The sequence below is a fragment of the Virgibacillus carmonensis genome, assembly GCF_057836705.1.
Window position 1 is genome coordinate 57,672 of record NZ_JBYQFJ010000006.1, and the last position, 57,671, is coordinate 115,342.

Sequence of the window (57,671 nt, forward strand, 5' to 3'; positions counted from 1 at the left end):
ATGATTCCCATCTAGATAAAAAAACTATCGAACTGTTCCAGAGATGGAATTTATCTCATCTTCTAGCGATTTCTGGATTGAATGTTGCTATAATCATTGCCATTACCTATTTCCTTTTAATAAAACTAAATTTATTTACTAGGGAAAAAGCACAAGGGTTGATGATTTTTATATTACCCCTCTATGCTCTAATTGCGGGAGGCGAACCATCAGTATGGAGAGCATGTTTAATGGTATTTGTATTAATTAGTTTACGGAAATTGAATACATTTTTTACTCTAACAGATGCATTAAGTATAATATTTTTATTAATGATTTTATTTGATAAATTCATCGTTTATCATATCGGTTTTCAGCTTTCTTTTTTGGTGACGCTTGGATTGCTGCTCTCAACAAAATGGATAGCTGCAACACAGTCAACATTTATGATAAGCCTACAAATAAGTTTTATGGCACAAATGATGATTATACCATTGCAATTAGCCTATTTTTATACATTTCAACCCCTATCGATGCTACTAAATGTTATCATAATACCGTATTTTTCCTTTTTTGTAATACCTATTATGTTTATTATTCTACTTCTTTCTCCTTTCTCAAACACAGTACTAAACGTGCTAAATACTATTTTCGAATCGGCCAATCAAACTGTGATTTATTTAATTCACATGATGGATCAAGTTGCCTACTTCCCTTATATACTAGGACCATTTCCATTTATTGCTGTTTTATTTTACTATGTATTATTTTTATTACTAATGGATGCTCTGCAGCGTGGAAAAAGGATGCGCGCCATGCGGATTGGTGGGTTAACAGTCTGTCTAATAACTTTTGTTGCTCTAAAGCCGTACCTATCACCATATGGGACAATTACTATGTTAGATATTGGACAAGGAGATAGCTTCATTGTTGAACTTCCATACCGAAAAGCCGTTTTCTTTATCGATGCAGGTGCAAAAATGTCTTTTGAAAATAATGAAGCAACTGATATGAAATATGAACAGGTTATAAAGCCTTTTTTATATGCGAATGGAATCGCTAAAATTAACGCTTTATTTGTTACCCATGAAGATGTCGATCACGTTGGCAGTGTTCCATTTTTGTTAGAGGATTTTAAAGTTGATCGTGTCTTCCTAAGTGATTATTATCAATTGCCTAATGAAACAATTAGTAAATGGGAACAAAAAGGCATTAATGTCCAAAGACTACAAGCAGGAAGTGAAATTGATTTTTATAGTTATCCTATTCGAATTTTGTCACCCCATACAGATAAAAAAGCAACCAATGCAAATTCACTTGTCCTGCATATGAACTTTGGTGGTCTGGAATGGTTATTTACTGGTGATATTGATAAACAAACAGAAAAAGAATTGCTAAAGAAGTATCCTGATCTGGCATTTGATGTACTAAAAGTTGCACATCATGGCAGCGAAACGTCTACAGATAAATCTTTTATAGAACACTACAGACCCAGATATGCTTGGATTTCGGTAGGAGAGAATAATTCTTATGGTCACCCAACCAAGGGTGTGTTAGATGTGCTTGAAGACGAAGGAACAATAATTTTTCGAACGGATCAAGATGGTGCGATACAATATCATTTTAAAAAAGAGAAAGGAACATTTTTGAAATACTTACCATAACGTAGCTAATAGATGAATGGCAATTTAAAAAAGAGACTGTCAGCGTTTTCAGTCTCTTTTTTCGTCACTAATTTATAGGTTGGTCATATGTAGCTTTTATTATTGTCCAAAAAAGTTAATCGCTACTCCAATAAAGAAAATTACAGCAAAGAATACAAATGAGTAGACAAATCCTAGACCAGAATCCACTACATCATTATTTTTTGACTGAACGTCTTTTTCAAATTCGTTCACAACTATCCCTCCTATATCATTCTTTAGTATAAAATAAATCCTCGAAAAAATCCATGAAATTATTTACACCAATTTTAGTAAGAGTTAACATCTATACTTTTTACTTTACTGGTTAATCTAAAAATAATCAAATATCGTTTGTCAGATAGATACCTGGGACTATTTGGCCAACGTTTATATAAATGAGGGGATCTTCTAGTAAGATTCCCTTTAAAATTCCTTGCTATTCGGTCTTTTTCACTTTACGATAATGTATATAAGTTATTGGAGTGAATAAGATGTCTTACCTTGAAATAGTTAAAAAAGTCAAAAAAAACCAATTAGCACCTACTTATTTGTTATATGGAACGGAATCGTTTTTTATACAAGATATAAAGAAGCAGTTAACAAATGCAATTTTGCCTGATGGGGATATTGAAAATTTATCTACATATGATTTAGATGAATCTCCTATTCAAGAGGTTATTTCAGATGCGGAAACCTATCCTTTATTTGGAGAAAGAAAATTAATCATTGCCCATAACCCTTCTTTTTTAAAAGCAAAACCAAATAAAATACCATTTGAACATGATCTTGAACGGTTACAATTGTATATAGAAAACCCTGTTGATTATGCTACGATTATTTTTATAGCTGAATATGAAAAAATTGACGAGCGTAAAAAAGTGACAAAAATAATTAAAAAAAATGCCGCCATTGCTAAATGTGATCCCATTAAAGAACATGAGCTTTCGAAGTGGATTAAAACAATTGCTAATGACTATCATATAACAATTGAACCTAATGCTTATGAAGTTATTGAAACGGAGCTGCAAGCAAATCTTCATTTATTACATAATGAGATGATGAAGTTCGCATTGTATGTTGGGGAAGGTGGAAGGGTAACGAAAGATGATGCAGAAATGCTTATATCTCACACGTTAAACAATTCGTCTTTGCGATTGGTGGATGCTGTTATAGAACGGGATATTCGAAAAGCGATTACCATTTACCGGGATCTATTGAAAATGAAAGAAGAGCCAATTGCTATGGTTGCACTTTTAGCATATCAATTTCGAACCCTATTGCGTGTTAAACTCTTAAAGCAAAAAGGGTACAGTCAAGCTCAAATGCAGAAGCAACTTGGAATTCATCCGTTTGTTGTTAAAATTGCCTTATCTAGAGAAAATAAATTTACTGTTGAGCAGTTATCATCGTATATCGATAAATTAACAAATGCTGACGCTGATATGAAACAAGGTAGGATGGATAAAGAACTTGCATTTGACTTATTATTGTATGATTTGACTAATTCTCGAAGTCAGGTGATTAAGAGCAACAATTAAAATAATCAACTAAAAAACGATCCTGTTATGGGATCGTTTTGTGTTAGTCATTTATTTTTTCTAGCTCCAGCGCCCATTGCCTAGTGTCTTTCAGGCACCTTCTGCGATAACAGTTCGACAACAGTCGGTCATTATGCGCTCACGCTTATCGTGTCTCCTTTAAATAATATGGAAGGATGTTCGATTAAACCTCCACAAAGCATGAGCAACATCGAACTACCCACGTTGCGTGGGCACAGGTCACGCAGCAATGAACGGGCGCTTGCGATTTTCTATATTTATGCGCTTAGGTCGTTAACCATTTTTGATAAGCGTGATTTTTTGCGATTACCATTATTTTGATGGACAATCCCTTTTTGTACTGCTTTGTCAATTTTTTTGGTTGCTTGTTGTAGAGCAGATTTTGCGTTATCTACGTCTTTTGCCTCAATCAATTTTTCAACACGTTTAACTTGTGTACGCATATCTGATTTATATGACTGGTTTAAGTCATGTTTTTTCTGATTAACACCTACACGTTTAATTGCAGATTTAATATTAGCCATTATTTCACCTCCTAAAAACAACGATTCCTATCTGAGTGAACCAATGATATTTTATCAGAGCGAGACACTGTTTTCAATAGCTTTATTATCTACTTGGTGAAATTGTATGATTTTCACCTTTATTGTGAAGTCTAAGAGTAGGTAAAAAAAGTTGGAGGTTATGAATTATATGGTGAAATCAAATGAGGAATTTCAGGTGCGAACAGACTTAGCAATTGAAGCAAAAGATATGTATGTGGAACAGGAAGATACGCAAGTTGACAAAATGAAAGGCATTAATATAACAGAACGTACGGAAAATGATATCAAAATTTCATATGTGGAGATAGATGAAACTGGAGCAAAAATTATTGATAAAAAACCTGGAACATATGTCACCCTTTACGCAGATGGCGTCAAACGACAAGATACAAAGCGACAGGAAAATGCTGCTGGATTACTTGCAAAAGAATTAGAACAATTACTTGAAAAAAATCAACTGTCACTTGATGCGAAATGTTTAATTGTTGGCTTAGGCAACTGGAATGTAACACCAGACGCTCTTGGACCAATGACAGTTGAAAAATTGCTGGTAACCAGCCATCTGTTTAAATTAGAACATGAGTCGGTTGCAGAGGGATATCGTTCTGTTGCAGCAGTTACGCCGGGTGTCATGGGATTAACTGGAATGGAAACTAGTGATATTATTTTTGGTATTGTTGAAAAGTTCAAACCTGAATTTGTAATTGCGATTGATGCACTAGCTTCGCGCTCTATTGAAAGGGTAAATGAAACGATACAGCTTTCAGATGCCGGTATAAATCCAGGTTCTGGTGTAGGAAATAAACGGAAGGAAATAAGTGAGGATACATTGGGAATTCCAGTATTTGCTATTGGAGTACCAACTGTGGTTGATGCAGCAACGATCACTAGTGACACTATTGATTTCCTATTAAAGCATTTTGGTAGGGAATGGCGGGAAAAAGATAATCCATCAAAATCGTTAACACCAGCGAGTATGACGTTTGGTGAAAAAAAGTTTAATGAAGAGGATTTACCGGATGAAGAAAAAAGAAACACATTTTTAGGAATAGTCGGAAATCTATCGGAAGAAGAAAAACGTTCATTAATTCGAGAGGTTCTGACACCTATTGGCCATAATTTAATGGTAACACCAAAAGAAGTGGATGGTTTTATGAAGGACATGGCACACGTTGTAGCAACTGGGATAAATGCAGCATTACACGAAACTGTTGACGTTACAAATTTTTCTTCATATACAAGATAAAAGTAACATTACCAATTAACAGAAAGATTAGATTCTAGGTTCTAGTTTCTGAAGACATGTCATAGATTTACTATATATGTCACTGTCTTCAGAAAGGATGGAACAATGAACCTCGATAATAAACCTAGTCGCTTCCCTTTTTATAAAAAAGGTGGATTGTATATCCTTTGTATCGTACTATTATTTATTTCAATAGGAGCATTAACTACCATCGCTCCTGCCTATCAATTTTCATCAAAGACACTCACTGAATGGACAAGTAAGGTAGAAAGTACAACATTTTTATATTTACTAGGAATGGAAAACAGGGCATTTCAAGGAGCCTTTCCAAAGGGGAAATCTTTTCCAAAACTATCAAATACGTTATTTGAATTAACTACCAGCGTCAAACCGAATGATGTGAGAAGCCTATTAGGTCAGGAATTGCCAGGATTCTCCACATTTAATAATCATATAGTTGTTGCAGGGGAAGGAACGAACTATACCAACCTGCCAATTGAATCTTCACCACCTTTAGATGAGGTTTTAAAGGAAAGGGAAGCAGAAGTGAAGGAACCTGAAATAGCCGATGAAGAGACAGGAGAAACCAAGGAAAAGCCAGTAAAACAGGAAGAAAATGTTGTTTTTATTTATAACACACATAATAGAGAATCGTTTTTACCACATTTACCAGAAGTTGATGATCCAGGATTGGCTTACCATGGTGAGGTAAATGTCACTAAAGTAAGTGATAGATTTGCAGAATCGCTTGAGGATAACGGAATCGGGGCAGTTGTAGATCATACAGATTTTACGAAACTATTACATCAGAATGAGATGGAACATTATCAATCCTATGATGTATCTAGAAATGTTGTTAAAGAAGCATTCGCATCACACGAAGAATTAAAGTATGTTTTTGATATCCACCGTGATGCTCAACCTAGAGATATAACCACAACAACTATCAAAGGAAAAGCATTTGCTAGACTTGCGATTGTAGTTGGTGGAGAGAATGCGAGTCATGAAGAAAATTTAGAATTTGCAACTAAATTAAACGCTTTAATTGATGAAAAATACCCCGGATTAAGTAGAGGAATTATAATAAATGAAGGACCTGGAAACAATGGCGTTTACAATCAGGACTTATCAGAAAACGGATTAATATTCGAATTTGGTGGTTATGCTAATACTTTAGAAGAATTGTATCGAACAGCGGACGCTCTAGCAGAAGTATTTAGTGATTTTTATTTTAATGCTGAAAAAGTTTCGACAAAGGAGGAATAGATCATGAAGTCTATTGTACTATTACTATTGCTACTATTATTTTTCGTATCGGGAATGCTATTTGGCGTAGAACGTGATCAAACGGAAATTACCTCCCCTAAAGTCGAAACAATTGATATAAACGAAGTAAGTGGACTACAGGAAGATATTTCTCCTATAAATGAAAGTAGTGAGTACAAGCAAGCCCCTGATCACTTCACCCAAAAAATGGCGTCTTTTATTGAGGGTATTGTGAAAGGTTTTTATGAAATTATCGTCCAATTACTTTATCAAGTTGTTAAGTTGTTTTATTAATACCTACGATTTCATTCCTTCTTTCTTTTAGGTACTAAGTTTGACTAAAAGATAGAAGGTTTTATTTTTTGATTGAATGTCTCCTCTTCAATTGCTATAATCAATCCTAGTAAACGACGTTAAAATTAACACTTTTTCTAAAGAGTGGTCAGAAAATCTTGGCTGTTGTCGAGAAAGAATTAATGGCAAAGCTTAGATTTTTTTACACTTTATACCGATAAAAACTGATACTTTCTTAAAGTGAAAAAAATGTAGGAGTGAACATCACTAATGGTGAAAAAAAAACGAAACGTTCGTAATTTTTCGATCATCGCACATATTGACCATGGTAAATCAACATTGGCGGATCGAATATTAGAAAATACAAAAGCATTAACACAACGGGAAATGAAAGAGCAATTTCTTGATGCGATGGACCTGGAGCGAGAGCGCGGAATTACAATAAAGTTAAATGCAGTCCAATTAAGTTATACAAGTAAAGCTGGGGAGGAATTTATTTTCCACTTAATCGACACTCCGGGACATGTCGATTTTACATATGAAGTATCACGAAGCCTTGCAGCATGCGAGGGAGCAATTCTAGTTGTAGACGCCGCACAAGGTATAGAAGCGCAAACCCTAGCTAATGTTTATTTGGCTTTAGATAACGACTTAGAAATAATTCCAGTTATTAATAAAATAGATTTACCAAATGCAGACACGGATCGAGTTACCCAAGAATTGGTAGATGTGATAGGCATCGATCCAAACGACGTTATTTTAGCGTCTGCAAAGGATGGAATTGGGATTGATGAAATTCTTGAGAAGATTGTAGAAGCAATACCAGCTCCAGCAGGAAAAATTGACAATCCATTGCAAGCGCTTATCTTTGATTCGCTTTACGATTCTTATCGCGGTGTAGTCGCTTATGTTTGTGTGAAAGAAGGAACGGTAAAGGTTGGCGACAAAATTAAAATGATGGCGACTGGAAAAGAATTTGAAGTCAATGAAGTAGGTGTCTTCTCGCCAAAACCATTAAAAAAAGATGAATTAACGGTAGGAGACGTTGGGTACCTAACCGCCTCTATTAAAAACGTTGGAGATACACGTGTAGGTGATACAGTTACACACACCCATAATCAGGCAAAAACCGCTTTACCAGGGTATCGTAAGTTAAATCCAATGGTGTTTTGCGGAGTGTTTCCAATAGATTCTAATCAATATAATGATCTTCGTGAGGCGTTAGAACGCCTAGAATTAAATGATTCTTCACTACAATATGATCCAGAGACATCCCAAGCATTAGGATTTGGCTTTCGCTGTGGTTTCCTAGGGTTATTACACATGGAAATCATTCAGGAAAGAATTGAACGAGAATTTAACATTGGTTTAATTACAACAGCACCAAGTGTTATCTATGAAGTGGAGAAGGCTGATGAAAAAATTATTCAAATTGATAATCCGTCTGACCTTCCTGACCAGCAATCAATTACTGAAATTCGGGAACCTTTTGTAAAGGCAACCATTATGGTTCCAAATGATTACGTTGGAACTGTAATGGAGCTGTCTCAGAAAAAGCGTGGACAGTTTGTTGACATGGAATATCTGGATGATATTCGTGTGAATGTAACGTATCATATACCATTGTCTGAAATTGTTTATGATTTCTTTGACCAATTAAAATCACAAACAAAAGGCTATGCATCATTTGATTATGAAATGATTGGATACAGAACATCCAATCTTGTGAAGATGGATATTTTGTTAAATAATGAAACGATAGATGCACTATCGATTATCGTGCATAAAGATTTTTCCTATGATCGAGGTAAACAAATTGTAGATACATTAAAAGAACTAATACCACGGCAACAATTTGAAGTGCCTATTCAGGCTGCTATAGGAAATAAAATTGTAGCTAGATCAACCATCAAAGCGATGCGGAAAAATGTACTTTCTAAATGTTACGGTGGGGATATTACACGTAAACGAAAGTTGCTAGAGAAGCAAAAAGAAGGTAAGAAACGAATGAAAATGGTAGGATCAGTAGAAGTACCCCAAGAAGCGTTTATGGCTGTTTTAAAAATAAAAGACGATTGATCGTTGAATTTACACTGATAGGAATAAAAGATTCCAAGGAAATCAGTATAAGAAAAACTTCGCCATTCACTATTAAAGACAAGGCGAATGCCGAGTTTTTCTAAAAATGAGGGTGAACTTTATCGAATGTATTCTTAATCGAAAAGTTTACCCTTTTCTTTTGGTTTTCTAACATTCAATTTTTTAAGAGGTGAACTAGTTTGATACAATCTGTTTATATACACATCCCGTTTTGTCAGCAGATATGTCATTACTGTGATTTTACGAAGTTTTTTTATAACGAAAAATTAGCAGATGACTACATGAAAGCACTGTCTAATGAAATTAGAACAAATGTGGATGGCATGAAAACTTCTGTCAAAACTATATATATCGGTGGCGGGACACCAACAGCACTTAACTTGAATCAGTTAGAATTGCTATTTCAAGTAATTGATGAAAAGTTTGATGTGAATGGTTGCGCGGAATATACCATTGAAGCAAACCCAGGGGATTTTGATGAAGACAAAGCTAAACTATTAAAAAGCTACGGTGTAAATCGTGTTTCATTAGGTGTTCAAGCATTTGACAACCAACTTTTAGAGGAAATTGGTAGGCTTCACAAAATTAAGGATGTTTATGATACAGTAAATCTATTAAAAAAACACGGACTTTATAATATAAGCATTGATCTAATTTACGCGTTGCCAAATCAAACTGTAGAAGGCTTTGATAAATCATTACAAGAAGCAATTAAATTTGACTTACCACATTATTCAACTTATTCCTTGCAAATAGAACCAAAGACGGTTTTCTATCAGCGTCATAAAAAAGGTAAATTACATCGTCCACCTCAAGAAGATGAAGTGCACATGTATCACATTTTAAGAGATACGATGAAAAAAAGTGGTAATCAGCAATACGAAATCAGTAATTTTGCAAAACCAGGTTATGAAAGTAAACACAATTTAACCTATTGGAATAATGACTATTATTATGGTTTTGGAGCAGGAGCTCATGGCTATTTACCTGGGAAAAGAATAGGAAATATTCGGCCATTACCTGCGTATGTAAAACAGGCCATGAAGGATGGTCAACCAATTTTATCGACGGAAAAAATTGGTTTAAAAGAAATGATTGAGGAAGAAATGTTTCTAGGGTTACGCAAGCGTAAGGGTGTTAGTAAGCTGAAATTTGAACAGAAATTTTCAGTTCCTGTGAAGGAACTATATAGCGATACCATTACTCAATTAGTGGAAAAAGGTTGGTTATATGACGAGGCTGATGAGATCTCGTTAACACCAGAAGGAATCTTATTTGGGAATGATGTTTTTGCCCGATTTTTATTAGAAGATGAAAATATAAGCCATCTACGTTGACAAAAAAATAAGGATTTGGTAATTTATTAGTAGAATTAGCACTCACTTAAGAAGAGTGCTAACAGAGGTGATCATCATGTTAACAGAAAGACAATTATTGATCTTACAAGTCATTATTGATGATTTCATCCAGACAGCCCAACCAGTCGGGTCGCGTATTTTGTCGAAAAAAGATAGTATCTCCTTTAGTTCTGCAACCATACGAAACGTTATGGCTGATCTTGAGGATTTGGGATATTTACAAAAGACGCACTCATCGTCTGGAAGAATACCATCTGAAAAAGGTTATCGTTTTTACGTAGATAATTTAGTATCTGCTGGAGGGATACCTGACGAAGTCAATGTCATGAAACATGTGATCCAAGATGGGATTTTTGAATTCGAGCAAATCGTTCAAAAATCTGCGCAGGTGCTATCTGATTTAACGAATTACACATCGATTATTTTAGGTCCAGAAGTATTTGAGACAAAGTTAAAACAGTTACAAATTGTTACTTTATCAGACCACACTGCTGTAGCGATACTGATCACGAATACAGGACATGTCGAACACCGTTCATTTACTATTCCTGGTGAGATGAATGCATCAGATCTTGAAAAGATGGTAAATATTTTAAATGATCGATTATACGGGGTTCCAATTGTACATCTACATGACACGTTAAACACAGAAATAATTTCGTTAATGAAGATGTATGTGAATGACTTTGAACGATCATATGACTATTTGAAATCTGCATTCTTTAGCGAGCAGCCTGTTAAGCTCTACTTTGGTGGTAAAACGAACATTTTAATGCAACCAGAATTTAAAGATATTGATAAAGTTCGTTCTTTTTACTCCATGATGGAAAAAGAAGATGAGGTAGCCAATATGCTAAAAACTTCAACAGAAGGCATTAATGTATCGATTGGCCACGAAAATAAAGTAGATGCTATAAAGGATTGTAGTTTAATAACAGCTACCTATCATCTAGGACAGGATCAACTTGGAACGATTGCTTTACTAGGTCCGACGAGAATGGAGTATAGAAAGGTCATAACACTACTTCATGCATTGTCTAATGAAATGACGGAAGCATTATATATGTGGTATAAAAACAATGAATAGTTTCTTGTCTCGCTATAAGATAGACCTTGATGGGACTTTTCCCATCACTTCTTTATGTAATAGTGTGTGTTCAAAAAGTTGCCGAATTAGAAACAAGAAGGTTGAGGAACAAAACGTATGCCCTTAATACGTGAGGACCGGAAAATCCGAGTAACAAAGAGATTCGCCATTTATCATTTGGCGACTTTATAAACATCTTATTATAGGTAATAGTTTATTTCAGTTGAGTTTAATGATATAGTCTAAAATGGTGAATTTTTCGTAGGAGGTGTCGATCGTTGGAAGAACAAAACAAAAATGACACAGCAACACAAGATAAAGCAGAAAATGTTGAGCCGGAGGAAATGGAAATTAATGATCCAGAAGAACACCTTGGTTCAGATGAAAGTAAAATGGAAACACTGAAAGAGGAAATGGAACAATTAAAACAAGAAAAAGATGAAAACTATCAAAAGATGCTACGTATTCAAGCGGAATTTGATAATTTTAAAAAACGCACGCAACGTGAAAGAGAAACAGCAAATAAATACAAATCACAAGATATAGTAAATGAATTGCTACCTGCTATAGACAACTTTGAACGTGCTCTTCAAGTAGATGTATCAGAGGCCAGGGAGAGTTTTGTGGAAGGAATCTCAATGGTATATCGTATGCTGAAGGATGCGCTAAAAGCACAAAATATAGAAGAAATTGAAACAGTTGGGAAAGAATTTGATCCTAAATTACATCACGCAGTTATGCAAATTGAAGATGACGAGATAGAATCAAATACGGTAGTAGAAGAAATGCAAAAAGGATATGTACTTGCAGATCGTGTTATTCGACCAGCTATGGTCAAAGTAAATAAATAAAAGATTAGGTAAAGTAGTTGAAGGAGGAAATGGAACAATGGGAAAAATAATTGGTATCGACTTAGGAACAACAAACTCTTGTGTATCAGTAATGGAAGGTGGGGAAGCGGTAGTCATTCCTAACCCGGAAGGAAACCGTACAACACCATCAGTTGTTGCATTTAAAAATGGTGAACGTCAAGTTGGTGAAGTTGCTAAAAGACAGGCAATCACAAATCCAAATACAATTCAATCAATCAAACGTCATATGGGTACTGATTACAGCGTTAAAATTGATGATAAAGAATTTACACCACAAGAAGTTTCTGCAATTATTTTGCAGCACATTAAATCATATGCAGAAGATTATTTAGGTGAAAAAGTGGATAACGCTGTTATTACGGTTCCAGCTTATTTTAATGATGCAGAACGCCAAGCAACAAAAGACGCAGGTAAAATTGCTGGGCTGGAAGTTGAACGTATCATCAATGAACCAACTGCTGCTGCGCTAGCATATGGTATCGATAAAGATGACCAAGACCAAACAATCCTAGTTTACGATCTAGGTGGTGGTACATTTGACGTATCTATTTTAGATATTGGAGAGGGAACATTTGAAGTTGTTTCAACTGCAGGAGATAATCGTCTTGGTGGAGATGATTTTGATGAAGTAATCATTAAACATATGGTTGCAGAATTCAAGAAAGAAAATGGAATTGATCTTTCTAAAGACAAAATGGCAACACAGCGTTTGAAAGATGCTGCTGAAAAAGCTAAAAAAGACCTTTCAGGAGTTGCTCAAACACAAATTTCATTACCATTTATTACTGCTGGTGATGCAGGTCCATTACATTTAGAAATGAATATATCACGTGCTAAGTTTGAAGAATTATCTTCAGATCTAGTAGAACGTACAATGGTTCCTACTCGTAAAGCATTAAAGGATGCTGGATTATCTTCAAGCGAGATTCACAAGGTAATTTTAGTAGGTGGATCAACACGAATCCCAGCAGTTCAGGAAGCAATTAAACGTGAAACTGGTAAAGAACCGTCTAAAGGTGTTAACCCTGATGAAGTGGTAGCTCTTGGTGCTGCAATCCAAGCTGGCGTATTACAAGGTGATGTAAAAGATGTCGTGTTATTAGATGTTACACCTTTATCATTAGGTATCGAAACAATGGGTAGTGTATTTACAAAATTAATTGAACGGAATACAACTATTCCAACAAGTCATTCACAAGTATTCTCAACTGCAGCAGATAACCAAACTGCAACAGATATTCATGTATTACAAGGTGAACGTGAAATGGCTGCTGACAACAAAACACTAGGTCGTTTCCAATTAACTGACATTCCACCAGCACCACGTGGAGTTCCACAAATCGAAGTATCTTTTGATATTGATGCAAATGGTATTGTAAATGTACGTGCAAAAGATATGGGTACAAACAAAGAACAATCTATTACAATTAAATCTTCTTCAGGTTTATCTGATGAGGAAGTAGAAAAGATGGTTCAAGAAGCAGAAGAAAATGCGGAAAGTGATAAAAAACGCCGCGAGGAAGTTGAGTTACGTAATGAGGCTGACCAACTTATCTTTACAACTGACAAAACTATTAAAGATTTAGGTGACAAAGTTTCTGACGAAGAGAAAGAAAAAGCTGAAGCAGCAAAAGAAGAATTGAAAACAGCTATTGAGTCAGATGACTTAGAGGAAATTAAAGCTAAGAAAGAAGCACTTCAAGAACAGGTCCAACAGCTTTCTGTTAAACTTTATGAGCAAATGCAACAAGATGCAGAAGCTCAAGAAGGACAAGAAGGATCGAAAGATGATGATGTTGAAGATGCGGATTATGAAGAAGTAAACGATGATGATAAAGATGAAGACGACAAAGATAAAAAATAATAAGCAGTAACAAAAAAGTCAAAGTCAGGAATTCCTTGGCTTTGGCTTTTTTTCTTACTTTATAAATGATATGATAAAATTTATGCAATAGTGTCGGGAGAGTGATGTACAAGTGAGTAAGCGTGACTATTATGATGTACTTGGCGTTGGTAAAGACGCATCAAAAGAAGAGATAAAAAAGGCTTATCGAAAGTTAGCCAGAAAATATCATCCGGATGTAAATAAGGAAGAAGATTCGGCTGACAAGTTTAAAGAAGCAAAAGAAGCATATGAAGTGTTAAGCAGTGAACAAAAGCGCGGACAATATGATCAATTCGGCCATTCTGGTCCACAAAGCCAAGGAGGATTTGGAGGGGGAGCCCAAGATTTCTCAGGTTTTGGAGATATTTTTGATATGTTCTTCGGTGGTGGCGGACGTCGCCGTGACCCTAATGCTCCTCAGCAAGGTGCCGATTTACAATATGCGATGACTTTAGAATTTGAAGAAGCCATTTTCGGGAAAGAAACAGATATTACTATTCCGAAAGAAGAAACGTGTGATACCTGCTCTGGATCAGGTGCCAAACCGGGAACAAAGGTAAATACGTGCTCCCATTGTAGTGGTTCAGGGCAATTAAATACCGAACAAAACACACCATTTGGCCGTGTTGTCAATAAAAGAGTATGCCATTACTGTAGCGGAACTGGTAAAATAATTCCTGAAAAATGTTCTACATGTGAGGGAACTGGTAAAGTACAAAAAAACAAAAAGATTCATCTCTCAATTCCAGCCGGAATCGATGAAGGACAACAAATTCGTGTTCCTGGAAAGGGAGAATCTGGCGTAAATGGTGGCCCGGCCGGTGACTTATATGTAGTGATTCAAATCAGACCGCATGATTTTTTCCAGCGTGAAGGCGATCATATCTATTGTGATTTACCGGTTACGTTTGTTCAGGCAGCATTAGGTGACGAAATGGAAGTCCCAACAGTGCATGGTAAAGTAATGTTAAAAATTTCTGCGGGAACTCAAACAGGTAAAACTTTCCGTTTAAAGGGAAAAGGAGCTCCTAACGTTCGTGGATATGGTCAAGGCGATCAACATATTAAGGTGCGGATTATTACCCCTTCAAAACTTTCTGAACGTCAAAAAGAATTATTGCGAGAGTTTAATGATATTGAAGGAAATAAATCGATTGATGAACAAGATGGATCATTTTTCCAACGGTTTAAAAAAGCTTTTAAGGGTGAATAACGGTGTTAGTTTTTAACACCGTCTACATATTTCCAAGAAATGAGTGGGTCTAATTGAAATGGTCGGAAATTTGCGTGCATACGACGAATGAAGCAATTGAACCAATTTCGAATATACTTCATGAAACAGGTGCCAGTGGTGTAGTGATTGAGGATCCAATTGATTTGATCACAGAACGAGAAGATAAGTTTGGTGAATTATATGAGCTTAATAAAGATGAATACCCTGAAGAGGGTGTATATATTAAAGCCTATTTACCTATAAATAGTTTTCTGGGTGAAGCAGTAGATGAGATTAAACAGGCTGTTAATAACTTGTTGTTGTACGACATTGATATCGGTAGAAATACGATTACATTAACTGAAATTAATGAAGAAGAATGGGCCACGGCCTGGAAAAAGTACTATAAGCCTGTTAAAATTTCTAAAAAAATAACCATTACACCAACGTGGGAAGACTATAAACCAAAATCACCTGATGAAATAGTTCTTGAATTAGATCCAGGAATGGCTTTTGGTACAGGTACACACCCTACAACAGTATTAAGTATTCAGGGCATTGAAAGATATATAAAAGAGAATGATGAAGTCATTGATGTTGGGTGCGGATCAGGTGTCCTAAGTATTGCTTCTGTATTACTTGGAGCAAGAGAAGTATATGCATATGATTTAGACGATATCGCGGTGGAAAGTACAAAGTTCAATGCAAAACTCAATAAAGCAGAAAAAAAAATTAATACCAAGCAGAACAACCTATTGGACAACGTCAACAAACAATCCGATTTAATTGTGTCCAATATACTAGCTGAAATTATTGTTCGATTTATTAAAGATGCTTGGGATAACCTAAAGGAAGATGGTTTATTCATCACTTCAGGAATTATTCAAGCTAAAAAGGACCTTGTAAAAGATCAGTTGCAACAAAATGGTTTTTCTATTGTCGAGGTTAACGAAATGGAAGATTGGGTTTCTATCGTAGCCAAGAAAAGCAAAAGCACCCGTTCAACAACGTATGGACTGGACTGACCTGTTCAAGATAAAGGAAAACCAATTATGGACGTTCGACTAAGAACGCCACGTCCTGTGGCAACGTCGAACTACCCTACATCCTGTAGGGCATTGAGCTTGACTTATTTTAAGATCAGGGAGGGAAGTCCACTAGTTGTTGGTCGCTGTAGCTAGCCAAGAAAGTATTGAACTAAAAAGTAGGTGTTGCAATTGCAACGGTATTTTGTCCCGGAAGGTAACTGGCAAAATGAAAGACTTATAATTACCGGTGATGATGCACATCATGTATTGAGAGTGATGCGCGGGAATATAGGCGATAAACTGATATGTAATCATCCGAGTGGCTTTGCTGTTCGTGGTGAAATTATCGCCATGGAACAGCAACATGTAACGGTTCTAATAAAGGAAGAATTGCAGGAAGCGGTTGAACTGCCTGTTCATGTTACAATTGCCCAAGGATTACCAAAAGGTGATAAATTTGAGTCTGTCCTACAAAAGGGAACAGAATTAGGGGCATCCGGATTTATTCCTTTTTCAGCAGATCGTTCGGTAGTTAAATGGGACGAAAAAAAAGCCTCTAAAAAATTGTCTCGTTTTACTAAAATTGTTAAAGAGGCAAGTGAACAGAGTCATCGGAACCGAATTCCGCATGTTACATCAATAAAAAATATTGGTGGTTTAATTGCAGAGACAAAGGAATACGATGTAAAAGTTTTCGCTTATGAGGATGAGGCGAAAACAGATCATTTTGTTTCATTTGCTTCCGTTGTATCAAAACTGAAAACGGATCAGCGAATAGTCGTCTGCATTGGTCCTGAGGGCGGATTTTCAGATAATGAAGTTACCTTGTTAAAGGATAACGACTTTAAATCAGTTCGTCTTGGGCCACGAATTTTGAGAACAGAAACTGCACCATTATACGTATTAGCAAGTATTTCTTATCAATTTGAAGAATTGGGGTGCTAAGAATGCCGAGAGTAGCCTTTCATACATTAGGTTGTAAAGTGAATCATTATGAGACAGAAGGAATATGGAACATGTTTAAAGCACAGGATTATGAGCGCGTGGATTTCGACCGTCAAGCCGATGTCTATGTTATTAATACGTGTACTGTTACTAATACAGGAGACAAAAAAAGTAGACAAACCATTCGCCGTGCTGTTAGAAAAAATCCAGAAGCTGTCATCTGTGTTACAGGGTGCTACGCGCAAACATCTCCAGGTGAAATTATGGAGATACCTGGTGTGGATGTGGTAGTTGGAACACAAGACCGTAAAAAAATGATTGGATATATTGAAGAACACTTGGAAACTCGTGAGCCTGTGAATGGTGTAACAAACATCATGAAAAATCGTGTGTTTGAAGAGATGGATGTTCCTGAATTTACGGACAGAACGCGCGCTTCTTTAAAAATCCAAGAAGGCTGTAACAACTTTTGTACATTTTGTATTATCCCATGGTCACGTGGGTTATTGCGATCCCGTGATCCAAAAGATGTTGTGACACAAGCACAGCGCCTGGTTGATGCTGGTTACAAAGAAATTGTGTTAACTGGAATTCATACTGCCGGTTATGGCGAAGATATACAGGATTATAATTTCGCTAAACTTTTACAAACCCTTGAAACAGAAGTAACTGGGTTAAAACGAATTCGTATCTCCTCTATCGAAGCTAGTCAAATTACCGATGAAGTGATTGAAGTTCTGGATAAATCAGAAAAAATTGTTCGTCATTTACATGTACCATTACAGTCTGGGTCTGACACAGTATTGGATCGTATGCGTCGGAAGTACACGAGCGAATTTTATTATCACAAGGTCGAAAAGATTAAGAAAGCTTTACCTGGCTTAGCTATAACATCAGATGTTATTGTAGGATTTCCTGGTGAGACGGAAGAAGAATTCATGGAAACCTATAACTTTATTAAAAAAGTAGGTTACTCTGAACTGCATGTTTTTCCATATTCACAACGTACAGGGACTCCTGCAGCTAAAATGAAGGATCAAATAAATGACGAGACTAAAAATAAACGTGTCCATCAATTGATTGATTTATCAAGTCAGTTAGCTAAAGAATATGCATCAAACTTTGAAGATGAAGTAGTGGAGGTTATTCCAGAGGAACGCTCACCAGATGAGGATAATTCTGATATGTTAGTAGGTTACTCGGATAATTATCTTAAAGTTAGGTTTACTGGATCTGAAGAAATGATAGGCAAAATTGTCCGAGTAAAAGTTACGAAAGCAGGATATCCATATAATGATGCAACATTTGTAAGAGTAATGGATGTTGATATTCCCTCTAAGATTGTATAAGTTTCCTAAACCTGGTAGTTAGTTATCAGGTGTTAGGACTTAGCTTTTTATACATAATAATGCTATTATAGTCCAGAGGTACGAACAACTAAAAGAGAGGGCGTAGATTATGACAAAAGATCTTGCAAAATACATTGATCATACGCAATTAAAACCAGATACAACACAAGAAAAAATAAACAGTGTTATTCAAGAAGCGAAGGAATATGAATTTGCATCTGTATGCGTGAATCCATTTTGGGTAAAACACTGCTTTGATGAGTTAAAAAATACAAGTGTAAAGGTTTGTACTGTTATTGGCTTCCCACTCGGTGCAACAACAACTGAAACAAAAGTATTTGAAACAAAGAATGCCATTAATAATGGTGCAACAGAAGTAGATATGGTGATAAATGTTGGAGCGCTGAAATCAAATAATGATTCACTTGTAGAACAAGACATTAGAGAAGTTGTTTTTGCAGCAAAAGGGCACGCTTTAACAAAAGTAATTATTGAGACTTCTCTTCTTACAGAGGATGAAAAAGTTCGTGCTTGCAAACTTGCAAAAGCCGCAGGTGCAGATTTTGTTAAAACGTCCACAGGATTCTTGGGTGGTGGAGCTACAGTAGCGGATGTTATGTTAATGCGTGAAAAAGTTGGACCTGAGCTTGGAGTTAAGGCATCTGGTGGTGTTCGTGACTTGGAAACTACTAAAGCAATGATTGATGCTGGTGCAACACGAATTGGGGCGAGTGCCGGAATTGAAATCTTAGCTGGAAAGCAAGGTCTTTCCGATTATTAATCGAATAGGTTAAAAAACTGCTAAAAAATTAGTTGACCAGTTTGTGACAATATATTATACTTATTGAAGGCATGTGAAATCTATATTTGCCTGTATAATCCTGTTTTATGCTTCGGAGGGAGGGAAATCAGTATGTCAAATACAACTCGCGTTCGTAAAAACGAGTCTATAGAGGATGCTCTTCGTCGATTTAAACGTAGTGTGTCAAAAAGTGGTACACTACAAGAATATCGTAAGCGTGAACACTATGAAAAACCTAGCGTTAAACGTAAATTGAAATCGGAAGCTGCTAGAAAGCGTAAATTCTAAAGAGGGTGCAATAACATGACATTACTAGAACAGTTAAATACAGATATGAAACAAGCGATGAAAGATAAGGATAAGGCTAAGCTTGGAGTCATTCGAATGGTGAAAGCATCTTTGCAGAACGAAGCGATTAAGCAAGGAAATGATACACTTTCAGAGGATGATGAGTTAACTGTATTGTCTAGAGAGTTAAAGCAAAGAAAAGATTCCCTCCAAGAATTCAAAGCTGCTGGACGTGATGATCTTGTATCCAAACTTGATGTAGAAATCAATGTGTTACAAGCATATATGCCAAAACAGTTATCTGAACAAGAATTAGAAGAAGTTGTTCAGAATACAATTCAAGAAGTTAATGCAACATCCAAAAAAGAGATGGGTAAAGTAATGAGTGCTATAATGCCTAAAGTAAAAGGTAAGGCAGATGGTTCAAGTATTAATAAACTTGTACTAAAACATTTAAACTAACACATCACTATAAATGCGAATTTGACAACCCTTGTCGGTACATACTGACAAGGGTTTTTAATTAAAAATTAGTTTTTAGGCTCAGGATTGTGATACTATCAAAATAGTGACAATATAAAAGTTTAATGAAACCAAACAACAAGTTAAATCGTATAACATACTAAGCTGAAGGGGGTGATTACATATGTTGTACAAAACACTCACTACATATCTTATTTTAGTATTCATCATTTTCGTTGGATTATTGTTCTATGGAAATAATGCAATTGCCGCTGAATCCCCTGGTGAAGGTGAATTAGTATATGTCATTCCAATTGAGGATACAGTAGAGCAAGGTTTAAAAGCCTTCCTTTCAAGAGCTACAGAGACAGCAGAGACAGAGGGTGCTGATTATATCATATTTGAGGTTGATACACCTGGTGGACGTGTAGATGCGGCTGGTCAAATCGCGGAACTAATACAGAATTTAGAAACACCTAACGCTGCTTTTATCGTTAACAAAGCATTATCAGCGGGATCATACATTGCGCTAAACACGGATGCCATTTATATGAAGCCTCATGCCACTATGGGAGCCAGTGGTGTCATAAACCAGGACGGTACGGCGGCTGATAAAAAAGCACAATCTGCATGGCTAGCAGCTATGAAGAGTGCAGCGGAATCTCAAGGAAGAGATTCGAAATATGCAGCAGCTATGGCTGATCCAGAAATTGACTTACCAGAGCTCGGGGCGCCAAAAGGAGAATATTTAACACTAGGACCTAAATCAGCGGTAGAAGTAGGTTATGCAACTGGTATAGTGGAGGATCGCGTAGAACTTTTAAATGAATTAGGTCTACAGCAAGCTACAATAGTAGAAATGGAACCGACCTTTTCAGAGAAACTAGCTAGGTTTTTTACTAACCCGATTGTTATACCGATTTTGTTGACTATCGCTAGCTTAGGTTTAATTGTAGAAATTTTCTCACCTGGATTTGGTATACCTGGTATTATGGGATTATTATCATTAGTATTATTTTTCTATGGACATATTGTAGCTGGTTTAGCGGGAATGGAAGCCGTTGTTTTGTTAGTTTTAGGTCTCATTTTAGTATTAGCCGAATTTTTCGTTCCAGGCGGAATTGTAGGGGTATTAGGAATCGGTTGTGTTGTAGCCTCCCTGTTTATCTCGGGTCAAGACATAGGACATATGACAATGAGTATTGGAATAGCATTCCTTATCTCGATTATCGCTTCTGTTATATTGTTTAAGAGAATAGGTATGGAAAAAGGAGTCTTCAGGCATATCATCCTGAAGGATAAAACTTCTACGGAGCTCGGTTATGTTTCAACAGTTAATCGCCTTGAGTTAATTGGTCTTGAAGGGAAAACGTTAACAACACTACGCCCTTCAGGTTCAGCGCGTTTTGATGATGAACGGTTAGATGTGGTCTCTGAGGGCCGTTTTATTCAAAAGGAACAACCGATTAAAATTGTCAAAGTCGAAGGATCTCGGATTGTCGTTAGAGAAATTTAGTATAAAAATGGAGGAATGAACATGAATTTATCAGAATTTATGCCGTTAATTATTATTGGTATTATTTTAATTGTAGTAGTTGTATTGTTTACCTTTATTCCAGTTATGCTTTGGATCAGTGCTTTAGCAGCGGGGGTAAAGGTTGGTATTTTCACCTTAGTTGGTATGCGTTTACGTCGAGTAGTTCCGTCGCGTGTAATCAACCCACTTATAAAGGCATACAAGGCAGGACTCGACCTAACTACCAACCAGCTTGAAAGTCATTATCTGGCTGGTGGTAACGTGGATAGGGTTGTTAATGCATTAATTGCAGCTCATCGAGCGAATATTGAATTAATTTTTGAACGTGGTGCGGCAATTGATCTTGCTGGTAGAGATGTACTGCAAGCAGTTCAAATGAGTGTTAATCCAAAAGTAATTGAAACCCCTTTTATTGCTGGTATTGCAATGGACGGTATTGAAGTGAAAGCGAAAGCACGTATTACGGTGCGTGCGAACATTGACCGTCTTGTTGGTGGTGCTGGTGAGGAAACAGTTCTTGCTCGTGTTGGTGAAGGAATTGTAAGTACGATTGGTAGTTCGAAAACACATGCAGTAGTATTAGAAAATCCAGACAGCATTTCACGTACTGTATTAGATAGAGGGCTCGATGCAGGTACCGCATTTGAAATTTTATCAATTGATATTGAGGATATTAACATTGGCAAAAATATCGGAGCTATCTTACAAACTGACCAAGCAGAGGCAGATAAGAGTATTGCGCAGGCTAAGGCGGAAGAAAGACGAGCTATGGCTGTTGCACAAGAACAAGAAATGGTGGCGCGGGTTCAAGAAATGCGTGCATTTGTCGTGGAAGCTGAAGCAGAGGTTCCAAAAGCACTTGCTGAAGCATTGCGCTCTGGAAATCTTGGTGTAATGGATTATATGAATTATAAAAATATAGATGCTGATACGGATATGAGGGATACAATTGGTAAGCTATCAGAAGAAAATAATGATGATAGTGATAAATAATACCTGTCAACTGAATCAGGAGGGGTATAATGGAAGCCATCTTTGATACACTTTTTGGAAATATACTTGTATTATTAGCTATTGTTGGAGGAATTGCTGGGTTTATAAAAGATCGAAACAGTAAAGAAAGTGAATCAAATAAACCATATTCAGCACCCAGACCAAATCATCAGCCATCAGACGGCCGATATCAAGCTAATCATGAGGAAGTAACGGAGGAAGAAAAGAGAAGCGCAATATCAACTATATCTATGCGTGAGCAATTAAATCCCTCTACACATCGTGCCATCGAAGGCGGAGAACATGATGCAATAGCTAAAGGTAGGGTAGGTACACCATCCTACAATTCGGATAAGAACAATAGAATGAAAAAGCAGATACGCAACAATTTATCAAAACAGGGATTGGTGAATGGTATTATCATGTCCGAAGTGTTGGGACCACCGAGAGCAAAAAAACCATATAGAAGTGTCATTACAGAACGAAGAAAGTAACTTTTAAAAAGCCTTCCAAGGGAGAGTTTTATACTCCATACCTTGGGAGGCTTTTTTATGTTCTTATTTAATGTTTTTATTCATAAATATGAAGGGGAGAGGAGGTTGCACCTTTGACAAAAAAACACCAACGATTCCTACCTTGGATCATGAATCAATTTACGCTTCCTTCTGATATAGTTTCTGACTTACCAAGAGTCACAATATTAGGTCAACTTCATGTGTATATAGAAAACCATCAGGGATTGGTCGTATATTCTGAAACTGAGCTTACATTGAAAACGCGCACAGGATTGATAAAAATATCTGGCTCCGGATTTGTATTAAAAATGATGCTACCACAGGAACTATTACTGGAAGGAACAATTAACGAGGTAACATATATCACTGGTTAAAAAGGAGGTAGCAATGAAACAAATACAAGGCTCATTTCTAACAGGTTATGTAACTATCTTGATTGAAGGAAACAGCCCGGAGCTATTTTTACAGCATTGTGTGGACCATGAGATATTGGTCTGGAATGTAAAAAAGGCATCACCTACTTCATGTATGGGTAAAATAAAGTCACAAGATTTAAGTAAAGTAAAAGAGTTGCTAAATGATGGGATATATACCATTACAGTCAAACAAGAAAAAGGGCTTCCATCTATTATAAAAAAGCTTCTAAGTAGAAAAGAGTTTCTCTTTAGTATAGGAATATGCTTATTGCTAATTTTGTATTTATCTAATATTATTTGGGACATTAAAATTAATGGAGTACCAAAAGATATAGAGGAAAAAATAACAAAACAATTAAACACATACGGCGTTCATACAGGTGCCTTAGGTTTCTCCATTGATTCCCCAAGTATTATTCAACAAAAACTGCTCCATGATATCCCTGAACTCTTATGGGTAGGTGTAGAAAAAAAGGGGACAACCTTTCAAATTGAGGTTGTAGAGAAAACCATTGTAAAGAAAAAAGAGGTGAAGGGACCAAGTAATCTGATTGCAACAAAGGAAGGTGTGATCAGCTATGTGTATATATCAAAAGGAATGCCAAAGGTCAAAGTGAATGATTATGTTAAATCGGGTGATTTACTGGTTTCAGGGAATATTAGTGAGGATGAAGAAGAGCCTAACTTAGTTGAAGCAGAGGGAGAAATTATAGCAAAAACGTGGTATGAGGTTTCCGTTACTGTACCACTTGAAGCCGAATATCAAGAATTAACTGGTGAAAAAGATGAAAAACTTTATATGGAAATTGGAGATTTACGAGTTCCTTTTTGGGGGTTTGGATCGAGCGAATTCGAACATGTACAAGCAGATATTAACCGAACACCCTTACACTTTTTTAAATGGGAGCTTCCGATTAATATAATTGAATCCATCAGGCATGAAAAAACGTATAGAAGAGAGAAGCGTTCAAAAGATGAAGCAACTAAAATTGGAATAGAGCAGGCTAAAAACGAATTATTATTGCATCTTGATAATAATGCAAGTATTATTTCTGAAAAAGTTTTGCATGAAAGTACTGGTAATGGTAAAGTAAAATTAACCTTATATTTGACGGTAGAAGAAAATATTGTTAAATCCGTACCTATAAATCAAGGAGATTGATTATGTCGACTAACCTAAATACGATTGATTTACATTTAACGAATTCAAATGAAGCTTTAGCATTATTTGGAACAAACGATAAAAACCTAAAACAAATTGAAGATAAACTTGATGTATCAATTGTAACTAGAGGAGAGAAAGTGAGTGTATCGGGTTCAGACGATGCAAATACTTTAGTACAAGATATACTGCTATCCTTACTTACCATAATTCGTAAAGGGTTAACAATTGCAGAACGCGATGTAGTTTATGCCATTGAGCTCGCTAAAGATGGGAAAATTAATCAATTTGAAACATTATTTGAAGATGAGATTACAAAAAATGTTAAAGGAAAACCAATTCGTGTAAAAACGTTGGGACAAAAATATTATATTGCTTCTATCCGAGAAAATGATCTTGTTTTTGGAATTGGCCCTGCTGGTACTGGAAAAACCTATCTAGCTGTAGTAATGGCTGTACATGCATTAAAAAATGGACTGGTAAAACGGATTATTTTAACACGCCCTGCGGTGGAAGCTGGGGAGAGTCTAGGCTTCTTACCTGGTGATCTTAAAGAGAAAGTAGATCCTTACTTACGCCCTTTATATGATGCCTTGCACGATGTCCTAGGTGCTGAGCATACATTACGATTAATAGAAAGAGAAACGATTGAGATCGCACCTCTTGCATATATGAGAGGACGTACGCTTGACGATGCATTTGTGATCTTGGATGAGGCACAAAACACCACACCAGAACAAATGAAAATGTTTTTAACCCGTTTAGGGTTTGGATCAAAAATGGTTGTAACTGGTGATGTTACACAAGTTGATTTACCAAGAGGGGTATCTGGATTACGTAAAGCAGACCAATTATTATCCAGGGTAAAAGGAATAGATTTTATACACCTTACACAGACAGATGTTGTAAGACATCCACTGGTTCAACGCATCATTGAAGCATACGAAAAATCAAATAAAGATAGTTAGCTTATAAGAAAAGCGCAAGCGTCCCGATGTTGACTTATCGCATGGAAGTGAAGGAAGTCCACTAGTCGCTGGGCGTTTGCGCTAGATAAATTATACTTTCTTTTCTTTTAAATAAGCCCCAACAAATAAAAATGATGAGGGCTTATTTCTACTACCTGAGGTGAATTGATGATGAAACTGCGAAACTTAATAGAGTCGTTAATAGCCCTTAAAACAAAATGGATTTCAATCGTTGTTCCTATGCTTGTTTTAGGGGTTTTGTTTTTCCTCATGACCTTAAATAATGTACATACAGAGACTTATGATATAGAACGATTTAGTAGTGCAAAAGAAACCATTCGTTCACCAATTACAATTGAGAATGAACAGGAAACAAAGCGTAAAACTAGGGAAACGATTCAAGCTGTAGATGATCGGTATGATATATCAACAGAAATAAATGAAGAACAAATCAATTACATAAACGAAATTTTTGATGCAATTGCCAAAGTTGAGGAAAGAAAACCCATTGATGTCCAGGAATCAGAACAAGAAGATGGTGCAATTATTTTATCAAGTCAAGAGAAAGTTCAACATCTAAAGCAAATTTTATCATCAGAAATTGTAGATTCCATAGACACAGGTGTATTACTTCGTTTAGTTGAAGCATCACTAAACGAACGGACAGAAGGCGAGAAGGTATTTGTTGAATCTGTACGGGAAGTGTTAAGTAACGGTGTACGAATGGAAAATGTGCAAAGTTCTACAAATGAAGTTAAACAAAAGCTAACCTTCTCAAAATTAGATACTGATGTAAGACAAGCATTGATTACATTAAGTAATTTTGCTGTAGTGGAAAATTCTTTTTATGATGTGGAAAAAACGTTAAACGCCAGGAAAGAAGCAGCAAGTAATGTAGATCCGGTTGTTATTCGTGCAGGAGAGATTATTGTTCGGGAAGGTCAAACTATTACCAATGGATTGTATGAAAAATTAAAATTGGTTGGATTACTAAACAACGAACGGAATGTATACCCTGTTATCGGATTAGCGCTACTTATTCTTTTAATTATTGGTGTAATTACGTATGAAATGTACCAGTTAAAGAAACAAGACAGGATAGATAACGGTAAAGTTGCATCTATCTTATTAATCAGTTTTATTGTTGTGTTAATGATGAAGGTGGTTAGTTTATACGCAACACAAGTTAATCAATTATTCTTTATTGCACCGATAGCTACTGGTGTTTTGCTTATCAAGCAACTAATAAATGAACGTTTTGCTATTGTACTTTGCGGATTATATGCCATTCTCGGAAGTATACTATTTAATAGTCAAATACCAGGTTCGTTAAATGTTGAAGCTGGTATTTATTTCTTCTTTTCCCAATTAGCTGGGGTAATTTTCTTAATGAATGTAAAGGATCGCTTGGCTATCCTAAAAGCTGGTTTCGGAATGAGTATTGTTAATATTTTAGCTGTGTTAATATTTTTATTTTTATCCTTTGAAAAATATACCTTAAGTGACTTATTTATTCAAACAGGATTAGGATTTGCAGCAGCTATTCTTTCTGTGGTATTTACGATAGGGCTACTTCCATTTTTTGAAACTGGATTAGGTATATTATCGGACAGTAAACTGTTAATGCTCGCGAGTCCGAATCAGCCTTTATTACGAAAAATATTAACGGAATCACCAGGAACTTATCATCACTCTGTAATGGTAGCTAATTTAAGTGAAACAGCATGTGATGCGATTGGGGCCAATGGCCTTCTAGCCCGAGTAGGTGCCTATTATCATGATATAGGTAAAACAGAAAGGCCAAACTTTTTTATTGAGAATCAAGTATCAATAAAAAACCCGCACGACTCGATGAAACCGAAACGCAGTGCTGAAATTATTATTAATCATCCGTATGATGGGGCGAAAATCTTAAAGAAGCACAAGTTTCCTAAAGAAATAATTGATATTGCAAAAGAGCATCATGGAACAACATTACTTAAATTTTTTTATTATAAAGAGAAAGAAAAGAACCAATCAGCTAAGGAAAAGTCATTCCGATACCCAGGGCCAAAACCAAAAACAAAAGAGGCTGCTATTGTCTGTATCTGTGACTCAGTAGAAGCAGCCGTCCGTTCATTAAGGGAGCCAACTGAAGGGAAAATTGAAGAAATCGTTGACTCAATCATCAATGATCGTTTAATGGATGGGCAACTAGATGACAGTCCCTTGACTTTGAACGAATTAAAAAAAATCCATCGAACAGTATGTGAAACGTTAAAAGGTATTTTCCATTCAAGAATCCAATATCCAACTAAGGAGGCAAAATAGATATGTATATTGATTTTCACGATAAAACAAATGAAGTAACAAGCGACTATATTGATATGTTGCAGCGCTTACTGATTTTTGCTGCAAAAAAAGAAGGTATAACCCAAGAAGCAGAGGTTTCAGTTAATTTTGTATCAAATAAAGAAATACAAGAACTTAATCGTAATTATCGCGGGCAAGATAAGCCAACAGATGTTATATCATTTGCCCTTCAAGAAACAATGGAGGATGAACTTAATATAATAGGAGAGGATATGCCATTAATGCTTGGAGATATTGTCATTTCCATCGAACGTGCGATTGAGCAAGCAAAGGATTACAACCATACATTTGAACGAGAATTAGCATTTTTGACATTACACGGTTTTCTTCACTTATTAGGCTATGACCACATGAGTGAGGAAGATGAAAAGAAAATGTTTCAAAAACAAGAGGATCTTCTGAATGCCTTCGAACTTAGAAGATAAAAACAGGAAAAAACGAATTGGTTTTACCTTTGCTTGGAATGGGTTAATAGAAATGTTCAAGAGCGAACGTAATTTTCGTATTCATTTATTGGCTACCATTATTGTCGTATTGTTAGGAGTAATAGTGAAACTTTCCCAAATAGAATGGATGATCACCATTTTCGTAATTGGTACTGTTCTAGTTGCAGAAACAACCAATACTGCCGTAGAAAAGCTAATCGATTATTTAAAACCTGATATTCATCCTTCAGCTAAAATAATCAAAGATATTGCAGCAGGAGCAGTGTTAATAGCTGCAATTACTGCATTCATCATTGGGTGTGTTCTGTTTATTCCAAAGATATATCATTTACTTTTTTAAGAACTTGTTCAATCATAGAGCAAGTTCTTTCTATACACATCACACCATAAGCAATTTCAAACTATTATTGGTAGAGGCATTTGCACCTTCTCGTATGTTATGTCAAAAATTGCAGTATGCTATTTTCTTTTCAGTTGTTTTGTCGAATGCGTGAAAGAAGATAGTTTTTATAGTATTATAAATGTACACAAAGAAAATACACTTCGGAGGATTAGACATGGATAATTCATTTAAATCAGGCTTTATTGCGATAATAGGACGGCCAAATGTTGGGAAGTCGACTTTTATGAACCGAGTTATCGGTCAGAAGATCGCCATTATGAGTGATAAGCCGCAAACAACTAGAAACAAAATACAAGGTGTACTAACAGAGAAAGATGCACAGCTTGTTTTCATCGATACACCAGGGATTCATAAACCAAAACATCGTTTAGGTGATTTTATGGTTAAAATCGCTGAGAATACACTTAACGAAGTGGATGCCGTTTTGTTTATGATTAATGCAAAAGAAGGCTATGGTAAAGGGGATCAATACATTATAGATCGGTTACAGGAAGTTAAGCGTCCTGTATATTTAATTATCAATAAAATTGACTTAATTCATCCTGATGAATTGTTTCCTTTAATCGAAAAGTATAAGGATAAGTACGATTTTGAAGAGGTTATCCCTATTTCTGCATTGGAAGGAAATAATGTTAATCATTTATTAGATGTATTAAAGAAAAAGTTACCTGAAGGACCACAATATTATCCTGAGGATCAGGTGACAGATCACCCTGAACGATTTATTATTGGTGAGTTGATCCGTGAAAAGGTTCTACAATTAACACACGAGGAAATCCCTCATTCGATTGCAGTCGTTATTGAAAATATTGAGAAACGAGAATCGAATGCCATATTTATTCAAGCAATAATTGTAACCGAGCGGAAAACACAAAAGGGAATTTTAATTGGAAAACAAGGAAATATGTTGAAAAATGTAGGGAAAAACGCGAGGAAAGACATCGAATCTTTGTTAGGAACGAAGGTATATTTAGAGCTATGGGTCAAGGTGCAAAAGGATTGGCGAAATAAACAAACCCAACTTAGAGAATATGGATTCCGCAGTGACGAATATTAAACATGGTAATATTTATATCTCATTCTTTATCAATGTGTGGTCAAAATAATAGTAAGTACTTAATCTAACATATTAAAAGAAAGGTGGGGTTTCTTGTGGTGGACTTAACCTGGAGATTATTTAGTCATACAGGAAACATTGAAACCTATTTATTATGGAAAGAACTAGAAAGTGATTCAAGTATTCAAACTTCCGCGCAAAATGAAAATGAAGTAAATGATGAAATAAATACAAAAATGTAATAGATAGGTTTTAGCAGGATTGAAGAAAGTAAAGGTGAGACTGTGTGCTTGAGAAAATAGAGGGAATTGTTATCAAAACACAGGATTATGGGGAAACGCATAAAATAGTAACGATTTTCAGTAAAAAGGTTGGTAAATTTTCAGCACTCGCTAGAGGGGCTAAAAAGACTAAAAGTAGAATGGCTGCCGTGACGCAGCCATTCATTCATGGAGAATTTTTCATTTATCTGAGTAAGGGATTAAGTACTATACAACAAGGTGAAGTGATTAATTCCAATCGTACCATCCGTGAAGATATAATAAAGACCGCATTTACAGCGTTCATAGTGGAACTGACAGATAAATTGCTTGATTCTGATGAACCCGATTACTATATATATGATCAATTAGTCAGTACGATGAACTGGATTGCAGAAAAAGAAGATGCAGATATTCCAATTATGATGTATGAGCTTAAGTTATATAAAAAAGGAGGCTTTGCGCCTACAGTTGACAGATGTGTTAACTGTAGTCGGAAAGAAGATTTGGTTCGCTTTTCAATAGCTGAAGGTGGATTATTATGTAACCGGTGTACATCAATTGATTCGCAAGCAATAACGTTATCAGAAACGGTTGCTAAGTTACTTCGCATATTCCTAGAAGTAGGGCTAGAACAAGTTGGTAAAATTACAATGAAAGAACAAAATAAAGAGTTGTTGCGAAAAATATTAGATGCTTATTATGAACAATATGGTGGTTATTTCTTAAAATCAAAAAAATTCTTAAGGCAGATGGATCAATTAAAATAAGGTAGTGTTAATTGACAAATCGCAAAGTTATGGTTATGATTTGTACATATTTTTAGGAATGAAGGATGCGTTGAGGGAGAATAGTACCTTTTGTTATCTATTAGGAGCGAACCTAGGACGGTGAAAGCTAGGTAGTAGAACAAACAGGGAAGGGAACTCCTTAGCATATTAAATAAAGTGGCTTTATTTAATATAAAGCAAGTAGGGTGGAACCGCGGACAATCAAATCCGTCCCTATGCCTAAGCTTTTTTAGGCATAGGGACGGATTTTTTTGTATTATTTGTATTAAAGGAAAGAATGAAAAGTCTAAGAAAATCAGTATAAGATGAATGTTGCAATTCGTTCGTTTTTAAGGCAGGCGAGTGGCGAGTTTTTTAAGAGCAAGAAAGGATAAAATTTTGGCGAATATCTGTCTAGCTCCAGCACCTAGACACTCGAGACATAAGCAGTTCGCTTTCGCGTGGGCAAAGCACCCACACTGCACCGTTCTGCTTATGCTTGTCGTGTCTTTCAAGGCGCCCTGAGCTTTTCTTACAAATTTTAGAAAGCATGGAAGGAAGTTTTATATGAATATTCAACAGATGATTTTAAGCTTACAGTCTTATTGGTCAAATCAAAATTGCATCCTTATGCAAGCGTATGATGTGGAAAAGGGTGCTGGGACGATGTCGCCTATGACGCTGCTTCGTAGTTTAGGACCTGAGCCATGGAATGTTGCTTATGTAGAACCATCAAGGAGACCCGCTGACGGAAGATACGGTAAAAATCCAAACCGTTTGTATCAGCATCATCAATTCCAAGTGATTATGAAGCCTTCTCCAGACAATATTCAAGAATTGTATCTAGATTCTTTAAAGGAATTGGGGATAAATCCGTTAGAGCATGATATACGATTTGTAGAGGATAATTGGGAGAATCCTACACTTGGCGCAGCAGGACTAGGTTGGGAGGTTTGGCTTGATGGAATGGAAATTACTCAGTTTACCTATTTCCAACAAATTGGTGGATTAGACGCAAACCCTGTTACAGTTGAACTGACATATGGATTGGAACGTTTAGCCTCTTACATTCAAGATAAGGATAATGTCTTTGAATTGGAATGGACAAAAGGCGTAACTGTACACGATATATTTTTCCAGCCTGAATATGAACATTCCACCTATACATTTGAAGAGTCGAACACTGACATGTTGTTTGAGTTATTTACTATGTATGAGCAAGAAGCAAAAGCTATTATGGATAAAGGCTTAGTTTTTCCGGCGTATGATTATGTGCTGAAATGTTCTCACACGTTTAATTTACTAGATGCAAAAGGAGTAATTTCCGTAACGGAACGGACCGGTTATATAGCAAGAATCAGAAATTTAGCCAGAACCATTGCGAAAACGTATGTGGCAGAACGAAAAAAACTTGGGTTTCCAATGCTCGAAAAGGAGGAAATGTAAATGACAAAGGATGCATTATTTGAAATAGGGTTAGAAGAATTGCCAGCACGATTTATTGATGATGCAGAACGTCAATTAAAAGAACAGACAGAAAAATGGTTAGATAATCTGCGCCTTTCTTACTCAAAGGTAGAATCTTTTTCTACTCCTAGACGATTAGCGGTTTTAATAAAAGGAATTGCGGATTCACAAACAACTGTTGAAGAAGAAGCAAAAGGACCAGCATTAAAAATAGCACAAGACCAAGATGGAAATTGGTCAAAAGCGGCGATAGGCTTTACGAATGGCCAAGGCAAGACAGTAGATGATATTTATACAAAAGAAATAAAGGGCATTGAATATATTTTTGTACAGAAGCGAATTGAGGGGAAATCTACTTTTGATTTACTTACTACCTTTAACTCAATTATTGAATCAATCCAGTTTCCTAAAAATATGCGTTGGGCTGGGCAATCGATACGCTACGCACGTCCAATTCGTTGGCTTGTAGCACTTTATGATAATAAAATAGTACCATTTGAAGTAGCTCAAGTACAAACTGGGGATCAAACATATGGTCATCGTTTTTTAGGTAACCCTATTACATTAAATAGAGCTGACATGTACCAAGAAGATCTCAAAAAGAGCTTTGTGATTACGGACTCTAAAGAACGCGAGGAAATGATTGTATCGCAAATTAGAGCAATTGAAAAAGAGCATGATTTTAGCGTTGACATTGATGATGATTTACTGCAGGAGGTTCGAAACTTAGTAGAATATCCAACTGCTTTTGTTGGTTCATTTGAAAAATCATTTTTACAATTGCCGAATGAAGTGTTAATTACATCCATGAAGGTGCACCAACGTTATTTTCCTGTAAAATCTTCTGGTGGGGAATTATTACCCTCTTTTATAGGAGTTCGAAATGGAGATCAAGAACACATCGACACGGTAATTAAAGGAAATGAAAAAGTAATACATGCTCGTCTTTCAGATGCAGAGTTTTTCTTTGATGAGGATAAGAAGCACAACGTTGATTTTTACCAAGAAAAGCTACGTCGTGTGGTGTTCCAGGAGAAACTTGGAACAATTACTGACAAGGTTGATCGAGTAGTTACACTATCTTCCAAACTAGCTAGTTTACTTCAAACGAATACAGATATTACTGAACAGTCAATTCGTGCTGCAGAGATTTGTAAATTCGATTTAGCAACAAATATGGTAAATGAGTTTACAAACCTTCAAGGTGTAATTGGTGAAAAGTACGCGCTTCATAACAAAGAGGAAAAGAATGTAGCAACAGCAATACGTGAACATTATTTACCGCTACAATCGAATGATCCACTTCCAACGACTGTAGAAGGAGCAATTGTCAGTGTGGCAGATAAATTAGACACCATTGTTGGCTGCATATCTATCGGCTTAGTACCTACAGGTTCTCAGGACCCGTATGGTTTACGTCGACAAGCTGTAGGTATATTAAGGATTCTAGAAGAAAATAAATGGGATATCGCACTAGAAGATTTATTATCTTTAACCCATGAAGTTTATCAAAAACTTGAAATGGAACAAAATGATGAAGAGACAATAACAAAAGACTTAATCAACTTTTTCCGTCTACGTGCTAGTCATGTTATGAAAATGAATTCTATCGAAACAGATATTATTGAGGCTGTCATTCAAAAACAAATTGGCGTTTTCCATTATGCGATTGATAAAGCAAAAGTACTTGCTGAGAAAAGAAATCAGGACGCATTTAAAATAGTGAACGAATCATTAATCCGAGTTCTTAATTTATCCAAGAAAGCAACGGAAGCAAAAGAAATAAACCAATCAGTTTTCGAAACAAAGTCCGAAGAAATGCTGTTTAACCACTACCAGGAAATTGCGCCACTATTTATGAAAGCCAATAAGAATAGAAATGCTAGTGAAGCAATTAACTATTTAGCAACATTTGCAGAACCGATTAACGATTTCTTTGAAAATAATATGGTTATGGCAGACAATAAGGAAGTTCGCTCTAACCGTTTAGCAATGTTGAAAAGAATAGCGGATTTAATTAATCTATACGCGGACTTCAGCAAGATAGAATGGAAACAGCAGTTTTAATCAAAACCACTCGGGACTTTACGCTTTTATTTTCCAGCTTCAGCGCCATTGGCTATTGCCTTGCAGGCTCTTCCTTGCGATAACATTTCGGCATTAGCCGAACTTCCTAGCTTGCGCTTTTGTTCTGTCTTTTGCATTGTAAATAGTCTATAATATTTATAAATAGTATGACATAATAGGTGTGTAGGTGGTGGGAAAGTGGATTTATCTAAAAGACAAGAAAAGATAATTGAAATAGTAAAAGAAAACGGTCCAATAACTGGTGAAAATATAGCACAGAACCTAGGTTTAACAAGAGCAACCTTAAGGCCTGATTTAGCCATTTTAACTATGGCAGGTTTCTTGGATGCACGCCCGCGAGTGGGGTACTTTTTCACTGGAAAAACAGGCTCAGAATTATTAACAGAAAAAGTTAAGAAGTTTAAGGTACGAGATTTTCAATCGATCCCAATTGTTGTTAACGAAAGTGCGTCTGTATATGATGCAATTTCAACTATGTTTTTAGAGGATGTCGGAACATTATTTGTTGTCGACAAGCATACTTGCTTAACAGGTGTGTTATCACGTAAAGATTTATTACGTGCGAGTATTGGTAATCAGGATTTAACAAATGTACCTGTACATATTATTATGACACGCATGCCAAATATTACATTTTGCAAGAAAGATGATTTGCTATTAGATGCTGCTAATAAATTAATTAATAAGCAAATTGATGGTATTCCTGTAATCAAGAATACGGAAACTGGAAACGAGATTGTTGGTAGAATAACAAAAACCACGATTACAAAAGCTTTTGTAGAGCTAATAATGGATGACCATTTATAGGGGAGGGGCATATTTATGAGTAAGAAACCATTGGTTTATGTTCTATCAGATTCTGTTGGGGAAACTGCTGAATTAGTAATTAAGGCTGGATTAAGTCAATTTAATGGTGGAGAATATAAAATACAACGAATACCGTATGTTGAAGATAAAGTAATCATCGATGAAACATTACAGCTTGCTAAGGAAAAAGAGGCAATAATTGGATTTACACTAGTTGATCCTATGTTGCGTGATTATTTAAATGATGAGGCAAAAAAAGTTAAAGTGGAGGCAATTGATATCATGGGGCCAATGATGAAATCAATGGAACGTGTATTTGCAACATCCCCGCGCCTTGAAGCTGGTTTGGTCCATCAATTGGATGAAGATTATTTTAAGCGAGTAGAGGCAATTGAATTTGCTGTAAAATACGATGATGGGCGTGATCCAAGAGGAATTTCCCGTGCAGATATTATTCTAATTGGCGTATCTAGAACATCTAAGACACCGTTATCACAATATCTAGCTCATAAGCGTTTAAAAGTTGCCAATGTGCCACTGGTACCGGAAGTAGACCCGCCTGATGAATTGTTTGAAGTAGATTCCGAAAAATGCATCGGGTTGAAAATAACAGCAGATAAATTAAATGAAATTAGAAAAGAACGCTTGAAAGCACTAGGATTAGGCGACCAAGCAACTTATGCTAACATGACTAGAATTCATCAGGAACTTGCATTTTTTGACAAGATTGTGAATAAAATTGGTTGTAAAACAGTTGATGTGTCCAATAAAGCAGTGGAAGAAACAGCTAATAGTATTCTGCAAATGATAAAAAAATAGATAGTAGATAAATAAGCATTCTACTTTTTACTGGTAGAGTGCTTATCTGTTCTAATTTCTTTGCAAATTAAATATATAATACTAGTAATTTAGTGAAATATCATTTATAATTATTCTTTGTGTTTAAATGATATTTATTGTTGATATCATTATGCGTTTTACACCTTGCTTTAAAAAAATTTGTTTTCAGGAAGGAATAACCTTTCTTTATGTAGAATTAATAAGCATGGCATTTAATCTTTTTTAGTTTTATTCTTATAAAAGGGGGTTTATGAATAACTCCATAAGGAATAATAGTAAATGTGATGTTATGCAAAGGGACAAAATGAATAGGTATATATAATCATATTTACCGACCATAATTACTATATCGAAAGCTCCTTCTAAGTTTATCAACAAGATAGAAGGAAATTTTTTTTCGACTTTAAAAAAATATTGTCGAATTTTGCAGGGTTTTGATCGTTATATCTAGAATAATAGAACATGGTGGTATATATGCCAAATCAAATTCCAGAAGAAACAATAGAAGAGGTACGAAAAGCGAATGACATTGTTGATGTTATTGGTGAGTATGTACAGCTTAAAAAACAAGGTAGAAATTATTTCGGCTTATGCCCATTTCATGGCGAAAAAACACCGTCCTTTTCAGTCACACAAGAGAAACAAATTTTTCATTGCTTTGGTTGTGGAAAAGGCGGAAATGTAGTGACGTTTTTAATAGAGATGGAAAAGTTTTCGTTCTTTGAAGCTATGGAGTACTTAGCAGGAAGAAGTGGTATATCTTTACCAGAAACTAATAGGAACGAAGGAAGTTCTCTTTCAGAGGAAAATCAAAGTGTATTAGCCGCTTATGAATGGTTGACAAAACTATACCATCATCTATTGCGATTCACAAAAGATGGGAAAGAAGGCTATAGCTATTTTAAACAACGAGGCATTAGTGAAGAAACGGCAGATGTATTTCAACTGGGATTTGCACCAAACGATAATGATTTTACAGCCGAGTTCTTAAAGAAAAAAGGGTTTCATCAACAAATATTGGCAAAAGCAGGTTTAATATTACTACAAGAAGACAATAAAGTTACAGATAGGTTTCGTGGACGAATTATTTTTCCTATACGGAATCATCTTGGTAAAACAATTGCTTTCGGTGGTAGAACCATCTCAAATGGTGAACCAAAGTATTTAAATAGCTCAGAAAGTGAACTTTTTCAAAAGGGTAAGCTTTTATACAACTTTGATTTGGCCAAAAAACATATACGAAAATCAGGCGAGGCAGTATTGTTTGAAGGGTACATGGATGTTATATCTGCATATCAGGCAGGTGTAAAAAACGCTATAGCCACACTTGGTACATCATTAACAACAAACCAAGCTAAATTATTGAAACGGTATGTCGATACAGTAATCATTTGTTATGACGGAGATGATGCGGGGGTAGAAGCGACCTTTAAAGCCGCGTCCATCCTTAAAGAAACGGGTTCTCATGTGAAGATTTCTAGGCTGAGTGATGGGATGGACCCAGATGATTACATTAACACATATGGTCAAGCAGCGTTTCAGAATGATGTAATTAAAGCAAGTGAAACGTATATATCTTTTTATATGCGATATATTAAAAGAAGCTATAACCTAAGTCTAGAGGATGATCGCTTTAAATATATTGATTCCATTCTTAAAGAACTTGCAATGATTGATAGTTCCATTGAACGGGAACATTATTTAAAAGAGATAAGTAATGAATTTAATATTTCTACAGAAACATTGAAACAAGAAATGCACACCCATCGTAAAGAAGTGGGACAAAATAAGGATAAGAGACAAGAGAACAGTTATACTAATAGGGCTAACAATCATTATCAAACAAAAAAATTACTACCGGCATTTCAAAATGCTGAAAAACAGCTTCTTGCATATATGTTGAAAGATACTGCTATAACTGATAAGGTGCAGAAGGAAATAGGTGCAGCGTTCAATATAGATGCACATAAAATAATTGTAACGCACCTTTATGCATATTATGAAGAAAACCATCTTCCTGATGTCAGTTATTTCATTGAAAGGATAACAGACCAGGATATTAAAAACTTAATTATAGAAATTGCAATGCTTTATACTGATGAAAACATTAGTGATAAAGAAATTAATGACTATATCAGAATTATACGCGCCGAAAAGAGCGATGTGGCTAGCATTAAGTTACTAAAGCAGGAACAGAGGCTAGCTGAACAACAAAATGATCCAATCAAAGCGGCACAAATTGCGATGCAAATCATTAAAATCCATAAGCAGCTAAATAATTCACATTGATATAAATGGAGTATGGAAGGAGGGGGACTCATGGCCGAAAATATGCCTTCACAAACAAAGGAAAATGAAAATGAATTAACACTCGAACAAACAAAGGATCAATTACTCGAAATGGGTAAAAAGCGCGGCACATTGGCATATGAAGAAGTCGCTGATCGTTTGTCTCATTTTGAGATAGAATCCGATCAAATGGATGAATTTTATGAGTACCTGGGCGAACAAGGTGTAGAAGTAATCGGTGAATCTGAGGATGATCCGAATATGCAACAAATTTCAAAAGAAGAAACATTTGATCTGAATGATTTAAGTGTCCCACTAGGGATTAAAATAAATGATCCCGTTCGTATGTATTTGAAAGAAATAGGACGCGTTGATTTATTATCCGCAGCAGATGAGATTGACCTTGCTACACGTATTGAAAAAGGTGATGAAGAAGCTAAAAGGCGCCTTGCGGAAGCAAACTTACGTTTAGTAGTAAGTATTGCAAAACGTTATGTTGGACGAGGTATGCTATTCTTGGATCTTATTCAAGAAGGGAATATGGGTCTGATTAAAGCAGTAGAAAAGTTTGATTACCGTAAAGGATTTAAATTTAGTACGTATGCAACTTGGTGGATCCGCCAAGCCATTACGCGTGCAATCGCCGATCAAGCAAGAACAATAAGAATCCCTGTCCACATGGTTGAAACAATTAATAAATTGATTCGAGTTCAACGACAATTACTCCAAGATTTAGGACGTGAACCTACACCAGAGGAAATCGGGCAGGAAATGGAATTAACACCTGATAAAGTGCGAGATATTCTGAAAATCGCGCAGGAGCCTGTTTCACTTGAAACGCCAATTGGTGAAGAAGATGACTCCCATTTAGGTGATTTTATTGAAGACCAAGAAGCTGTATCACCATCTGATCATGCTGCTTATGAACTGTTGAAGGAACAGCTTGAAGATGTTCTTGACACCCTAACTGACCGGGAAGAAAATGTTTTGCGACTGCGCTTTGGTCTTGACGATGGCCGGACAAGAACATTGGAAGAAGTTGGGAAGGTATTTGGCGTAACAAGAGAACGTATACGCCAAATTGAAGCAAAAGCGCTCCGTAAACTTCGCCACCCAAGTAGAAGCAAACGTTTAAAGGATTTTCTTGAATAAATATAGTATCAGTCATTGACACAGTAGTGATCAATGACTGTTCATCTTGGTTTATTGTTATGTGCAATAATATAGACATTACTGTCTATATTGAGGTGATCATAAATGACAGAGGATCGAATAACAACCATAATTAATGAGTTAAACTATTGGAAGAAAAGTAAGATGCTACCTGCTGTTTATTGTGATTATCTCCTAGCATTATACACAAATGGGGACGATTCCTTAGGGGAAGAACAAGTAAAGGGTAAGAGGTTATCATGGTTAATTCAGTTATTCCTGCTGATGTTAGTAATGCCTTTTGCGCTTTTAGTTATTTATGCAACATCATTTGAACCTTACATACAGTTAAGCATATTAATACTTTTTATTCTTTTTTCATTTTGGCAATATAGAGGATTTAAACTACAGCATGATGTAATCTACCCTTTATCTTTTGCAATTTTTTTATTACTAATTTTTTTAACAACAATATTCTTAAGCAATACATATATTGGGATAAATTGGGTAACAAAGTTGATTATTTTTGTGAATTTTGTATGTTGGATTATAATAGGCAAGAAAATGGATTTAAAATATCTTACCATCTCTAGTATTTTTGGTATACTGGCAATAGGGTTGTATTTTGTTCTTTAATTAGTCACATTTACGCCCTTTAAACTATATTGATTTTAAAGTAAACTAAATGTAGACGTTTTGTTTAATTACATTAAAGAGAGTACATAAGGAGGAAACGTAATGAAGAAAAATCCAGTTATCCCCTTCGCAATTATTGCAATTATAGGGATTTTATTGGTGATCGTTATATCATTTGTTGGCTTGGGTCAACAAACTGCAATTGAAAATGAAGAAAAAGGTGGCGGAGAAAAGCAGGAGCAAGGAGAAGGGGCATCAACTGATGACCCTGAGGCAATTTTCCAAAGCAATTGCATCTCATGTCACGGTGCTGATTTGACCGGTGGAGTAGGACCAGACCTAACGCAAGTAGGTAGCAAATATAACAAAGAAGAGATTAAGGACATCATTATAAATGGTAAAGGTAACATGCCAGCTGGATTAGTGCAGGAACCTCAAGCAGATGCTCTAGCTGAATGGCTGGCGAAGAAAAAGTAAAATAGAATTAAAACACGAGAAAGCTTTCTGATCTGATACAGGAAGCTTTCTTTTCGACTAATAGGAAGGAGAAAATAATGAATCAACAATCAGTCATTTCAAATCGTTTGCAAAGAATTGCTTCCTACTTACCGATGGAATCGTATTTTGCTGATATTGGTTCTGATCATGCCTATCTGCCTTGTTACGTGTGTCTTCATGATGATGGGGCAAAAGCAATAGCAGGTGAAGTTGTGGATGGCCCTTTTCATAGTGCGAAAGCAACGGTAAAGGCGAATCATTTAGAAGCTGTTATCGACGTTCGACTTGGAGACGGATTAGCAGTATTACATAAAGGTGAAGTGAAACAAGTTGTTATTGCTGGTATGGGTGGATCGCTCATAAAGTCAATATTAGAAAATGGAATAGATAAATTGGAAAAAGTGGAGCGAATCATCGCACAGCCCAATGTTGATGCTAAAGCTGTTCGGAAATGGCTCCATTATCATGGTTATGAGATAGTACAAGAAGAGCTAATAGAGGATAATGGGCATTTTTACGAAATTATAGTTGCTGATAAAATGAATATCTTTCAAAACTTAACTGAAAAGGATTTCATGTTTGGGCCAGTTTTATTATTGAATAAATCAAAAGCTTTTTATGAAAAGTGGAGAAGCGAGCAGGAAAAGCTCCAATACATTAGAAAACAATTAGATCAGGCTAGTGTACCGCAAATTGAAAAAAAACGACAATTTAACAATGAATTAATTTGGATAAAGGAGGTGTTGCAGGATGAAGGACGAGATTAAGAATCGGGATGTTTTTCAAACGATGGAAATGTGGGCGCCTCGTGATTTAGCATATGACTGGGACAATGTAGGTCTGCAGGTAGGGTCCTTTTCAAAGCAAGTTAAAAAGGTGATGGTAACACTAGATGTATTAGAAACTGTCGTGGATGAAGCCGTTGAGAAGCAGGTAGACTTGATTATTGCACATCATCCGTTACTGTTCAAACCATCTAAGCAAATTAATATAGATGATGTCCAAGGTAGGATAATTCAAAAATTACTAAAATACAACATAACTGTATATGCAGCACATACAAATTTAGATGCTGCAAATGGCGGTGTTAACGATATGCTTTGTGACGCAATTGGATTAAATAATACAGATATATTAATCGAATCAAAGAAAGAAACTTTGTATAAACTAGTTGTATATGTTCCAATTACACATGTAAATAACGTTCGTAATGCTTTGGGAGAAAGCGGTGCTGGTCATATTGGAAATTACAGCAATTGTACTTTCCAAACAGAAGGTATTGGTACATTTACTCCTTTGGAAGGGACGAACCCTTTTATCGGTACGGAAGGAAATATGGAGCATGTTAATGAGGCTAGACTGGAGACAATTGTTTCAGAAGAAAATCTCTCAATTGTTTTGAATAATGTGAAGGAAGCCCATCCTTATGAGGAAGTTGCTTATGATATTTTCACTTTATCAAATGAGGGTGAAGGACTTGGTATGGGCAGAATTGGCAATCTTTCTAGTGAAATGACATTACATGAACTGATTAATCATGTAAAACAGACTTTAGGTGTTTCGACCGTCCGCGTTACTGGAGATTTGGATCAACATGTTATCAAGGTAGCTGTGCTTGGTGGAAGTGGAGAAGACTTTATCCATGCAGCAAAAGAAAAAGGGGCAGATGTCTATTTAACAGGTGATATGTCCTTCCATACCGCTCAAGATGCATGGCAAATGGGACTTTCTATAATTGACCCAGGACATCATGTTGAAAAAGTTATGAAACAAGCTACGAAGCGTTATCTTGAGAGCGTATATACAAACAATCAATTAGAAGTAATTATATCTAACTCAAATACTGAACCATTTCAATTCATTTAAAGACATCTAATTTGATTTCCTTAATGCATGTATAGGAAATGTGTTCTATAATGAATCATAGGGAAATTTGTTAGGGCTTGAAAAAGTGTGCTGTAAATGCACCAAAAGGAGTATTTATTATGGAAAAAAAAAATTTTGAAGAATTTGCGTTCCATCCCCTCATGACAGAAATTATCGGTAAGCTGCATTTTGAAAAACCGACCGATATTCAACAAGAGGTTATACCAGCTATCCTAAAGGGAAAAAGTGTAATTGGACAATCACATACAGGGTCAGGAAAAACGCATGCATATCTATTGCCTCTATTTAACCAAATTGATATAGAAAAAAGATCGGTACAATTCGTTATTACTGCGCCAACCCGTGAATTAGCCATGCAAATCCACGACGAAGTGAAAAAAATCATAAAATTTGCTGGAAAAGAGCAACAATGGATTTCAAAATTGTTGGTTGGTGGTACCGATAAGCAAAAAATGATGGAAAAGTTAAAATATCCTCCTCATATTGTAGTTGGCACGCCTGGAAGAATATTAGACCTGGTAAAAGAAGAAGCCATTTCTATTTACTCAGCGTCCTCATTTGTAATTGATGAGGCAGATTTGATGTTAGATCTTGGTTTTATTAATGATGTGGACCAATTGCTTGTTAGATCAAATAAGAATGTTCAATTACTTGTCTTTTCGGCGACAATTCCACAACGCTTGGAGCACTTTTTTAAGAAATATTTAGAAAACCCTATTCACGTAAAAATTGATGATCAATTATCACCTGAAACAATGGAGCATCATTTAATTGATACGAAACATCGTGATGAATCCACCATTATAGTTGATATTTCAAAAGTAATAAATCCTTACTTGGCTATTATTTTCACAAATGGCAAAGAAAAAGCTAATCAACTAGCAGAATCCTTGTTAGAAAAAGGATTGGATGTCGGCTTGATACATGGTGGATTGTCTCCACGTGAACGAAAAAGAGCATTAAAGGATATACAAAATTTGCGTTTTCAATACATTGTAGCAACTGATTTAGCCTCAAGAGGAATTGACATCAAAGGTGTAAGTCATGTGATAAATGCACAACTACCTAAAGAAGAAGATTTTTACGTCCACCGAGTAGGTAGAACTGCCCGTGCGGGTTTGGAAGGTACCGCTATAAGTCTATACAATGAAAGTGATATTAAAATCATTAGTAAACTAGAACAAAAAGGATTATCATTCACATTTTTTGATATAAGAAAAGGTGATTGGGTAGAGATGAAATCCTGGAATGAACGTAACTTACGCACGAAAACAGATGTTGATGTAGATAAAGAAGCATGGAAACGTGTTAAGAAAACCAAAAAGGTTAAGCCAGGGTATAAAAAGAAAATGAAATATCAGCAAGAGTCAATTAAAAAACGGCTGAGTAAAAATACAAAACATAAGAAGTAATAATAGAACAAGCGCTGTTAGGGGTGTTTTATATGGTTAAATTAGGATCACATGTTTCGATGAGTGGAAAGAAGATGCTATTAGGCTCGAGCGAAGAAGCAGTCTCATATGGTTCAAATGTATTTATGATATATACAGGAGCACCACAAAATACGAGAAGAAAACCAATTGAAGATTTGAATATAGAAGCAGGTACAGCACATATGAAAGAAAATGGCATTGAAGAAGTTGTTGTTCATGCCCCCTATATTATTAATATCGGCAACACCACAAAACCTGCAACGTTTGAACTTGGTGTGGACTTCTTGCGAAATGAAATTAATCGCACGGCAGCATTAGGAGCCAAACAAATTGTGCTACACCCGGGAGCACATGTTGGCGCAGGTGTTGATGCTGGTATTAATAAGATAATTGAAGGGTTAAATGAGGTATTAGTCAAAGATCAGCCTGTCCAGATTGCACTTGAAACTATGGCTGGTAAAGGAACGGAAATTGGTCGAACATTCGATGAACTTGCTAGAATTTTTGATGGCGTCCATCTAAATGAAAAACTCTCCGTTTGTTTGGATACTTGTCATATACATGATGCAGGGTATGATGTAGTAAACGATTTCGATGGTGTACTTAATCAATTTGACAAGATAATTGGTGTAGACCGTTTGAAAGTTATCCATGTCAATGACAGTAAAAATGAACGTGAAGCACACAAAGACCGCCACCAAAATATAGGTTTTGGACATATTGGTTTTGATGCACTTCATAAGGTTATCCATCATCCACAACTAAAACAGTTACCGAAAATATTAGAAACACCATATGTTGGAGAAGATAAGAAAAATAAGAAACCTCCATATAAATTCGAAATAAATATGGTCAAAAATGGAACATTCGATCCGGAATTAAAAGATAAAATTGTTCTACAATAAGCAAAAGGAAGAGCGCAATTTGCGCTCTTCCTTTTGTGTTTACGTGTTCTTTTTAAAGGGAACAAGGTTAGAAAAGGGATTGAATACCGTAAGACCTCACAATTTCCCCAAATAACTTTTGGGCTTTTTTTGTGGTGTTTAAGTCAGTGATTCGCGTTAGTTCTTTAAAAAAGATAATACGTTCTGATTCTTTAAACGGATCAAATGGATGACTTTTTACATAATCCGTAATTTGTTTTGCTTCTTTAGGTGTAAGCGAAAATCCATATTGCTTGCTATAGTTAAGTAATTCCTCAGGTGAAATATGCTTTAATTTATTAGCTATAATTTCTTTCATAATTATTTTTGACATGGTTCAGCTCCTTTAAAAGTAATGCTGATTTATTCTATGCAATTGCTTGCAAAGGGTTAACGGATATAGGAGGTATTTTAGTGCAAACAAACTACAAAACTGGAAAATTGCTGATGGTTTTTCTTGGAATAGGTATCATTTTCTTTTCGATAAATTTCATGCTTACCCAAGAGAAACAAAAATTGAAAGAAAAAAATGATGTATTGGCTGCTAAGAATCAATCATTGACACTAAAAAGCGAATATTTAGGAACTAATCCACTAATCAATGAAAAACACAGTTATATGACCTGGAAAGATCTTAATAATACAGCAGCTAAATTTGTGAAAGATAGTAATGGTGAATTTAAGGCATCTTGGTCATTTTATTTAGTAAAAGAAGCAAAAGCATTTGATATCAATCCACACATTATGTACGAATTACTAAAAGTGGAAACAGGCGGCACATTTAATCCAGATCTTGTAGGTCCAAAAACCATTTATGGACATGCGTATGGCATGGCTCAATTCATGAAGAATACTGCTCCATGGATTGCCGATATGGCAAATGTACCTTATAAAAAGACTATGTTATTTGATCCATATTATTCCATCCATTTATCCTATGTTTATTTAGACTTTTTACATGAACAATATGGAGATTGGAATAAAGTATTAACTGCATACAATCGTGGTATGGGAGGACTGGAAAATTACGTAGAGGAAAATGGACACGCAAAAAGCTCGTATGCTACCGAAATTTTAAGTAATGCAAATGCATATCCAGAAGTAACGATTGCAAAACAGCATTACCAATAACTTACACCAGTATTAAACGTTTAACTCCATAAACTAAGTCACACCTCATTTAAAGAAGGCGAGGAATAAATTTATGGATCAATATGATCAAAAAGGTCGCAAGAATCCAGCGCTTAATAATGAAGCAGAAGATCATGAAGTGAATACTGCTAATTTATATGGGAGCACTCCTGTTCCAACAGAAAAAGATAACAATCGCGATGAAGAAATGGCGCAGGAACTAACTGCAGATGATTTTGACAATCGTGCAGAACGGAAAACTGATTCGGAAAGTGGATCACAAGTAAATAGTGCAGTGGGTTGGATTGCACTAGTTTTATCAATTGCATCTTTCTTCTTCATGCCGATTATTCTTGGAGGGACAGGAATTATTGCAGGTTTTATTGCGAAAAGTAGAGACGCAGACACCCTTGGTAATACAGCTATCATAGCTGGTGCGGCCTCCATTATAATTACACTATTTGTAATTCCATATTTGTAATAAACAGGAGGTTGACTTTTGTCTTCCTCCTATTTTTTTTATCCCCTAACGGCAACTTGATTAAAAGTGCACTTGGGCTTTTTTTACACTGATAAAAAAATATTTATTTTTAGTGGATATAATTGCCATTAAAGCATGGCGATAAGCCAAGTTTTTTAATAGACTGGAAAGTAATAATACTCATACGCTTTTAGTTGATAAGGCTCTGCATTAGGATTAACTTTTTTAAAATCTGTAATAATTTGATCAACATCTAATGAGTTGATCGTGCTGTATTCTTCTACGATGGACAATACAGTTTGTCCTGGTAATACTTGAACGTGAACCATAGTATCGTCAAAATTATCCAATGTTTTGTTTTCTTTATCCATTGAAATGGAACCAGATGTGATATCATGGTAAATACTAGCAAAAAGCAAAATTATCGTCACGAAGATAAGGGATTTTTTAAAAAAATTCATATAAATTACTCCTTTTTATGAAACCTTGATTCGTGTATCCCGTATAATAAATAGTAGGAGGGGATGTAAATGGACATTTTTTCATCTCAATGGATGGGTTTAGTAATTACCGGTCTTGGAACCTTGTTCATACTGGGTGAAGTTTGGGTGAATATGCGAGGCATATTTGGATTATTAGGTATAGGATTTATAACCGTTTATTTTTCGGTATATTTGGAAACAGGATCGTTTATTATTATGCTTATTATTTATTTTGTCGGATTATTACTCATTATTCTCGATGGGAAACTGATAAATGATGGAACACTAGCAACACTTGGGCTAGGATGTATGCTTGCATCCGTAGCAATAAGTGCCCCGTCGCTTGAGGCTGGGCTCTATGCGGTTATCGGAGTATTGGTGGGTGGCTTTTCATCACTATTGTTTCTAAAAGTATTTAAACATCGGGATTTATGGACAAAAATTACATTAAAAGATCGATTGACAGAAGAAGCTGGGTATAATTCACTGGCTACAGAATACGTTGAGTTGTTACATCAAGAAGGAATTGCTTTAAATAACTTACGTCCTGTCGGTACGATCCGTATAAATAATAAAGATTATAGTGCCGTTTCAAACGGACAATGGATCGTAAAAGATACCCCTATTGAAGTAGTTCAAGTTGATGGGACAAAAATACTTGTTGAAAAGATTCCAGTATGAAACTCATGTATTTATGTACATGAGTTTTTTTGCGAAAAAAAATCAAATTTAGCCATGTTGAGTAAAAAAGCTTGAAGTATGGAAAGGTAACAAGTACATAAAGATTGTAAATTTAATGTTAAATTTACAGTAGTTACTTTACAAAACAAAGTAATTCATTTAATAATGGATAATGGATCGACAAAAATCAACAATTACGAGGGGATGGAAACCATTGGATATAGATATTCAAAAGCTGATATTTGAGTTTATTGGTGGGTTAGGTATTTTTCTTCTAGGTATTAAGTTTATGGGAGAAGGATTACAAAAAACAGCCGGTGATCGATTAAGAAATATATTAGATAAATTTACGAGTAATCCATTCCTTGGCGTATTAGCCGGAATAATCGTTACCATATTGATTCAGAGTAGCTCGGGTACCACTGTTTTAACTGTTGGTCTCGTAAATGCTGGATTCATGACACTTAGACAAGCTATCGGTGTCATAATGGGTGCAAACATTGGTACAACTGTTACAGCGTTTATTATTGGCGTTGATTTAGGCGAGTATGCACTTCCGATTATAGCAGTTGGTTGTTTCTTGATATTCTTCTTTAATAACCAAAAGGTAACGAGCATCGGACAAACTATTTTTGGCTTTGGTGCACTGTTTTTTGGACTTGATTTAATGAGTAGTGGTATGTCGCCACTTCGTTCTTTAGAAGCCTTTCAAGAACTAACAACAAGCATGAGTTCAAACCCAATTTTAGGTGTGGTAATTGGTACGTTATTTACGGTTATTGTGCAAAGTTCAAGCGCAACCATCGGAATTTTACAAGGATTATTTTCAGAAGGTGCTATTGATTTGAGAGCGGCAGTTCCGGTTCTGTTTGGTGATAACATCGGGACAACCATCACAGCTGTCTTAGCATCCCTTGGAGCAAGTGTTGCTGCAAAAAGAGCTGCGTACGTACATGTATTTTTCAACCTAATTGGAACAACCATTTTTCTTGTTTTTCTAGGGCTGTTCACGCAATACGTCATATTTTTACAAGGTCAATTTAATTTGAATCCTGAAATGACCTTGGCATTTGCCCATGGTAGCTTTAACTTAGCAAATACCATGATCCAATTTCCGTTTATAGGGGCATTAGCATGGCTTGTAACGAAGATTATCCCTGGTGAAGATGTTACCATTCAGTATAAGCCAAAACACTTAGACCCTATCTTTATTCAACAATCCTCGACACTTGCATTAGATCAAGCAAAAGCGGAAGTAATTAGAATGGGTGAGTATGCTTCACAAGGTCTTGAAGAAACAAATCAATATTTACTTACCCAACAACAAAAACATTCTGAAACGGCGATGCAAATTGAAGGAGCATTAAATAATCTGGATCGTAAAATCACCGATTATTTAGTAGAAATATCTGCTGGTTCACTATCAGAATTCGAAAGTGCAAAACATACAGCATTAATGGATTCGGTACGTGACATAGAGCGTATTGGCGATCATTTTGAAAATATTATTGAGCTTATCGATTATAAAATTTCGAATAAAGTATATTTAACAGAACAAGCACAAGAAGATCTAAATAATATGTTTGATTTAACGATTCTTACTGTTAAACAAGCAATCGGTTCATTAGATAAAATGGACAGAGAAGAAGCTTTGGCAGTTGTTCAAAAAGAAGATCAAATAGATAAGATGGAGCGGAATTATCGTAAGAAGCATATTATCCGTATGAATGAAGGCTTATGTAGCGGATCTGCAGGTATTGTATTTGTAGACATTATTAGTAATTTAGAGCGTATAGGAGACCATTCTGTTAATATCGCTGAAGAAGTTTTAGACAAATAAAGGATAAAAGAGATTAGCAAAATAGAGCTAATCTCTTTTTTTCACTAAAATAGAATTTTAAATTGAAATATAAGAGGGAAAGTGCTATAGTTAATAATGTTGTTTGAAGGGGTACTCGTCATACTCTTTTAAAAAAATATATGAAATATATTGACAGATTTTGCTGTACATGATAAATTATATTTCGTCGCTTGTTAATTCTTTACATAAAGAGCAACGCTTTTATACAAGGTAGGAATTGTGTCTAAGATAGATTGAATTACTAGTTTAGATTATTCCACAGTAGTTTGATCAAACGATCTGTGTGTGATCATGCGTCTTCATGACGAGCAAAGCTTTTGATGCGAGGAATGGTCTTCATGACGAGCAGGACCAAGTTAGATTATACTACTATTAGGATTCATTATTTTTGATTATTCCACAGTAGCTCAGTGGTAGAGCTATCGGCTGTTAACCGATCGGTCGTAGGTTCGAATCCTACCTGTGGAGCCATATGGCGGTGTAGCTCAGCTGGCGAGAGCGTACGGTTCATACCCGTGAGGTCGGGGGTTCGATCCCCTCCGCCGCTACCATATTTAAATAAACCTATGTCTTTTATGGCGATCGTGGCGAAGTGGTTAACGCACCGGATTGTGGTTCCGGCATGCGTGGGTTCGAGCCCCACCGGTCGCCCCATAAAATATTAGGACCCTTAGCTCAGCTGGTTAGAGCTATCGGCTCATAACCGATCGGTCGCAGGTTCGAGTCCTGCAGGGTCCACCATTTATAGTACGGAGGAATACCCAAGTCTGGCTGAAGGGATCGGTCTTGAAAACCGACAGGGGTGTCAAAGCCCGCGGGGGTTCGAATCCCTCTTCCTCCTCCATACATAATTTAAAAGGCTCAGTAGCTCAGTCGGTAGAGCAAAGGACTGAAAATCCTTGTGTCGGCGGTTCGATTCCGTCCTGAGCCATCTATTTTGAATCAGATTATTGAGGTTACCTCGACAATCTGATTTTTTTCTTTTTTTGATGCTGTAGGATGTTTGAAACGCTACCTTATGTGAAATAGTAATTAAGGATGCTTTGATAGTAATTGTAAAAATATGCATATAAGTTGCATGTCATTCAAAGCTCTGATAATCTTGCTTTAAAAGGTTGAATTTTCAATCCTTTTATTTCATAATTTTTGAAGGAGGACGTTTAGCAATGGCAAAATTTGAATTACCAGAATTACCTTATGCATACGATGCTTTAGAACCAACAATTGATAAAGAAACAATGAACATCCACCATACGAAGCATCATAATACTTATGTAACAAAATTAAATGGTGCTCTAGAAGGACACGAGGGTCTTCAAGAAAAATCTATTGAAGATTTAGTTGCGAGTCTTGACTCTGTACCAGAAAACATTCGTACTGCTGTCCGCAACAATGGTGGCGGTCATGCGAATCATAGCTTATTCTGGAAAGTTCTTTCACCAAACGGTGGTGGTGAACCTTCTGGCGAATTAGCTGATAAGATTAAGAATAAATTTGGTAGCTTCGATAAGTTTAAAGAAGAATTTGAAGATGCAGCTAAGACCCGTTTTGGATCTGGTTGGGCATGGCTAGTCGTTAATAATGGTGAACTTGAAGTTACAAGTACTCCAAATCAAGACAACCCATTAACTGATGGTAAGACTCCAGTTTTAGGACTAGATGTCTGGGAGCATGCGTATTACCTTAAATATCAGAATAAGCGTCCAGAATATGCTTCAGCATTTTGGAATGTAGTTAATTGGGATGAAGTCGCAAAAAACTATAATGAAGCTAAATAATAAAAGACTTACAGATGGAACGCAGGGTGTACACCCTGCGTTTTTTTACGCTTTTAAACTGTAAACTGTTTGCATATCTCTACACGAATTGTTCAAACTATAAAAGAACGCAGGAGGAGCAATTCAATGCAAACATACAAAGAAAAAATAATGAATAAAATTAAAGAAAATACCGATTTAACATTTTTGTTAGTAATAGGTGGCCTTTACTCTTTGGGGTTATTTTTATCCAATACGTTTGTAAATATTTATTTATGGAAACAATCTGGGGATTATGTCACCATCGCTCTATATAATTTAGGGATATTTGTTTTTCAGCCAATTACATTTGTAATTGCCGGGAAAATGGCAAAAAAGGTTGATCGAATTATCATATTGCGACTAGGGGTAATTTTCTTATCTCTATTTTTTTTGAGCGTATTGTTTATTGGTGATTCAGCTGCATCCTTCCATTTTTATCTAGGCGGTCTTTTAGGCATTGGTTTTGGATTCTATTGGCTTGCATTTAATGTGTTGACTTTCGAGATAACCGAACCAGATACTCGAGATGTATTTAACGGTTTCCTTGGTGTCCTTCAATCATTTGGTGGAATGATAGGTCCATTAATCGCTGGTATCATTATCGCGAAAATGGATGAGAATTTTGGTTATAAAACGATTTTCACCGTTTCATTCTTCATGTTTATTGGAGCTGTGATTTGTAGTTTTTTCCTGAGCAAAAGAAAAGCGGACGGAGCTTATCACTTTAAGCGAATTTTACATGAACGTAAACACAATAACAATTGGAAGAAGATATTATATGCACATGTTTTTCAAGGATTAAGAGAAGGTATATTTTTATTTGTCATTGCAATTTGGGTGTTTATTGCAACAGGTAGTGAACTTGCTCTTGGAATGTTTAATCTATTTTTATCAGGGCTTTCCTTTGTATTTTATTTACTGGCTACAAAATTCATCAAACCTGCTTTACGTAAGAAGTCAATTTTAGTTGGAGCATTAATCCTCTACCTCGCCGTTTATATCATCATCTTTAATGTTAGCTATCCAATTTTAATTGTTTATGCAGTTATCATAGGTATTGCATATCCCATTATAAACGTGCCTTACGCATCACTGACCTATGATGTAATAGGAAAGGCTTGGAGAGCACGGGATCTACGGATAGAATATATCGTTGTACGTGAGTTATATGTAAATGCAGGAAGAGTAGCATCCATTGGGTTTTTTCTTTTAGCAGTTACCCTTCTACCACCAGAAAGAATTATACCAATTTTACTAATTACATTCGGTGCTGGTCACTTGTTTATTTACTTTTTTATTAAAGATATATACTTAGTGACGAACGATGATGAGGAAGTTATGAAAAAAGAAGTTCTCCCTGATGAAAAAAATCGATGATAAGGACTAGAAAGTTGCTTGTTAAATGTTATAATTAATGTAATGAATTTAACATGTTTTTGTAAAAAAGGGAGAGACGTATGGTTAAAAAGAAAAAGAAAGCTCAACTTCCCTTTCGTTTAAATATATTATTTTTTGTTGTATTTTTATTGTTTTCCACATTAATCTTGCAACTTGGGGTAGTTCAAATATTAAATGGGGAAGATTTTCAGGAAGAAATTGATCGAACAATCAAAGATACAACAAAAATTCCAGTACCAAGGGGAAGAATTTTAGACCGAAATCATAATGTGGTTGTAGGAAATAAACCACTATATGCGATTACATATACACCTGCTAAAGGGACAACTCCGGAAGATCGATTGGACGTTGCGAAAAAGCTGGCACCTTTCATCGATATGGTTCCGGAGAAAGACGAACTTACTTTACGCAATAAGAAAGAATATTGGTACTTAAATCATGAGGACGAAGTTAGAAGTCGTTTAACTGACAAAGAAATTGAAAAAATGGATAATGGGGAAGAATATCAAACGATGCTCGACCGTATAACGGAAAAAGAAGTAAATAGTTATACCAAAGAACAAAAAGAGATAATAAATATTAAGATAGAACTGGATAAAGCTTATTCACTTACTCCCCATATTGTTAAAAATGAAGATGTGACACCAAAAGAATATGCGAGGGTTGCTGAACATTTAGATGAACTCCCGGGAATAAATGCTACAACAGACTGGGAACGGACACATCCATTTGATGAAACGTTAAGAAGTATCTTTGGCTCAATAACCACAAGGGACCAAGGTATTCCTAAAGAACGACAGGATTTTTACATGTCACGAGGCTATAGTAGAAATGATCGTGTAGGAAAAAGCGGGCTGGAACAAGAGTACGAAAGTGTTCTTAGAGGTAGAAAAGAACAAATTCAATACACAACAAACAAAAATGGATTGGTTGTTGATTCTGAGGTTGTTGTAGAAGGAGAACGCGGGAAAGATCTTGTTCTAACTATTGATATGGAGTTACAAAAAAAAGTTGATCAAATACTTCAAGATGAAATAAAAAAAGCACTTGCCGAAGATCCATATGGAAATCGTTTTATGCAAGATGCATATGCGGTAGTGATGGATCCACAAACCGGTGAACTACTAGCAGTATCCGGCCAAGGTTATGACCGAAAGAAGAATGAATTTAGTAACAAAGCCTATAATACGTTATATGCTGCTTACAGAGCTGGTTCAACCGTAAAAGGAGCTACGGTGTTAGCAGGTTATGAATCAGGTGTTATTGAGCCTGGCCAACGTTTCTTTGATGCACCAATAAAGATAAAAGGTACCAAAGAAAAAAGTTCTTATCAAAATGAAAGTTTAGGATGGGTTAATGATTATACTGCTCTACAAAAGTCATCCAATGTTTATATGTTTTATATTGCGATGCGCTTAGCTGGAGATTTCGATTATCAACGTAATGAAAAGTTACAAGTTGATTCAGTAGACGGCTCTTTCCAACAATTCAGGAATTATTTCAGCCAGTTTGGGTTAGGAGTTCCAACGGGAGTTGATTTCCCATTTGAATCAATAGGATATGAAGGCGTAAATACTAGCGGTCAGTTATTGGACTTTGCAATCGGGCAGTACGATACTTATACGACCATGCAATTAGCACAATATGTATCGACTATAGCAAATGATGGTTATCGTGTCCGCCCAAGATTTCTTGATTCCATTCGCAAGCCTACACCTTATGAGGATAAGTTAGGTCCTGTATATAAGAGTAAGAACACAGATGCACTTAATCGAATTACGATGGATCAAAGTCTAATCGAACGCGTCCAGGAAGGGTTTAGACGAGTATTTCAGGAGCCAGAAGGAACAGCTTACAGTTATTTTGCTGATAAAGCCTATACTTCTGCTGGTAAAACAGGTACCGCTGAAGCTGTTTATATCGAAAGGTACGATAATGGAGAGATAAAGAAAGTCCATGAAACGTCAAACTTAACACTTGTCGGATATGCACCATATGAACATCCAGAGGTGGCGTTCGCTATTGTTGTCCCTGACACGGGTGGTGAATATCATCTGAATGATTACATCGGTGAACGTATTTTAGATACGTATTTTAACCTGAAAGAAAAACGTAGTGAGGAAAACAAGTAAGTGTCTAATAAGGTAACCGAAACCGAATTATAATGATAAGTCCTAAATTGCTAGATTACTAGCAGTTTAGGACTCTTTTTAGTTTAAAATTTACATAACCTTTACTTTGTATTAATACTAGCTTAACAATACCCTTGTACAATATGAATTGTAGAGCAATAACAATCATTTGGGGGGCTTTAAGATGAAATCAAGAAAAATAGTATTAACTATGCTTATGTCTTTGCTAGTTATTTTTACTGCTGCATGTGGAAATGGAGATGGAAGTGGAAATGGAAATGCTAGTGCAGGCGGCGATGATTCGAAAAAAGTAATGGTGGATGGTTCATCTACAGTATTCCCGATTATGGAAGCAGTCGCCGAGGAATATTCTGCTGCTAATCCAAACGTGAAAGCAACGATTGGTGTTTCTGGGACTGGTGGAGGATTTGAAAAGTTTATTGCTGGTGAAACAGATATTTCAAATGCATCCAGGCCAATAAAAGAAGAAGAGATAAAAGCGCTTGAAGAAGCTGGAATTGAATATACAGAGTTTAAATTAGCCCTAGACGGTTTGTCAGTAGTTGTAAATAAACAAAATGACTGGATAGATCAACTAACTGTAGAAGAGATGAAAAAAATGTGGTCGGAAAGCAGTGATGTTAAAACATGGGCTGATGTTCGCGAAGGTTGGCCGGAAGAAGAAATTAAGTTCTTTAGTCCCGGTGCTGACTCAGGTACATTTGATTATTTCGATGAAGTAATTTTAGACGGAGAACAGATTCGTAAAGATGCTGCTCTTTCTGAAGATGATAATGTTTTAGTTCAAGGTGTCTCCGGAACAAAGCACGCCATTGGATACTTTGGATTTGCCTATTATCTTGAAAATAAGGATGATTTAAAAGTAGTTCCAATCGTTAACAAAGAAGGTAAGGCTGTAACGCCAAGCCAGGAAACCATTCAATCAGGCGAATATGAACCATTGTCTAGACCATTGTTTATTTATGTGAGGCATGAAGCAGTTAAGGATGAAACTGTCTATGACTTCACAAAGTATACACTAGAGCATGCTGGTGAAATGGCAGAGGCTGTTGGATATGTTGCTTTGCCAGACAGCGTTTACGAAAAACAGTTAAAAAAGTTGGCTGAAATAGCTGGTAAATAAATTCACATTAAAAAAATAGTTACAGTTGAGTGTGAGGATCGTTCATTATTGAACATTCCTCGCATTCATGCGTTTTTTATCGGGGAGGATCGTTCGTTATGTCAAAGTCTGTTCGGGATATGATTAAAGAAAACAAATCTAATCGTTCTCTACTTCAATTAACAGAGAAGGCGGCACCACTACTTTTTTTGGCATGTGCTGTTATTTCTGTTTTAACAACAGTAGGCATTGTTTTTACATTACTAGTAGAAACAATTACTTTTTTTAATAGAGTACCTTTCATGGAATTTATAACAGGTACAGAGTGGTATCCATTTGCTGATGAAAACTCATCCTATGGTGTGATGTCTTTAGTATCTGGAACGTTATTAATTACGTTATTAGCAATGGCGGTATCCATTCCAATTGGACTTGCGTCTGCCATTTATTTAAGTGAGTATGCTTCTATAAAAACTAGAAAAACAATTAAGCCAATATTAGAAGTTTTGGCAGGTGTGCCAACTATCGTTTATGGTTTCTTTGCATTAACATTTGTCACACCTTTATTAAAAAACTTTATACCTGAACTACCTATTTTCAATGCCTTAAGTCCAGGTATTGTCGTTGGAATTATGATTATTCCAATGATTGCTTCTCTATCAGAGGACGCAATGAGTTCAGTGCCAAACTCTATCCGTGAAGGTGCCCTTGCTATGGGATCTACTAGGCTAGAAGTAGCGCTCAAAGTAGTGCTTCCAGCAGCACTATCAGGCATTATAGCTTCATTTGTACTCGGAATTTCTCGTGCGATTGGAGAAACAATGATCGTAGCAGTTGCAGCTGGTTCTACACCAAAGCTCACATTAGACGTTACGGAATCCATTCAAACGATGACAGCATATATTGTTCAAGTTAGCCTTGGCGATGCAGGCTATGGATCAACCATTTACTATAGTATTTATGCGGTTGGTATGACGTTATTTGTTTTCACTCTATTAATGAATTTATTAGCACAGTACATTTCTCGTCGCTTTAGGGAGGAATATTAATATGAGTTTGATCAATAAAGAGGCTGTTAGAAATACAACGGGAAAACGATTGACAAAAAACCATATTCTAAAGTGGGTATTTTTTCTTGCCACCCTTTTTGGAATTGTAGTTTTAGCCACACTTTTATACCGTGTTTTCACACAAGGCGTTGGTTATTTAGACTGGGGATTTCTAACTAGTTTTGCCTCAAGATTCCCTGAAGAAGCTGGAATTAAGGCTGCTATTATAGGATCTCTCTGGTTAATGGCAGTTACAGCACCAGTATCACTCATTTTGGGTGTTGGTACAGCAATTTATTTAGAAGAATATGCAAAAAAGAATAAGTGGACTCGTTTTATACAGATAAATATTTCAAATTTAGCAGGAGTTCCTTCTATTGTATTTGGACTTCTCGGATTAACCATCTTTGTAAGATTGTTGGAGATGGGCCGAAGTATTATGGCAGGTGGTTTAACAATGAGTCTGTTAATCCTACCTATCATCGTAGTAGCAGCTCAAGAAGCAATTCGTTCGATTCCAAATGAACAGTATGAAGCATCATACGCGATGGGGGCTACAAAATGGCAAACAATCCGTCGAGTGGTTCTTCCAGCAGCAATTCCGGGCATTTTAACTGGAGGCATTTTGGCATTATCACGTGCAATTGGTGAGACTGCACCATTATTAATGAT

Annotated in this window: 55 protein-coding genes, 6 tRNA genes and 1 other annotated feature (2 of these 62 cut by a window edge); of the genes, 57 read left to right on the forward strand and 4 right to left on the reverse strand. The window is 35.9% G+C overall.

Translation table 11 applies throughout. From position 1 onward, the window contains the following. Positions 1 to 1,643 carry the 3' portion of a DNA internalization-related competence protein ComEC/Rec2 gene (locus tag AC3G7N_RS06585; RefSeq protein ID WP_489421356.1) on the forward strand. Its footprint begins 655 nt before the window's first position, so only the last 1,643 of its 2,298 coding nucleotides appear in the window; its start codon lies off the left edge, out of view; the stop codon is at positions 1,641 to 1,643. A gap of 99 nt (positions 1,644 to 1,742) precedes the next feature. Here AC3G7N_RS06585 and AC3G7N_RS06590 read toward each other — a convergent pair whose 3' ends face one another. Then, a complete protein-coding gene (locus AC3G7N_RS06590; RefSeq protein WP_489421357.1) occupies positions 1,743 to 1,877 on the reverse strand; it encodes a YqzM family protein in 135 nt (44 codons plus the stop codon). A 278-nt stretch (positions 1,878 to 2,155) separates the two neighbouring features. Here AC3G7N_RS06590 and holA point away from each other — a divergent pair, with 278 nt between their 5' ends. Further along, on the forward strand, positions 2,156 to 3,202 hold the full coding sequence (holA, locus tag AC3G7N_RS06595) for a DNA polymerase III subunit delta (RefSeq protein WP_489421358.1): 1,047 nt from the start codon (positions 2,156 to 2,158) through the stop codon (positions 3,200 to 3,202). 278 nt (positions 3,203 to 3,480) lie between these two features. Here holA and rpsT read toward each other — a convergent pair whose 3' ends face one another. Continuing rightward, the gene (gene rpsT, locus AC3G7N_RS06600; protein ID WP_489421359.1) at positions 3,481 to 3,747 is read right to left on the reverse strand and encodes a 30S ribosomal protein S20; all 267 of its coding nucleotides are present in this window, start codon (positions 3,745 to 3,747) and stop codon (positions 3,481 to 3,483) included. 169 nt (positions 3,748 to 3,916) lie between these two features. Between rpsT and gpr the strand changes: the two genes are divergently transcribed. From gpr to AC3G7N_RS06795, 39 genes are all read left to right on the forward strand, one after another. Beyond that, positions 3,917 to 5,014 (forward strand): GPR endopeptidase, encoded by a 1,098-nt coding sequence (gpr, locus tag AC3G7N_RS06605; RefSeq protein WP_489421360.1) that lies wholly within the window; start codon positions 3,917 to 3,919, stop codon positions 5,012 to 5,014. 105 nt (positions 5,015 to 5,119) lie between these two features. Next, positions 5,120 to 6,280 (forward strand): stage II sporulation protein P, encoded by a 1,161-nt coding sequence (spoIIP, locus tag AC3G7N_RS06610; protein WP_489421361.1) that lies wholly within the window; start codon positions 5,120 to 5,122, stop codon positions 6,278 to 6,280. Positions 6,281 to 6,283: 3 nt separating this feature from the next. Next, positions 6,284 to 6,574: a hypothetical protein gene (locus AC3G7N_RS06615; RefSeq protein WP_489421362.1), complete on the forward strand. Its 291-nt coding sequence runs from the start codon at positions 6,284 to 6,286 to the stop codon at positions 6,572 to 6,574. A gap of 270 nt (positions 6,575 to 6,844) precedes the next feature. Beyond that, positions 6,845 to 8,653, forward strand: coding sequence for a translation elongation factor 4 (gene lepA / locus AC3G7N_RS06620; protein WP_489421363.1), 1,809 nt, complete (start codon positions 6,845 to 6,847; stop codon positions 8,651 to 8,653). Positions 8,654 to 8,853: 200 nt separating this feature from the next. Beyond that, a complete protein-coding gene (gene hemW, locus AC3G7N_RS06625; protein ID WP_489421364.1) occupies positions 8,854 to 10,011 on the forward strand; it encodes a radical SAM family heme chaperone HemW in 1,158 nt (385 codons plus the stop codon). Between the two features lie 76 nt (positions 10,012 to 10,087). Continuing rightward, positions 10,088 to 11,119: a heat-inducible transcriptional repressor HrcA gene (gene hrcA, locus AC3G7N_RS06630; RefSeq protein ID WP_489421365.1), complete on the forward strand. Its 1,032-nt coding sequence runs from the start codon at positions 10,088 to 10,090 to the stop codon at positions 11,117 to 11,119. Between the two features lie 278 nt (positions 11,120 to 11,397). Beyond that, on the forward strand, positions 11,398 to 11,970 hold the full coding sequence (gene grpE / locus AC3G7N_RS06635; protein WP_489421366.1) for a nucleotide exchange factor GrpE: 573 nt from the start codon (positions 11,398 to 11,400) through the stop codon (positions 11,968 to 11,970). 37 nt (positions 11,971 to 12,007) lie between these two features. Next, positions 12,008 to 13,855, forward strand: a complete 1,848-nt coding sequence (gene dnaK, locus AC3G7N_RS06640; protein WP_489421367.1) for a molecular chaperone DnaK — start codon at positions 12,008 to 12,010, stop codon at positions 13,853 to 13,855. A 112-nt stretch (positions 13,856 to 13,967) separates the two neighbouring features. After that, positions 13,968 to 15,089 carry a molecular chaperone DnaJ gene (dnaJ, locus tag AC3G7N_RS06645; RefSeq protein WP_489421368.1) on the forward strand — a complete coding sequence of 374 codons (1,122 nt, stop codon included), beginning with the start codon at positions 13,968 to 13,970 and terminating at the stop codon, positions 15,087 to 15,089. Between the two features lie 53 nt (positions 15,090 to 15,142). Further along, positions 15,143 to 16,114 carry a 50S ribosomal protein L11 methyltransferase gene (gene prmA / locus AC3G7N_RS06650; protein WP_489421369.1) on the forward strand — a complete coding sequence of 324 codons (972 nt, stop codon included), beginning with the start codon at positions 15,143 to 15,145 and terminating at the stop codon, positions 16,112 to 16,114. A gap of 192 nt (positions 16,115 to 16,306) precedes the next feature. Further along, positions 16,307 to 17,062, forward strand: a complete 756-nt coding sequence (locus AC3G7N_RS06655; RefSeq protein ID WP_489421370.1) for a 16S rRNA (uracil(1498)-N(3))-methyltransferase — start codon at positions 16,307 to 16,309, stop codon at positions 17,060 to 17,062. A 2-nt stretch (positions 17,063 to 17,064) separates the two neighbouring features. Next, complete coding sequence (gene mtaB / locus AC3G7N_RS06660) at positions 17,065 to 18,411, forward strand: tRNA (N(6)-L-threonylcarbamoyladenosine(37)-C(2))-methylthiotransferase MtaB (protein ID WP_489421371.1); 1,347 nt, start codon at positions 17,065 to 17,067, stop codon at positions 18,409 to 18,411. 109 nt (positions 18,412 to 18,520) lie between these two features. Further along, a complete protein-coding gene (gene deoC, locus AC3G7N_RS06665; RefSeq protein WP_489421372.1) occupies positions 18,521 to 19,192 on the forward strand; it encodes a deoxyribose-phosphate aldolase in 672 nt (223 codons plus the stop codon). A 132-nt stretch (positions 19,193 to 19,324) separates the two neighbouring features. Further along, a complete protein-coding gene (gene rpsU / locus AC3G7N_RS06670) occupies positions 19,325 to 19,501 on the forward strand; it encodes a 30S ribosomal protein S21 (protein WP_489421373.1) in 177 nt (58 codons plus the stop codon). 15 nt (positions 19,502 to 19,516) lie between these two features. Next, on the forward strand, positions 19,517 to 19,963 hold the full coding sequence (locus AC3G7N_RS06675) for a GatB/YqeY domain-containing protein (RefSeq protein WP_489421374.1): 447 nt from the start codon (positions 19,517 to 19,519) through the stop codon (positions 19,961 to 19,963). A 184-nt stretch (positions 19,964 to 20,147) separates the two neighbouring features. Continuing rightward, positions 20,148 to 21,479, forward strand: a complete 1,332-nt coding sequence (locus AC3G7N_RS06680) for an NfeD family protein (protein WP_489421375.1) — start codon at positions 20,148 to 20,150, stop codon at positions 21,477 to 21,479. Positions 21,480 to 21,500: 21 nt separating this feature from the next. Further along, complete coding sequence (gene floA, locus AC3G7N_RS06685) at positions 21,501 to 22,493, forward strand: flotillin-like protein FloA (RefSeq protein ID WP_489421376.1); 993 nt, start codon at positions 21,501 to 21,503, stop codon at positions 22,491 to 22,493. Positions 22,494 to 22,522: 29 nt separating this feature from the next. Beyond that, entirely contained in the window at positions 22,523 to 22,987 is a 465-nt protein-coding gene (locus AC3G7N_RS06690; protein WP_489421377.1) for a YqfB family membrane protein, read from the forward strand. A gap of 113 nt (positions 22,988 to 23,100) precedes the next feature. Beyond that, the gene (yqfC, locus tag AC3G7N_RS06695) at positions 23,101 to 23,382 is read left to right on the forward strand and encodes a sporulation protein YqfC (RefSeq protein WP_489421378.1); all 282 of its coding nucleotides are present in this window, start codon (positions 23,101 to 23,103) and stop codon (positions 23,380 to 23,382) included. A gap of 13 nt (positions 23,383 to 23,395) precedes the next feature. Further along, positions 23,396 to 24,586 (forward strand): sporulation protein YqfD, encoded by a 1,191-nt coding sequence (yqfD, locus tag AC3G7N_RS06700; RefSeq protein WP_489421379.1) that lies wholly within the window; start codon positions 23,396 to 23,398, stop codon positions 24,584 to 24,586. Between the two features lie 2 nt (positions 24,587 to 24,588). Further along, the gene (locus AC3G7N_RS06705; RefSeq protein ID WP_489421380.1) at positions 24,589 to 25,554 is read left to right on the forward strand and encodes a PhoH family protein; all 966 of its coding nucleotides are present in this window, start codon (positions 24,589 to 24,591) and stop codon (positions 25,552 to 25,554) included. A 171-nt stretch (positions 25,555 to 25,725) separates the two neighbouring features. After that, the gene (locus tag AC3G7N_RS06710) at positions 25,726 to 27,864 is read left to right on the forward strand and encodes an HD family phosphohydrolase (protein ID WP_489421381.1); all 2,139 of its coding nucleotides are present in this window, start codon (positions 25,726 to 25,728) and stop codon (positions 27,862 to 27,864) included. Between the two features lie 2 nt (positions 27,865 to 27,866). Next, positions 27,867 to 28,331 carry an rRNA maturation RNase YbeY gene (ybeY, locus tag AC3G7N_RS06715; RefSeq protein WP_489421382.1) on the forward strand — a complete coding sequence of 155 codons (465 nt, stop codon included), beginning with the start codon at positions 27,867 to 27,869 and terminating at the stop codon, positions 28,329 to 28,331. After that, positions 28,309 to 28,692: a diacylglycerol kinase family protein gene (locus AC3G7N_RS06720; RefSeq protein WP_489421383.1), complete on the forward strand. Its 384-nt coding sequence runs from the start codon at positions 28,309 to 28,311 to the stop codon at positions 28,690 to 28,692. Before ybeY ends, AC3G7N_RS06720 begins: the two co-directional genes overlap by 23 nt. A gap of 217 nt (positions 28,693 to 28,909) precedes the next feature. Then, positions 28,910 to 29,812 (forward strand): GTPase Era, encoded by a 903-nt coding sequence (gene era / locus AC3G7N_RS06725; RefSeq protein WP_489421384.1) that lies wholly within the window; start codon positions 28,910 to 28,912, stop codon positions 29,810 to 29,812. Between the two features lie 95 nt (positions 29,813 to 29,907). Next, on the forward strand, positions 29,908 to 30,054 hold the full coding sequence (locus tag AC3G7N_RS06730) for a YqzL family protein (protein WP_489421385.1): 147 nt from the start codon (positions 29,908 to 29,910) through the stop codon (positions 30,052 to 30,054). 44 nt (positions 30,055 to 30,098) lie between these two features. Continuing rightward, positions 30,099 to 30,842, forward strand: a complete 744-nt coding sequence (gene recO, locus AC3G7N_RS06735; RefSeq protein WP_489421386.1) for a DNA repair protein RecO — start codon at positions 30,099 to 30,101, stop codon at positions 30,840 to 30,842. A 61-nt stretch (positions 30,843 to 30,903) separates the two neighbouring features. After that, positions 30,904 to 31,081 (forward strand) — a binding site (T-box leader). A gap of 328 nt (positions 31,082 to 31,409) precedes the next feature. After that, on the forward strand, positions 31,410 to 32,288 hold the full coding sequence (glyQ, locus tag AC3G7N_RS06740; RefSeq protein ID WP_489421387.1) for a glycine--tRNA ligase subunit alpha: 879 nt from the start codon (positions 31,410 to 31,412) through the stop codon (positions 32,286 to 32,288). Beyond that, positions 32,289 to 34,376, forward strand: a complete 2,088-nt coding sequence (glyS, locus tag AC3G7N_RS06745) for a glycine--tRNA ligase subunit beta (RefSeq protein WP_489421388.1) — start codon at positions 32,289 to 32,291, stop codon at positions 34,374 to 34,376. It abuts the gene before it with no gap. Between the two features lie 198 nt (positions 34,377 to 34,574). Continuing rightward, the gene (gene ccpN, locus AC3G7N_RS06750) at positions 34,575 to 35,204 is read left to right on the forward strand and encodes a transcriptional regulator CcpN (protein WP_489421389.1); all 630 of its coding nucleotides are present in this window, start codon (positions 34,575 to 34,577) and stop codon (positions 35,202 to 35,204) included. Positions 35,205 to 35,219: 15 nt separating this feature from the next. Continuing rightward, complete coding sequence (locus AC3G7N_RS06755) at positions 35,220 to 36,023, forward strand: pyruvate, water dikinase regulatory protein (RefSeq protein ID WP_489421390.1); 804 nt, start codon at positions 35,220 to 35,222, stop codon at positions 36,021 to 36,023. A 495-nt stretch (positions 36,024 to 36,518) separates the two neighbouring features. Continuing rightward, positions 36,519 to 38,333 carry a DNA primase gene (gene dnaG, locus AC3G7N_RS06760; RefSeq protein ID WP_489421391.1) on the forward strand — a complete coding sequence of 605 codons (1,815 nt, stop codon included), beginning with the start codon at positions 36,519 to 36,521 and terminating at the stop codon, positions 38,331 to 38,333. A gap of 30 nt (positions 38,334 to 38,363) precedes the next feature. Beyond that, complete coding sequence (gene rpoD / locus AC3G7N_RS06765; RefSeq protein WP_089532056.1) at positions 38,364 to 39,485, forward strand: RNA polymerase sigma factor RpoD; 1,122 nt, start codon at positions 38,364 to 38,366, stop codon at positions 39,483 to 39,485. 105 nt (positions 39,486 to 39,590) lie between these two features. Continuing rightward, positions 39,591 to 40,121: a hypothetical protein gene (locus AC3G7N_RS06770; protein ID WP_489421392.1), complete on the forward strand. Its 531-nt coding sequence runs from the start codon at positions 39,591 to 39,593 to the stop codon at positions 40,119 to 40,121. 102 nt (positions 40,122 to 40,223) lie between these two features. After that, entirely contained in the window at positions 40,224 to 40,598 is a 375-nt protein-coding gene (gene cccA / locus AC3G7N_RS06775) for a cytochrome c550 (protein ID WP_489421393.1), read from the forward strand. A gap of 77 nt (positions 40,599 to 40,675) precedes the next feature. After that, entirely contained in the window at positions 40,676 to 41,386 is a 711-nt protein-coding gene (locus AC3G7N_RS06780) for a tRNA (adenine(22)-N(1))-methyltransferase (protein WP_489421394.1), read from the forward strand. Further along, a complete protein-coding gene (locus tag AC3G7N_RS06785; protein WP_489421395.1) occupies positions 41,370 to 42,485 on the forward strand; it encodes a Nif3-like dinuclear metal center hexameric protein in 1,116 nt (371 codons plus the stop codon). The genes AC3G7N_RS06780 and AC3G7N_RS06785 overlap by 17 nt, the downstream gene beginning before the upstream one ends. A gap of 119 nt (positions 42,486 to 42,604) precedes the next feature. Continuing rightward, positions 42,605 to 43,918, forward strand: a complete 1,314-nt coding sequence (locus AC3G7N_RS06790) for a DEAD/DEAH box helicase (protein WP_489421396.1) — start codon at positions 42,605 to 42,607, stop codon at positions 43,916 to 43,918. A gap of 32 nt (positions 43,919 to 43,950) precedes the next feature. Beyond that, positions 43,951 to 44,844, forward strand: a complete 894-nt coding sequence (locus AC3G7N_RS06795) for a deoxyribonuclease IV (RefSeq protein WP_489421397.1) — start codon at positions 43,951 to 43,953, stop codon at positions 44,842 to 44,844. Positions 44,845 to 44,911: 67 nt separating this feature from the next. On the opposite strand, the gene AC3G7N_RS06800 is transcribed toward AC3G7N_RS06795, so the two are convergent. Continuing rightward, positions 44,912 to 45,196, reverse strand: coding sequence for a DUF2624 domain-containing protein (locus AC3G7N_RS06800; protein ID WP_489421398.1), 285 nt, complete (start codon positions 45,194 to 45,196; stop codon positions 44,912 to 44,914). 80 nt (positions 45,197 to 45,276) lie between these two features. Here AC3G7N_RS06800 and AC3G7N_RS06805 point away from each other — a divergent pair, with 80 nt between their 5' ends. Then, on the forward strand, positions 45,277 to 45,993 hold the full coding sequence (locus AC3G7N_RS06805) for a lytic transglycosylase domain-containing protein (protein ID WP_489421399.1): 717 nt from the start codon (positions 45,277 to 45,279) through the stop codon (positions 45,991 to 45,993). Between the two features lie 73 nt (positions 45,994 to 46,066). Then, positions 46,067 to 46,474 (forward strand): hypothetical protein, encoded by a 408-nt coding sequence (locus tag AC3G7N_RS06810; protein ID WP_489421400.1) that lies wholly within the window; start codon positions 46,067 to 46,069, stop codon positions 46,472 to 46,474. A gap of 155 nt (positions 46,475 to 46,629) precedes the next feature. On the opposite strand, the gene AC3G7N_RS06815 is transcribed toward AC3G7N_RS06810, so the two are convergent. After that, complete coding sequence (locus AC3G7N_RS06815; protein ID WP_489421401.1) at positions 46,630 to 46,935, reverse strand: hypothetical protein; 306 nt, start codon at positions 46,933 to 46,935, stop codon at positions 46,630 to 46,632. A gap of 69 nt (positions 46,936 to 47,004) precedes the next feature. Here AC3G7N_RS06815 and AC3G7N_RS06820 point away from each other — a divergent pair, with 69 nt between their 5' ends. From AC3G7N_RS06820 to pstA, 14 genes are all read left to right on the forward strand, one after another. Next, positions 47,005 to 47,637 (forward strand): NfeD family protein, encoded by a 633-nt coding sequence (locus AC3G7N_RS06820; protein WP_489421402.1) that lies wholly within the window; start codon positions 47,005 to 47,007, stop codon positions 47,635 to 47,637. Between the two features lie 214 nt (positions 47,638 to 47,851). After that, a complete protein-coding gene (locus AC3G7N_RS06825; RefSeq protein WP_489421403.1) occupies positions 47,852 to 49,477 on the forward strand; it encodes a Na/Pi cotransporter family protein in 1,626 nt (541 codons plus the stop codon). A 417-nt stretch (positions 49,478 to 49,894) separates the two neighbouring features. Further along, positions 49,895 to 49,969 (forward strand) — tRNA-Asn (locus tag AC3G7N_RS06830). A gap of 3 nt (positions 49,970 to 49,972) precedes the next feature. Next, positions 49,973 to 50,049 (forward strand) — tRNA-Met (locus tag AC3G7N_RS06835). A gap of 27 nt (positions 50,050 to 50,076) precedes the next feature. Beyond that, positions 50,077 to 50,152 (forward strand) — tRNA-His (locus AC3G7N_RS06840). A gap of 10 nt (positions 50,153 to 50,162) precedes the next feature. Beyond that, positions 50,163 to 50,239: transfer RNA gene (locus AC3G7N_RS06845), tRNA-Ile, on the forward strand. Positions 50,240 to 50,249: 10 nt separating this feature from the next. Further along, positions 50,250 to 50,342 (forward strand) — tRNA-Ser (locus tag AC3G7N_RS06850). Between the two features lie 14 nt (positions 50,343 to 50,356). Further along, a tRNA-Phe gene (locus AC3G7N_RS06855) sits at positions 50,357 to 50,429 on the forward strand. A 235-nt stretch (positions 50,430 to 50,664) separates the two neighbouring features. Beyond that, positions 50,665 to 51,276 (forward strand): superoxide dismutase, encoded by a 612-nt coding sequence (locus tag AC3G7N_RS06860; protein WP_489421404.1) that lies wholly within the window; start codon positions 50,665 to 50,667, stop codon positions 51,274 to 51,276. 126 nt (positions 51,277 to 51,402) lie between these two features. Beyond that, complete coding sequence (locus AC3G7N_RS06865; RefSeq protein WP_489421405.1) at positions 51,403 to 52,674, forward strand: MFS transporter; 1,272 nt, start codon at positions 51,403 to 51,405, stop codon at positions 52,672 to 52,674. Positions 52,675 to 52,754: 80 nt separating this feature from the next. Beyond that, entirely contained in the window at positions 52,755 to 54,827 is a 2,073-nt protein-coding gene (locus tag AC3G7N_RS06870) for a peptidoglycan D,D-transpeptidase FtsI family protein (RefSeq protein WP_489421406.1), read from the forward strand. 184 nt (positions 54,828 to 55,011) lie between these two features. Then, on the forward strand, positions 55,012 to 55,971 hold the full coding sequence (locus AC3G7N_RS06875) for a PstS family phosphate ABC transporter substrate-binding protein (RefSeq protein ID WP_489421407.1): 960 nt from the start codon (positions 55,012 to 55,014) through the stop codon (positions 55,969 to 55,971). A 98-nt stretch (positions 55,972 to 56,069) separates the two neighbouring features. Beyond that, complete coding sequence (pstC, locus tag AC3G7N_RS06880) at positions 56,070 to 56,999, forward strand: phosphate ABC transporter permease subunit PstC (RefSeq protein WP_489421408.1); 930 nt, start codon at positions 56,070 to 56,072, stop codon at positions 56,997 to 56,999. A gap of 1 nt (position 57,000) precedes the next feature. Further along, positions 57,001 to 57,671, forward strand: the 5' portion of a protein-coding gene (gene pstA / locus AC3G7N_RS06885) for a phosphate ABC transporter permease PstA (protein WP_489421409.1). Its footprint extends 208 nt past the window's final position; the window shows 671 of its 879 coding nt (coding positions 1-671); its start codon is at positions 57,001 to 57,003; the stop codon falls past the right edge of the window.

What these genes read in the sequence shown, in the direction of transcription:
- gpr (WP_489421360.1), top strand. Translation starts at nt 3,917, where the DNA reads ATGGTGAAATCAAATGAGGAATTTCAGGTGCGAACAGACTTAGCAATT.
- AC3G7N_RS06810 (WP_489421400.1), top strand. Translation starts at nt 46,067, where the DNA reads ATGGATCAATATGATCAAAAAGGTCGCAAGAATCCAGCGCTTAATAAT.
- era (WP_489421384.1), top strand. Translation starts at nt 28,910, where the DNA reads ATGGATAATTCATTTAAATCAGGCTTTATTGCGATAATAGGACGGCCA.
- yqfD (WP_489421379.1), top strand. Translation starts at nt 23,396, where the DNA reads ATGAAACAAATACAAGGCTCATTTCTAACAGGTTATGTAACTATCTTG.
- deoC (WP_489421372.1), top strand. Translation starts at nt 18,521, where the DNA reads ATGACAAAAGATCTTGCAAAATACATTGATCATACGCAATTAAAACCA.
- AC3G7N_RS06680 (WP_489421375.1), top strand. Translation starts at nt 20,148, where the DNA reads ATGTTGTACAAAACACTCACTACATATCTTATTTTAGTATTCATCATT.
- dnaG (WP_489421391.1), top strand. Translation starts at nt 36,519, where the DNA reads ATGCCAAATCAAATTCCAGAAGAAACAATAGAAGAGGTACGAAAAGCG.
- AC3G7N_RS06710 (WP_489421381.1), top strand. Translation starts at nt 25,726, where the DNA reads ATGAAACTGCGAAACTTAATAGAGTCGTTAATAGCCCTTAAAACAAAA.
- AC3G7N_RS06615 (WP_489421362.1), top strand. Translation starts at nt 6,284, where the DNA reads ATGAAGTCTATTGTACTATTACTATTGCTACTATTATTTTTCGTATCG.
- AC3G7N_RS06790 (WP_489421396.1), top strand. Translation starts at nt 42,605, where the DNA reads ATGGAAAAAAAAAATTTTGAAGAATTTGCGTTCCATCCCCTCATGACA.
- AC3G7N_RS06785 (WP_489421395.1), top strand. Translation starts at nt 41,370, where the DNA reads ATGAAGGACGAGATTAAGAATCGGGATGTTTTTCAAACGATGGAAATG.
- holA (WP_489421358.1), top strand. Translation starts at nt 2,156, where the DNA reads ATGTCTTACCTTGAAATAGTTAAAAAAGTCAAAAAAAACCAATTAGCA.
- AC3G7N_RS06875 (WP_489421407.1), top strand. Translation starts at nt 55,012, where the DNA reads ATGAAATCAAGAAAAATAGTATTAACTATGCTTATGTCTTTGCTAGTT.
- glyQ (WP_489421387.1), top strand. Translation starts at nt 31,410, where the DNA reads ATGAATATTCAACAGATGATTTTAAGCTTACAGTCTTATTGGTCAAAT.
- rpsU (WP_489421373.1), top strand. Translation starts at nt 19,325, where the DNA reads ATGTCAAATACAACTCGCGTTCGTAAAAACGAGTCTATAGAGGATGCT.
- mtaB (WP_489421371.1), top strand. Translation starts at nt 17,065, where the DNA reads ATGCCGAGAGTAGCCTTTCATACATTAGGTTGTAAAGTGAATCATTAT.
- AC3G7N_RS06690 (WP_489421377.1), top strand. Translation starts at nt 22,523, where the DNA reads ATGGAAGCCATCTTTGATACACTTTTTGGAAATATACTTGTATTATTA.
- AC3G7N_RS06780 (WP_489421394.1), top strand. Translation starts at nt 40,676, where the DNA reads ATGAATCAACAATCAGTCATTTCAAATCGTTTGCAAAGAATTGCTTCC.
- AC3G7N_RS06865 (WP_489421405.1), top strand. Translation starts at nt 51,403, where the DNA reads ATGCAAACATACAAAGAAAAAATAATGAATAAAATTAAAGAAAATACC.
- AC3G7N_RS06870 (WP_489421406.1), top strand. Translation starts at nt 52,755, where the DNA reads ATGGTTAAAAAGAAAAAGAAAGCTCAACTTCCCTTTCGTTTAAATATA.
- AC3G7N_RS06705 (WP_489421380.1), top strand. Translation starts at nt 24,589, where the DNA reads ATGTCGACTAACCTAAATACGATTGATTTACATTTAACGAATTCAAAT.
- floA (WP_489421376.1), top strand. Translation starts at nt 21,501, where the DNA reads ATGAATTTATCAGAATTTATGCCGTTAATTATTATTGGTATTATTTTA.
- lepA (WP_489421363.1), top strand. Translation starts at nt 6,845, where the DNA reads ATGGTGAAAAAAAAACGAAACGTTCGTAATTTTTCGATCATCGCACAT.
- spoIIP (WP_489421361.1), top strand. Translation starts at nt 5,120, where the DNA reads ATGAACCTCGATAATAAACCTAGTCGCTTCCCTTTTTATAAAAAAGGT.
- glyS (WP_489421388.1), top strand. Translation starts at nt 32,289, where the DNA reads ATGACAAAGGATGCATTATTTGAAATAGGGTTAGAAGAATTGCCAGCA.
- AC3G7N_RS06820 (WP_489421402.1), top strand. Translation starts at nt 47,005, where the DNA reads ATGGACATTTTTTCATCTCAATGGATGGGTTTAGTAATTACCGGTCTT.
- dnaK (WP_489421367.1), top strand. Translation starts at nt 12,008, where the DNA reads ATGGGAAAAATAATTGGTATCGACTTAGGAACAACAAACTCTTGTGTA.
- rpoD (WP_089532056.1), top strand. Translation starts at nt 38,364, where the DNA reads ATGGCCGAAAATATGCCTTCACAAACAAAGGAAAATGAAAATGAATTA.
- AC3G7N_RS06860 (WP_489421404.1), top strand. Translation starts at nt 50,665, where the DNA reads ATGGCAAAATTTGAATTACCAGAATTACCTTATGCATACGATGCTTTA.
- cccA (WP_489421393.1), top strand. Translation starts at nt 40,224, where the DNA reads ATGAAGAAAAATCCAGTTATCCCCTTCGCAATTATTGCAATTATAGGG.
- AC3G7N_RS06770 (WP_489421392.1), top strand. Translation starts at nt 39,591, where the DNA reads ATGACAGAGGATCGAATAACAACCATAATTAATGAGTTAAACTATTGG.
- AC3G7N_RS06795 (WP_489421397.1), top strand. Translation starts at nt 43,951, where the DNA reads ATGGTTAAATTAGGATCACATGTTTCGATGAGTGGAAAGAAGATGCTA.
- hrcA (WP_489421365.1), top strand. Translation starts at nt 10,088, where the DNA reads ATGTTAACAGAAAGACAATTATTGATCTTACAAGTCATTATTGATGAT.
- pstC (WP_489421408.1), top strand. Translation starts at nt 56,070, where the DNA reads ATGTCAAAGTCTGTTCGGGATATGATTAAAGAAAACAAATCTAATCGT.
- ybeY (WP_489421382.1), top strand. Translation starts at nt 27,867, where the DNA reads ATGTATATTGATTTTCACGATAAAACAAATGAAGTAACAAGCGACTAT.
- AC3G7N_RS06815 (WP_489421401.1), bottom strand. Translation starts at nt 46,935, where the DNA reads ATGAATTTTTTTAAAAAATCCCTTATCTTCGTGACGATAATTTTGCTT.
- rpsT (WP_489421359.1), bottom strand. Translation starts at nt 3,747, where the DNA reads ATGGCTAATATTAAATCTGCAATTAAACGTGTAGGTGTTAATCAGAAA.
- AC3G7N_RS06675 (WP_489421374.1), top strand. Translation starts at nt 19,517, where the DNA reads ATGACATTACTAGAACAGTTAAATACAGATATGAAACAAGCGATGAAA.
- AC3G7N_RS06800 (WP_489421398.1), bottom strand. Translation starts at nt 45,196, where the DNA reads ATGTCAAAAATAATTATGAAAGAAATTATAGCTAATAAATTAAAGCAT.
- AC3G7N_RS06720 (WP_489421383.1), top strand. Translation starts at nt 28,309, where the DNA reads ATGCCTTCGAACTTAGAAGATAAAAACAGGAAAAAACGAATTGGTTTT.
- AC3G7N_RS06755 (WP_489421390.1), top strand. Translation starts at nt 35,220, where the DNA reads ATGAGTAAGAAACCATTGGTTTATGTTCTATCAGATTCTGTTGGGGAA.